Source organism: Streptococcus sp. GMD4S (assembly GCF_000296955.1).
This window is the reverse complement of the sequence record NZ_AJRE01000029.1, coordinates 57,672-114,572: the sequence shown is the minus strand read 5'-3', so window position 1 is coordinate 114,572 and position 56,901 is coordinate 57,672. Positions and strand designations below refer to the sequence as shown.

Below are 56,901 nucleotides of genomic sequence, written 5' to 3'. Positions count from 1 at the left end.
ACTTTACACATTTTTTGTGCATCGTCTTGTGAAGCTGATTTACCAGTACCGATAGCCCAGATTGGCTCATAAGCGATAACGGATGCAGCAACTTGTTCAGCTGTCAATCCAGCCAATGCAGCAGATACTTGAGCACCTACGAATTCAGCAGCTTTACCAGCTTCGTAAGTTTCAAGTGACTCACCACAACAGATGATTGGAAGCATACCGTTTGCAAAGATTGCTTTTGCTTTTTTGTTGATATCTTCGTCAGTTTCATGGAAGTAGTCACGACGTTCTGAGTGACCGATAACAACGTAGTCAGTACCGATTTCTTTCAAAACTTGTGGGCTAGTTTCACCAGTGAAAGCACCTGCATTTTCAAAGTAGCAGTTTTGAGCAGCAACTTTAAGGTTTGAACCTTTAGCAGCAGCAAGAACAGCTGTCAAATCAAGAGCTGGAGCTGCGATACCTGCTTCAACAAGGTCTGATGAAGGAAGTTTTGATGCAACGGCTTCAACGAATGCTTTTGCTTCTTCTGGATTTTTGTTCATTTTCCAGTTACCAGCGATAAATGGTTTACGTGACATTTCACATACCTCTTTTTTCATTTTATTCACTATTATTCTATCATATTTATAAGGAGCTTGCAAACCTTACTCTAATTTTCAAGATTTTTCAAGCGACTAATCTTGCCACAAATTCATGGCATCGAGGAAATCAGCCGAAGCCTGAACTTGTTTGGGATTGTTGACTTCTCGCTCTGCTCGTTTGGCCTCTACCTGAGTCACAGACTGAATACCTTCATGGCGCCAGTTTCGTAGGATTGCCTGAATATATTTCCAGTTTGGCTTGCCATTGAGAACGGCCTCTCGGAGAGCTTCCTTAATCAAATCCGCCTTAACTCCGTCTTCTTTGACAGTCTTGGAAAGATCTTCGATTTCAAATGGTGTTAATAAGCGTCCCAACTCCTGCTGAAAAGTTTCAACCAGATCCTTCAACTGATTCTGCGGGTTTGGGGCAGTTGTAGCTGGAGTTTGGCTGTCTAGTAAGCTATCCAAGCGTTCAAAAGCCAAACTAGCATCAAAAATCAGCTCAATTTCCCCATTTAGTTCAATGGTTCGATATTGTAGCAAACCATTTTCAGTCAAATTTGAAATAGATTGGTTGACATCTGCAACCTCTTTCCCAATGATTTCAGCAATCTGACTAGGTGAAACATCTCCTAGGGCTGTGGTATTTTGTAAATAGAAAAATTGCCAGACGAGAAAATCTTCGCTGGAAGGAAAGAGTTCCTTAAAATGCAAGAGCAGGGCACTTGGTAAAACCAAGTTCCCTGATTTAAAAGCGTCAAAATATGTCATAATTCCTCTTATAGATATCCAAATGCAGCCACATCATCCTCTACCTTTCTCCAGTCAAAAGGGGTTTCTTGATAAACTGCATAGTTTACCCAATTGCTGAAAAAGAGGGCAGCTGATGAAGACCAACAGAGACAAGGCGTCTCATTTACATCATCATTTTTAAAGTAGTTCTCTGGGATATGAGGGTTGAGTCCCGCCTCATAATCACGAAAATACTCTCTTGCCAAAGTGTCACGATCGTACTCCAAATGACCAAAACTATAAATTTCACGCAAATCTCGACTAGCTAGGATAGAAACCCCAACCTCAGGACCTTCTGACAGAATCTCCAGATTGGTCTTGTTTAAGATTTCTTCTTTTAAAATCTCAGTATGACGAGAATGAGGAGCTACATAGCGATCATCAAAACCTCTAAAAAGAAGGTGCCCTTCTTTTAAGGTATCCTGTGGATAAATGCCTGATAGTTTCCGATCCATCTGGTGCTTTTCAACGCCATAGCGAACATAAAGACCTGCTTGTGCTCCCCAACAGATATGGAGGGTTGAAAAAACATGCGTCTTAGACCATTTGATGACCTGCTTGAATTCCTCCCAGTAGTCCACCTCTTCAAAAGGCAAATGCTCCACTGGTGCTCCTGTGATAATCATTCCATCAAAAAAGTCATCCTTGACCTCTGGAAAGGTTTTATAGAAGGTTTCCATATGTTCGGCACGAGTTGTCTTGGAACGATGTGTTTCCATATATAAGAAATCAATATCTAATTGCAAGGGGGTATTGGCCAAATGCCGTAAGAGTTGCGTTTCTGTTACCATCTTTTGAGGCATGAGATTTAAAATCAAAATCTTCAAGGGGCGAATATCCTGATGAGCAGCCCGTTGGTCGTCCATAACAAAGATATTTTCTGTCCTTAAAATCTCCACAGCTGGCAATTTTTTATCAATTCTAATCGGCATAACCTTCTCCTAACTGTACTCTTTTAGAAATAATTGAATGTGTTTGAAGTCAAATCTCAAACACTTAGTCCTTTTATTATACTGCAAGAAGATATAGTTTTCAATTATAGTTTTTCTCTAACTAGCTATAGTTTGTTTATATAGCAGATGAAGAGAAAACAGCCCCAAGGACTGTTTTTCATTAATAATGCATAAGTACCTTGTAATCGTAATCTCCGATTTTTTCACGGCCTTTAAGCTCATCCAACTCAATCAAGAAGGCACAACCGGCTACAACTCCACCAAGTCTTTCAATCATCTCAATGGTTGCTTTGACAGTTCCACCTGTTGCCAAAAGATCATCTACGATGAGAACACGTTGACCTGGCTTAATCGCATCAGCATGCATGGTCAAGGTATCAATACCGTACTCTTTCTCATAGTCAGCAGAAATGACTTCACGTGGCAATTTCCCTGGTTTACGAACAGGTGCAAAGCCAATTCCCAACTCAAAAGCAACTGGGCAGCCCACGATAAAGCCGCGAGCCTCTGGGCCCACGATCATGTCGATCTTCTTATCGGTTGCATACTGAACAATTTCACGAACAGCGTAGCTATAAGCATTTCCATCTGCCATCAAAGGGCTGATATCACGGAAGGTAATACCTTCCTTAGGATAATTTTCAATCGTTGCGATATAATCTTTTAAATTCATCTTTTTCTTTCTTTCAAAGTTTTTTACTCTCTATTATACCACATTTTCTGTGAAAGAAGAAGAGGAAAAGCACTATTCTATTGCCCCATCAGGCTATTAATAGAGTTATTTCCCCTGGAATGAACTTATCATCAAAAAAACGAGCACATTCGTACTCGTTCTCTGATATAAACTACTGATTAAAGTGAGTTTACGTCAACCTTGATACCAACACCTTGAGTAGTTGTGATTGTCAAGTTTGTTACGTAAGTTCCTTTAGCTGTAGCTGGTTTTGCTTTTTGGATTGTTTCGTTGAAAGCTTTGAAGTTTTCAACCAATTTTTCAGCTTCAAATGATACTTTACCGATGATTGCTTGAACGTTACCTGCACGGTCAGCACGGTAAGTAATTTTACCACCTTTAGACTCTTCAACTGCTTTAGCAACATCCATTGTTACAGTACCAGTTTTAGGGTTTGGCATCAAGTTACGTGGTCCAAGGACACGTCCAAGACGTCCAACAAGAGCCATCATGTCAGGTGTAGCGATAACTACGTCGAAGTCCAACCAACCGTCGTTGATTTTCGCAACAAGGTCATCTTCACCAACAAAGTCTGCACCAGCAGCTTTTGCTTCTTCAGCTTTTGCACCACGTGCGAAAACAAGAACGCGTGAAGTTTTACCAGTACCGTTTGGCAATACCATTGCGCCACGGATTTGTTGGTCAGCTTTTTTAACGTCGATGTTCAAGTTGTAAGCAACTTCTACAGTTGCGTCAAATTTTGCAAAGTTAGTTTCTTTTGCAAGTGCTACAGCTTCTTCTACACTGTATGCTTTTGTGCTGTCGATTTTTTCAAGAGCAGCACGAAGTTGTTTGCTTTTTTTAGCCATTTTCTATTCTCCTTGTAAGTGGTTCAATCGATTTTCATCTCCCACGTCACTTCTCGAAATGATGAAGTCTTGCGGGTTATATTGGGGGTGTTATTGATTAGTCAACAACAGTGAATCCCATAGAACGAGCAGTACCTTCGATCATACGCATTGCAGACTCAATGTTTGCTGCGTTCAAATCTGGCATCTTAGTTTCTGCAATTTCTTGTACTTGTGCACGAGTAACTGTAGCAACTTTAGTTTTGTTAGGTGTACCTGATCCTTTTTCAACACCTGCAGCTTTTTTCAAAAGAACAGCAGCTGGTGGTGTTTTTGTAACGAAAGTAAATGATTTGTCTTCGTATACTGAGATAACAACTGGAATGATCATACCAGCTTGGTCAGCTGTACGAGCGTTGAACTCTTTTGTGAATCCCATGATGTTGATACCAGCTTGACCAAGAGCAGGTCCAACTGGTGGAGCTGGTGTAGCTTTACCAGCAGGGATTTGCAATTTTACAAGTTTTTCGACTTTTTTAGCCATTTTTAAATCCTCCTTTGTGGTTTTGGCGGTAATTAGAGATTTTTACCTCCCACAAGTATGCTTTACACATACTTTTCCATTATACACTATTTATCTAAAAATGCAAGAGAAAACTTTCGTTTTTAATCGACGTAATCGCCGCCTTCAAAGCCATAGTACTCTTCTAAACTGAGACCACTTGCAGCAATTTCTTTGGCCTCTTTTCCGACGTAGCGAAGATGCCATTCTTCCGCCATGTAGCCAGTCTCTTTTTCCTTGCCTTTGAGATAGCGAACAACAAAGCCAAAGTCAGCCGCATGATCCAAGAGCCACTGGGCTGCCTTTTCTTCAGTAACTAAATCACCATCTGTCCCAATAAGGTCAAAAGCAAGACCTGTTTGGTGTTCACTATAACCTGGGCGAGCTGAGTAGCGATCAGCAGCTTCCTTACCATCTTGATTCACATAGTCTTGATAAAGTTTGGTTTGAGTTTCATAACTTCTAAAACCACTGTAGTGATCGCTGATTGGGTAGCCCGCTGCTTGCATTGCTGCAATGAGTTTCAGCAACTCTGCTTTAGCTGTTGGATTTTCTCCTGGATTATAGTCTTTTGACAAAGGATAGTGCTTATTAGCTATGACGATTTCATCGTACTTCCCTTGAATACTATAGTAGTCTCCCTTATTGACAACTTCTGCCTTCTTCTGACTAGAGGCTTGGGATTTGCTCCCTACAGTTCCTTCAGGTTGACTAGTTTGTTCCGTTTTTTGAGTGTTTTCTTCATTTTTAGGTTTTTCTTGAGAACATGCTGCTAGGGTTACTGCTAGCAAACCTGATAAAACGATGTATCTTTTTTTCATTTTTTCTTCCTCTCTTAGGCCATGTGCTTCTCTAATTCATCGGATAAGGCTTTAATCATTTGTTCCAACTCATGGGATTTCACTTGGCAATCTTCTGACGCCATTTCTTCCCAGGGCACCCACCAGACTGGACCACGGCCATTAAGCCCATGCCCCTTCATATCACCTGACCGTCTTGGAAAGAGGTGCCAGTGAGCGTGGGCATCTCCATTTCCTAGAAGTTCGATGTTCATCTTTTCAGCTTTAAACGCTTTGGCGACTGCTTCTTGGACTAAACTCATTTCCTCTAGAAAACGCAGTTTTTCAGAAGTCTCCATATGGTGGAGTTCTGTTATATGTTCTTTTGCCAGAAATAAGGTATAGCCCTTAAAGTATTGGTGATCCCCAATAACAACATAGCCTGTTTCTAGTTCTTTTACAAAGTAGGGATTTTTCCCCGCTTTAATTAGGTCTATCCGCTCACAAATAAGACACATGAGTCTCTCCTTTCAACTCTAATAAGTTCAAAATATCTTGAGCCTGACAGCTCGGGATTAGCTATACTTGCATTCTCAAGCACATAGGGATTAAATCACTCACTGTCAATCCCTGCTTTATTTACCCCTCGGATATCCACTGCTTCAAAGTCGAGAAGGATGTGATTAAGGTCAAAAAGTCGGTGTTCATAGGTCATCATTCCCCTCCCTCTTATCTTTGTGAAATAATTTTTGAATCTTATTAAAAAATGGAATAACTGTAAAATTATCTATAAAGCGTCTCTTACTTAACTTAGGTCCCTGTAGTTTTCTATATTCTTCGATATAAATTGTAGATACCTTACCAATTTCACTTTCTCCGAAGATAATAGCTTTTAAAAATATTACACCAATACTTAAACAAAGTGAAACTATTCCAACAATAAGAACAATAGATAAATTTTTATACAAATAATACGATATTACAGTATCAACTGCGACAATATAGAAAAGGCACACTGTAATAAATATTCCAGATCTTCCATCATCACTTTCATCAACACTAAATTCTGGGAGTAAAAAAATTAAAATTACAACAAGCAGCAAATAAGCCAATAACAAAGAGGGTCCAGTAGGTTGTTCTATAAAACTCTGATACCCAAAGTAAATGAAAAATAGCTGAAGTAATAACATCGCATACTGAAATAAATAAAACCATATTTTAGCTGAACTTATAAGCGGAATATTTTTTTCTACTTTTATATCTAGTAATCGTTTAGCAATTTGTATCCGATGAGCTAGTTCTTTTAAATCCTCTATTTGAAGTATTTGAGAAGCAAGTTTTTTCTCTATAATTTCTATTTGATACCATATATATCCATCATCTTCTATCCACTGATATTTTCCAAAAGTTTTTATTTTTCGTCCATACGGATTAATGTTTTGAGAAATTTTAAAAAGTAGTTTTTCTAAATCTGGATTAGTAATTCCTTTATCTACCAGTTCATCGGCATAAACAACTAGTTCTTTAAAGTTTTCTTGTTTATTTTCATACACATACTTACGATATTCCTCTTTTTTCTTTTGGAAATAAGCATACAAACCCGAAACTAACCCCGTTATTATAGCAGGCGTTGCTAATTGTTTCAGCATTTCAAACATAATACTTTATCGCCCCTTTACTCCACCAAGGTGCTCTTGAGATAGGCGTCTACCATACGCTCAGTCGCCACGACCGAATCAATGTGTGTTCGTTCGTAAGAGTGACTGGATTCAATACCAGCTCCAAGGAGGGCGTGTTTGACCTCTGCTCCTGCTGACATAGCTGCTGAAGCGTCCGATCCATAAAATGGATAGATATCCAGCTTAAATGGAATATCTTGCTCTTTCGCCAAAGCTACTAAGTGTTGACGGAAGTCATAGTGATAAGGACCAGAAGCATCCTTGACACAGATAGATACTGTGTACTCATCCGTCTGTTGGTCATCGCCCATAGCTCCCATATCTACAGCTAGATATTCCACTACCTGAGCTGGAATATTGGAGTTGGCACCGTGACCCACCTCTTCGAAGACTGAAAAAGCAAAATGAGTTGTTACTGGCAATTCAATCCCCTCTTCCTTGTAAATACGAAGAAGATTGAGCAAAATTGCTGCGCTGACCTTGTCATCCAAGTGTCGAGACTTGATAAAACCAGTTTCTGTCACAACTGTTCGCGGATCGAAACTAATAAAGTCTCCAACCTCAATACCCAAGGCGCGGGTTTCTTTTTCATTGGTTACTTTTGCATCCAAACGCACTTCCATATTGTCCTGAGTACGTTCAGCAGTTCCTGCATCCTTGTAGACATGGCAAGATGTCTGGTGGATGAGGATAGTTCCAGATACCGTTTTACCTGTACTAGCCACATGAACCGTACAGTTCTCTCCCTCAATCATGTTCCAAGGGAAACCACCGATACGATCCAATTTGAGACGGCCATCCGGTTTGACAGCACGGACAATAGCACCCAGCGTATCCACATGGGCAGTCACATAGCGGTGTTGGTCATCATTTTGACCTTTAATAGTAACATTGACACCACCCTTAGCAGTTCGAATAGGCTGGTAACCAAGCTCTTCTAAAGTATGGACTAGGTAGTCTGAAATCTCACGAGTAAAGCCCGTTGGAGATGCAATAGCAGTTAATTCTTTGATATAGTTTACAGTTTGATTCATTTCTTCACCTCTTTCCTACCATTATAACATTTTTCTAGTCAGACTCCTTCTCAAAAGGAGAAAAACTGTGTTTAGTTGCTTTCACTATAGATCCATGTTATAATACAAATACTTTGATTATGAAAGGAAAGTAATAGATATGAAATCATACTTTAAAGTATCACTAGCCCTTGTGGCTTCACTTGTCCTCCTGCTCGGATGTTCCAAACAAGCATCAACTACTGCTAGCAGCAGTACCAAAGAAGACACAACAACTCAGTCAAACGAGACTAAACAAAGCAGTCAACAATCATCTGAAAAGAAAGAAACAACTAAAACACATACCTTTGTAAACAAAAGCAATTCTGGAATCACTTCTACCTTGATTTATACTGTAGAAGGGGACAATGTTATCAAGCAATCAGCTAATAACATTGCTGATCCTGAAATCCTTGGTGCAACTCCAGAAGATGTCAAGAGTTTTATCGAAGAAAAGTACAAAGGTTATAATGGACTCAAAGGTGTTAAACAAACGATTGAAATCAAAGATGGTAAAGTTGTTCAAGATCTAGAAGTTGATTTCTCAGTTGCAAGCATTAGCGAACTTAGAAAAGCACTTCCTGAAGAATATTCTGGTATCGGTAATCGTGTCAGTTTCTCAAATTCTAAAAAAGCACTGGAAAAAATGGGATTCACAGAAAAGACGAACTAATCTCCCAAAATTTCATATAGACTAGTGTAGGTCCACCCCAAAAGTTAGACACAACTCTGACTCTTGGGGTATTTTACTATATTCCTAACTGATGAGTCCGATAGATTCCTCCAAATCCCATAAAAAGTGCATTTAAAACTTCCCACTTTTCAATCCATACGATAAAAAATTTTTGAAACAGATAGAGACAAAACTTTAATCGTCAGACTAGTTTCTGTTCATTGTCATGTCAAATCAGATGAGAGGGGAGGTCTAGTTGATTTTGTAGTAGAATCATGTTATAATACAAAATACTTTGATTATGAAAGGAAATTTTATGAAAACTCTTGTTAAAACTTCACTAGCCCTAGTGGCTTCACTTGTCCTCCTGCTCGGATGCTCCAAACAAGCATCTACACCTGCTAGCAGCAGTACCAAAGAAGACACAACAACTCAGTCAAGCGAGACCAAACAAAGCAGCCAACAATCATCTGAAAAGAAAGATGAGACAGAAACCCACACATTTGTTCACAATAGCAATCCCGGAAGAACTTCTACCTTGACATACACTGTTAAGGGGGATGATGTTGTAAAACAAGAAGTCTATAATGTTTTTGACCCTGAAATACTGGACAAGTCAGCAGAAGAGATTAAAGAACTTATCGTGAAAACTTATAAAAAGGAGGAAGGACTTAAAGGCATTACACAAAATATCGAATTCAAAGATGGAAAAGTCATCCATAGCATGGAGGTTGACATGACTGTTGTGAATCTCGAAGAGATGAAAAAAGCAATGCCAAATGAAGTTTCTGGCTCTGGAAGCCGTGTAAGTTTCCTAAAAACTAGAAAAATGCTTAAAGAGGCTGGTTATACTGAACAAACCAACTAACGAGTCGTGCTTATACAAAAAATTCTTGGTCGTTGACCAAGAATTTTTTTATTCCATCTCAAAAACATCACTCTCTTGTTTGTTTGGTAGAACCAGCGAAAGCAAGATTCCGATAATAGCTGGCACTAGCCATGGAAGAGAGGCTGACGCAAACGGAAGGGCATTAATCAGATTTTCAAGAAACTCAATCTTAAAGGAACTTCCAAGAACGCTTGCAAGAGCAATAGCTGTAACAAGGCTAATGGTTAACTGCATGCCCGGTTTTGATAAGGGTACAAACTTATTCACAATCACGATCATCACAATGGAGATGGTGATTGGGTACAAGATTACAAGTACTGGCACTGAGTACTTAATGATTGCATCAAGGCCAAGATTAGCAATAGCAAACCCAATCAAGGTAAAGGCAGTTGCATAGACCTTGTAACTGATTTGTGGGAAACGTCCGTTAAAGAACTCTGCTGTCGACACAATCAAGCCAACTGTCGTTGTGAAACAGGTTACAGTTACCATAACAGCAAGAAAGAGCTGAGCTGTTGAACCAAAGATTTCCTGAGTTGCTTGTGACAAGATATAAACGCCTGGTGTTCCACCCTTCATCACTTCTGCTGGTACTGGGAAATGATTTCCAAGGAATCCTAAACCGATGTAGAGAGCGCTAAAGGCAAGAGCTACCACAATACCAACAACCCAAATAGTTGAGATGTATTCTTTCTTACTTGAAAATCCAAGTTGTTTCAAGGTTTGAACAGCAATCACACTAAAGGCCACTGAAGCAAGAGCATCCAAGGTATTATAACCTTCTAGGAAACCTGTACCAAAGGCAGAAGCTTGATAAGCAGCTGACGCAGTTTGAGGACTTGTTCCACCGTATTTGAAGGCACCTAGTACAACCAAGATAACGATCAACAAAGCAAAGACTGGTGTCAAGATTCGTCCGATACGGTCCAAAATCTTTGATGGATTGAGTGAAATCAGATAGGCTGCGGCAAAGTAAAGCACGGTAAAGATAATCAATCCTAGGCCTTTATTTGCTTCAGACAAGAGGGGACTAATCCCAACTTCGTAAGCTGTTGTTGCTGTACGTGGAATGGCAAAGAAGGGGCCAATCGATAGATAGAGGACTGCAAGATAAAGTGTCGCAAACCAAGGTGAGATTTTCTTAGAAATCTCGTGAATGTATCCTTTAGGATTGAGCGTTCCGATGATGAGCGTTAGGACAGCAATCCCAACACCCGAAAATACAAAACCTGCGATGGCAGGAAGAAACTGTTCTCCAGATAGGGCACCTAGAGAAGGCGGAAAAATCAAGTTCCCCGCACCAAAAAATATTCCAAACAGGAGCAAGCCTGTTAGGGCACCTTTTTTAGCCATAAAAATCTCCTTCATATTTCTAAAATACTGACCTAGTATACCATGATTAAGACTCTGAAAAAAGTATCCAAAATTAATCATTGAATGTTTTCAATATTTTTAAAAATAAGAATTATCTAAAAACAAAATCCCTCACTCAGTTGGAACCGAGCAAGGGAAGACTAGGATCTATCGCCATATAGGTTTAAAGATTTTCAAAGACCGTCATTCCGCCTTGGACATTGATAACGTCATAACCTTGTTCAGCTAGAAATTGACAAGCACGTGCTGACCTCATCCCAGATTTACAAATCACGTAGTAAAGCTGGTCTTTGTCTAGTTGTTCATAAGTATCAGCCAATTGACTGAGAGGTAAATTACGAGCACCTTCTAAATGAAGAGACTCAAACTCATCTACTTCTCTCACGTCCAGCACAGAAAGTGAACTATTCTGGTAAAGCTGGTAAAAATCGTTAAAAGTAATTTCTTTCATTTTGTTTCTCCAAGAATCTTTTGAATTCTTTTTTTCAAATCGGGCATCACTTCTGACTCAAACCAAGGATTCTTAGCCATCCAAATTTGATTACGAGGAGAAGGGTGAACTAGAGGAAAATAGGTTGGTAAGTAGTTCTGGTAATGTTTTACCCGTTCTGTCACCTTGCCACTAACTTTCTCATGTAAATAATAGGCTTGGGCATATTGCCCAATCAAGAGAGTTAATTGGATATTGGGCAATTCTTGCAAGAGTTGTGGGTGCCATTTTTCGGCAAAGCCTTTACGGGGGGGAAGGTCGCCCGATTTTCCATGTCCTGGGAAATAAAAGTCCATGGGAATAACTGCAAACAAGCCCGAATTGTAAAAGGTATCTTCATCTACACCTAGCCACTCACGCAAGCGATCGCCGCTCTTATCCTTCCAATAAATCCCAGCTTCTTGCGTTTTAAACCCCGGAGCTTGACCGACAATATTGATGCGGGCAGTTTTTGGCGCCGCAAAGAGAGGTTCGATTCCGCGTTCTGTATAGCTGATATTCTGTGGATCCGCCATAATGGCTTGCTTGATTCTTTCGATTTGAGACATCTGTTTTCCCTCCAAAAAGAAGTCCAAGCATAACATCTCAGACTTCTATCGTTTTATTTGATCAATTCATAGATAGCCTCAGCATAGATTGCTGCTGCTCGGAAGAGATCGTCCAAGGCGATAAATTCATTGGCTTGATGCATGGTATCGATTGAGTCTGGGAACATAGCACCGTAGGCAACCCCACGTTCCAGCAAGCGACCAAAGGTACCACCACCGATGACTTGCTCGTGACCTTGGAGACCAGTTTGTTTTTCATAGACATTCAACAAGGTTTGCACAAGCGGATCTTCCATTGGCACATAGTGAGGGGTATGGCCGTGTTCAGAAAGACTAACTGAAGCCACTTGCAAGTTTTCAAGGATTGACTTGATTTGCTCTGGACTTGTTCCTTTTGGATAACGGAAGTTGAGGGCAATCGTATTGTCAGCACTTGTTTCATCAAAGCGGAAGACACCGGCATTCATAGAAAGGGCACCCATCTTTTCATCTACATGAGCAACCTTGAGATTTGTACCCTCATGGTCGTTCAAAAGAATCTTACCAGCGATGTTAAGGTAGTCTTTTGCAGGTCCTGCAAAGTCAAACTGGCTGAGGAAAAGGGCAAGGTAGGTCGCACCATTGACACCTGATGCAGGCATAGCACCATGAGCTGATTTACCAATCACAGTCACCTTGTACTGGCCGTTTTCTTCTTGGAGTTCTCCTCTGAGTTTGTGTTCTGTAACAAAAGCATCTAGTTTAGCTTGCAAGTCAGCCAAGTCACCTGAAACAACTGCTGTTGCTGATTCAGGTACCATGTTTTCACGCAAACCACCTGTGAAGCTGTGAAGGCGAGCTGCACCAGTATTTTCACCTGCAAAATGGAGATATTCTGTGATATTCCCTTTTTCACCATTGATGATAGGGAATTCAGCATCTGGAGAGAAACCGAAGTCTGGTTTCGCAAGTCCTACATGTTCAAAGTAGTAGTCCATGTCTGCCCAGCCTGATTCTTCATCTGTTCCGACGATGAAACGAACTTTTTTAGAAGTTGGAAGCCCCAATTCTTTGATGATTTTCAAACCATAGTAACAAGCTGTTGTAGGCCCCTTGTCGTCTGAAGCTCCACGCGCATAAAGGCGACCGTCTTTGATAGTTGGTGTATAAGGGTCCGTGTCCCAACCGCTACCAGCTGGCACCACGTCCATGTGAGCAAAGATTCCGAGAACTTCTTCTCCTTCACCAAACTCAAAATGTCCTGCGTAGTTATCAACATTTTTAGTTGGATAGCCATCACGGTCTGCGATTTCAAGGAATTTTTCCAAGGCTTTTACTGGACCAGGTCCAAATGGATGCTCAGCATCGGCTTTGCTGTCATCACGTTCTGAGTTGATTTCCAAAAGGCTAAACAAGTCAGCCAAGAGGTCTTCTTTGCGTTTTTCTACTTCTGCTGTAAAATCAATAACTGTCATTTTTTCTTCCTATCTCTTCTCGATAATTTCATCTACTGGCAAGCGGTAGCTTGGTTCCAATTTCTCATCTGTGTATCCAACTGTGATCAAGAGTTCTGGACGGAATCGGTCTTCAATGTCCAAAACTTCGTTGGCTTTTGATTTGTCAAATCCAAGAATAATGTTAGAACCGATTCCTTGGTCTGTCAGAGCAAGAACCAAGTTCATGGCAACCAAACCTGCATTGAGGGCTAGGTAGTCGCTGACTTGTTGTTCACTGTAACGCGCAAATTCAGCTGGCAGATTCTTCATAAAATATTGAAGTTGCTCTTCAGAGAAGTTATTAGCGCCGCCAACTCGGGCAATCTTACGAGCACGTTTAGCCAAATCTGTGTCGGTAAACAAGGCAATGGTTACAGGTGCTGCTGATACCTGCTCAAAGTTCGAACCATAAGCCAATTTTGCCAATTCAGCATTTTTCTCACGAACAACCACAAACTTCCATGGCTGGCTGTTGTGGGCACTTGGGGCCAAGGTTGCGATTTCGATAGCCGTACGCACATCTTTGGGATCTACCGGTTTATCAGTAAAATGCTTAGTCGCATGACGTTTTTTATTTAATTCAAGAAATTTCATAATCGATTTCCTTTTCTAATTCTACTGCATCCATTCTACCATATTTTGAAAGAGCTTGCAGAGATTTTTCATAGAAAGAAATTGGAACACGGATGAAGTCCTGGATTTAAACTTATCATTAAAATCAGATTTTTCCTCATCCAGTTCCAACTAATTTTCAGGGGTTTTAAGAAACTAGTCTACCTTATATTCTGACTTTATAGCCTCCAAAAATTTCTTCACATCCTCAACATACCCATGCTTTTCAATTAAACTAGCTAAGAGTTCTAGATTGTGCCCCCGATAGTTGTCATCTCGGCGTAGTTCTTCATACATTTCGATAAAAGGAAGCCCCTTGGACTTGGCCAATTCTAACTCTGCTTCATAGTCATAAGCAACTTTTCGGAATAGAATGTTTACTAATTCCCCATATTCTACTTCTATCACAGCATACTGAGCACGGTGATTTTTTAACGCCTCCCAATTAAAATAGGGCATGCCAATCGACCCTGGATTGATGATTTGTTGCCCTTGACTGCCATAACGAAGCAACTGCTTGTGAACATGACCATAGACTGCCACATCAACTTCATCATCTAGGAGTTGGTCAAATTTCTCTGTATCATTCTCAACTAGCAAGTCACCACCATAGTTCTTATTTGGCAAATTATGAGAAAGAGAAAAACGCAGTCCGTCAACTTCTCTCTTTTCTAGCATAGGTAAGCTTCGTAGCCAGTCAATCGTTGCAGGATCCATTCGATCCATCAAATACTGCGTCATACGCAAGAGCTGGACTTCCTGTGGGTCTTCCAAGCCATATTGCCCATCTAAAGCCTCAAGGACACAATCATCCCAATTGCCTCGAACACTTGTAGTGATAGAAAGTTCCTTTAACAGAGCGACCAAGTCATTTGCACCTGGACCAGGGAGGAAAATGTCTCCCATGAGCCAGTATTCACTGACTCCTTGTGCTTTAGCATCTGCAATCACTGCTTCTAAGGCAGTCACATTTCCATGAATATCTGATAAAATTGCGATTTTATGGTTCATCATAATCTCCTTTTGTTTGGTAGTCCACTCTTTCTTCCGCCACTTGAGCCAATTCCACTTCTTCCTGAGGGTTCAACTTTCTTTTCACATCTTCTGCGACTGCTCTTGGCACACCCACTTCGACAATTTCATCCACACTAGCTTCCTTGATTTTAGTGAGAGATTTAAAATGCTTCATGAGATTCTGTTTGCGTTTAGGTCCCAGACCGTCAATCCCATCCAGTTGTGAAGAAAAGGAATTTTTTGAGCGCAGTTGGCGGTGGAAGGTGATAGCAAAGCGGTGCACCTCATCCTGGATGCGTTGGAGGAGAAAGAATTCTTGAGAATTGCGAGACAACTCCACCACTTCCAGTGGATCTCCAAAGAGCAGTTCATGGGTTTGGTGCTTGTCATTCTTTTGCAGACCTGCAATTGGGATATCCAAACCTAGCTCTTCTTGGATGACTTGCTTTGCGATATTGACTTGACCTTGTCCCCCATCAATCACAATCAAATCTGGCGGGGTTAAACCATCACGTTGAACTCGGCCATAACGTCTGCGAATAACCTCTCGCATACTAGCATAGTCATCTGGGCCAACAACCGTTTTTATCTTGTACTTTCGGTAGTCTTTTTTACTCGGTTTGCCATTGACAAAGACCACCATAGCTGAAACAGGACTGGTTCCCATGATATTAGAGTTATCAAAGGACTCGATACGGACTGGGGTCGGGATTTGGAGCAAGCGTCCCAGATTTTCAATAGCTCCTTGGGTCTTTTCGACTGATTTTTCTAGCAGATTGAACTTCTGCTCCAGACTAACACGGGCATTTTTGATGGCTAGATTGACCAGTTGTTTTTTTTCCCCACGTTGGGGTTTGAGAATCTTGGTATCCACCAAGGCCTTGACGGCTTCTTCGTCAATATCCTGCGGAATCAATACTTCATTGGGAACCAGGTGAGATTTTTCTTGATAGAATTGTCCCACGTAGGTCAAGAAGTCCTCATCTGGATCATTGTAGTAGGGGAAAAGATTGACATCCCGCTCGATGAGTTTTCCCTGACGGACAAAGAAAACCTGAACACACATCCAGCCCTTATCCACATAGTAGCCAAAGACGTCCCGATTTTGCAAATCTTTAGCCATGACCCTTTGCTTGGTCCGAAGTGTTCCAATCGCCTGAATCAGGTCACGGTATTCCGCCGCACGTTCAAACTCCATACTTTGAGCTGCGGATGCCATCTTCCCCTTGAGGTCATCGATGATTTTGTCATCCTGTCCTTTTAGGAAATCAGAAACCTCCTGAGCCATGGACTTGAAATAAGCCTCATCTTTCTGACAGATGGTGTGGGCCATACATTGGCCGATATGGTAGTAAAAACAAACCTTAGACGGCGGGTTGGTACATTTCCGAAAAGGAAAAATCCGATCCAGTAGTCGCTTGATTTCATTGGCCGCTCCCACATCAGGATAAGGTCCAAAATAAAGACCTCCGTCCTTTTTGACCTGACGGGTGATAATCAAGCGAGGATAACGCTCATTGGTGATTTTGATGAAGGGATAGGACTTATCATCCTTGAGCATAATATTGTACTTGGGCTTATTTTCCTTAATCAGGTTGATTTCTAGGAGAAGTGCCTCAATATTGGACTCAGTGACGATAAATTCAAAATCCACAATTTCAGACACCAGAGCCTCCGTCTTGGTATCATGACTTCCACGGAAATAAGACCGCACGCGGTTACGCAGATTTTTAGCCTTTCCTACATAGATAATGGTGCCATTTTTATCCTTGTGAATGTAACAACCAGGGCTGGTCGGCAAGAGCTCTAGTTTTGATTTGATCAAGTTATTCATAGTTCCATTATAACAAAAAGGCCGTAACAGGACGAACAAAAAGCCCCACCAATCACTTGATGGAGGAGCTTTGATTTCATTTCAGATTGCACCGACTTCATCTAGTCGCTTCTGGTATAGAGTTCTTGAACAGCCTTCACATCCTGAGGCTGAATTCCATAGTAAGAACCTGCTGGCTGCATGACAGAAGTTTCGTTGGTATGATCCAATCCGATGGCATGCCCCAGCTCGTGCTCCGCCGTGTGCACGATCCGTTCATAAGAATAACCATAGTTTGGATTGGATAGATAATAGTGATTCAGGCGAACCGTTACAGATATAAATTGTTTGGTTAACAAATTGGTTTGACTCTCGGCTTGACCTGCTACAGCAGTCGATCCATCATTCATTTCACTTGCCACAATATCTGCCTGACTAGGATCCGCAACCACCTCAAAGGTAAAGGCTCCCGTTTGATTCCAGTTTTTTATGGCTTCTGCATAGGCACCTTGAAAGGTCTCATCCATTTGAGGCTCAATATAGATGCGAGCTGAAGCTTGAGCCCACTTGCCTTCTGCATGTTGGTGACTGTCTGTCTGAGACAAGACTTCCAGCGTTCCCGTCTCCTTCCATTGATTCCAGCCACCTTGACCAATCTTGCTCATTTTTTCAACCTGATTGACCGCAGAATGAAAATCACCAGACAGATACCAAACCACTCCAAAGGCAATGAGCAGTAGAATGACCACAGTCCAAACCAGACGCCAGAAGAAACGCCAAATTCCCAAAAGAAATCGGAACAATAATCGAATAATCCAGAACATGACGCCCCACCTTTCATAAAAATAAGAACCTATCTTGAAATCACATTTTCCTTGATCAAGATAGATTCTCTATTTTACTGAAGAAAGCTGAAAGAAACCTAAAACTAAGATAAACGTTCTTCCAAGACAAAGTCAATTGGTAGAGTAGCCAAAAAACGTTCCAATTGTTTTTCCCAGTAGTACCACTCGTGCTTACCTAGACTATGACTATAGGTCACCTCAAAACCAAGTTTTTTGAGGTTTTTCACTGCGAGATTATTGGCAGAGTAGAGATAGTCTTGCTCTCCACACCAAGCCCATAGTTTAGTCTTTTTATCGGATTTTGCAGCCATGCTTTCAAGCGAATGAGGACTAGCTGTCCAGTCTTTAATCTCTCCAAAAACTCCTCGCCAGTATGCAAGTGACCCCAGATCCTGACTTTCAGGAGAAAATTCCTGAAAACTGAGTGCACCAGAAAAACTAGCCGCATGAGAAAAACGATTTGTCGATAGAGCGAGTTTGAAGGAACCGTATCCACCCATGGATAGGCCTGCTATGAAAGTTTTTTCTCGCTTGCTGGTCATATTGGGGAAGAAACGTTTCATTACCTGAGGTAACTCTTCTGCTAGAGCTGTATAGTAGTTATAGCCATACTGAGTATCTGTGTACCAGCCATTGCTAGTATTGGGCATGATAACAATGAGATTGGTCCCACGCAACAAGCGCTCGACATTGGTACGTTTGAGCCAGCTATTTTGGTTTCCTGACATTCCGTGCAAAAGATAAAGAACAGGAATATCCGTGCAATCTGGTTCAGTCACCCGACTAGCATCTGGATAGAGTACGGTAACGCCCCACTCCATATCCAAAACTTTTGAGTAATACTCAATATTCATAACTGCCATGGTTGTCTCCTTTTACTATTCTATAAGAAAAAGCCGAATTTCGACTTTTTCTGTAGGTATGCTGCTTATTATTTTGCTTCCATCACGACTGGCAAGATTGCCGGGCGACGCTTGGTTTGATCAAAGAGGTACTTGGTCAGATTGTCGCGAACCTTGCCTTTGAGATCTGCCCAATCAAAGTCATCACCTTGAAGATACTCTTCTACCGTTTGGTTAATCAATTCTGAACTTTCACGGAGAATGTCACGACTCTTCTTGAGATAAACGAATCCACGCGTGTGAACACGGGCCTTAGCCACAATTTTCTTCTCACGACGGTTGACAGTGATCGCCACGATAAAGATTCCATCCTCTGACAAGACCTTACGGTCACGAAGGACGACATTTCCAACATCCCCGATGGCATTTCCGTCAATCAAGACATCCCCAGCAGAAACAGCTCCAGCTGGAACAAAGTCTCCATGTTCATAAGACATGGTCGTTCCCTTTTTAGGGATGAAGATGCGTTCTGGCAACATTCCAACTGCCATGGCAGCCTTGGCATGCGCATCTAACTCACGGTACTCTCCTTGGATAGGGAAGAGGTAGTTTGGTTGCAAAAGATTGATCATTAACTGCAAATCACGCGCATTCCCATGTCCGGATACTCGCAAGCTTTGGGTAATGAGTTTCACCACACCACCAGCTTGGTAGATCATGTTTTCAACACGCGCCATGACAGCTTCTTTTGCGATAGATGGAGTGGTTACGATATAGACCAAGTCCCCATCTTTGATTTCCACATAACGGTGGCGTCCAATGGACATCTTGCGAAGTCCATTAATCGGCTCACCCATACGGCCCGTCTCAAGGATAATCAACTCATGGTCGTCAAAACGAGACATTTCTTTGGGTTTAATCAAGAGACTTTCATTGGCTAGAGACAATTTTTTGAGTCGAATCGCAGTGCGGACGATATTTTCAATATCAAATCCAGTCAAAACAACTCGGCGACCTGTATCTGCTGCAGCATCAAAAACCTGCTGGATACGAGAAAGGTTGCTGGCAACTGCGGCAACGATGATACGACCTTCCCAATCTGCAATGGTCTGGGTAATTTCGTCTCCAACTTCACTCTCACTCGCCACCTGGATATTGCTGTCTGCATTGGCTGAATCACTGAGGAGCGCCAAGACACCATCACGACCGATTTCTGCCAAACGAGCAAAATCCGTCGCATAGGATTCGCTAGCTGTCTGGTCAAACTTGAAGTCCCCTGTATAAACGATGCTACCTTCAGCTGTTTTCAGGACTATTCCCAAACTTTCTGGGATAGAGTGAGTTGTACGGAAGAAGGAAACCACAGTCCCTCCAAAATCAATCTCCGTATCTTCATCAATCACATGGAAGTCATTGAATTTCTTAACCGTATCATTTCCTTTGACAAAGAGTTTGGCCAACTCAATGGTCAACTCAGAACCAAATACAGGCACCTTAGCCTCTGCCAAAAGATAAGGCAGGGCACCAATGGCATCTGCATGTCCGTGGGTCAAAAAGACCCCTGCGATACGATCGCTATTTTCAAAAAGGTAGTCCATATTTGGAATGACGACATCAACACCTAGTTGTTCATTTTCAGGGTATTTAAGCCCCGCATCCAAAACAAAAATAGAACCATCGATTTCAGCGATGTACATATTTTTACCATTTTCTCGTACACCACCTAGTGTTGTTAAACTAATATTACTCATTTTCCCTCCGAAACTTCATTTATCTTGATTATAGGGCGAATTTACCCTCTTATTCTAAAAGTTCTAAAACTTCCAGCCGAATCTTTTCCTACCATTATACCATTTTTTTGATTATTTTCAAAACGAAGATCGGTTTTTAACTAGAGATTAGTCACTACTGTGAATCGAATTCTTTTACTTTGACTTCTCTTTTGGAGGCTTCATCTAAGATAATAGAACGATTGTACCATCAAAATTATGGACTTTCTGAATCAATTTGATTTCAGATACCTTTCTCGAACTCTAAATTTTTCTTTTAGTTCAAAAAACTTGCTTTTACCTCTCGACTTGAGAACTATTTCCTACAAAGACATGGTTTATCTACATCCAAAAGCGAAAATTTCCTGTTCGCTACAGAATCTAAAAAATTTTCAGCAATTAGCCACTAAGATAGAGGATAACGTTAGGAAATTTCTTCAAAAAGAAAAAAGACTTAGAAATTCTAAATCTTTTTATCATCTTTAGTTTGGATAGATATAAGTGACGTTACCTAAAAATTCATGAGGATTAAAGAAGCCACGGTAATTTGCAATCTGCTTTTGACGTCTGTAGTTTGCTTCCAATACCTGGATGGAGTTTTCACTTTGAACATCTGTTACATAAGCAACGTGTCCATATTCACCACCATCCCAAACGGCGATTGCTCCTACTACTGGAACACTTCCTGTCTTATAGCCTTGAGCACTCGCGTAGATTGCCCACGTGTTGGCATTTCCCCACCAGTTGCTAGCCCAAGGCGCCAATTCTTTCACACCCCATGTACACTGACCAACAGGGTATGAGTTTCCATAGTTTGTCGGAGTCTTTTCGACAACATCCTCTGTATCTGATACCACGTTCGCAGTGCTAGCTGGAGCACTGTAGGTTGAGCTAGCCTGAGCGGAACCACTCACTTCCAATACATCGCCTGGGTGGATAGTGTCAAAGATGGTTTTTCCATTCAAAGCTGCCAACTCATGCGGATCCATGCCGTTTGCAGTTGCGATGGCATAAAATGAATCACCGTCTTGGACAACGTAAGAGTTCGCGTGCACAGTTTGAGCACCAACTGTAGCTAAAATAGCCGTAGAAGTCAAACCAAGAGTCAGTTTCGTAACTGTTTTTTTCATAACTGGATTCCCCTTATATTTTCTTGATAAGAAAATCATACTTGATTTACATGTCAGTTCGTTTAGAGTTATATTTTAGTCATGTTACAAAAATTTATACTTTTACTACATAAGGTTTAAAAGCAGACATCGTATAAAGTGATAGAAGAGAATAAAAATGAATCATTCCCCCAATCTTTTCATCAGTAAATCACTCAAAAGACCGTCTTCTCAACCACTCCCACATCAAGCATTTATCCGTCAAAAAGAGACCGAGATAGGTCATCTCAGTCCCTTTCCATCTATAACTCCATCAAAAAATCATACATTTCTTGCACGGTACCCAGCGCCATCATTTCTTGGTATTTGACGGTTCTTTAGCTATCTTTTTCTACTATCTCTGGAAAATAACTTTCAAAATATGCCTTGGTAAGGCTAAATAAATGTAATTTTTTACCCTCAATATTCACAAAATTCATTTTATCATTGATTCCTTCTAATTTTAAATCATAGACATATTTATTTTCTAAAATATCAATAAAAAATATTTTAATCTTTTCAATATCTTCAATTCTTGAGTCAAACTTCAATAGTAGATTATTTGAGGTTTTCTTATCAATCATAAATCTTTCTTCAGCCTTTAATTTATGATTACCTCCCGATCCATTTTTTTCTATATATTCTATTTTATCAATTAAGGCATGACCTAACCCAATATTTCTAATTTTTATAAGAATAGCAATCGATTCTTCATCTTGAGCATCTTCTTTGTTAATCTTTATATAATTATACTGACAGATATAATTCTTGCCTTGTTTCTTGCCTTGTTTCTTGCCTTGTTTCTTGCCTTGTTTCTTGCCTTGTTTCTTGCCTTGTTTCTTGCCTTGTTCTGAATCTATTTTTAAACAATTAGAGGTATGTTTATGTTTATCTTTACTTCCCATTTGTTCATAATTTAATCCAACATTCAATATTGGTCTAACTGAGTCACGTTTTTCTTCCCTATATTTTGTATTTTCATTCTTTAGAGTATATACAATCAAATAACTCCCAATAATTGACCCATAATAAGCTAACCAATCAAAGTCTATTGTTTTTCTCAAATTAATACCAAAATCTTCAGTTCCAAAGTGCGTTTTTAAAACAATTTTTACAACAGCATACAATATAGGTAAAAAAGACACAAAAAAGAATATTACTATTACTTTATCTTTAACAATCCAGCTTGAAATTTTCTTTAAAGACTTCATGATTATCCTTTCAAAAAATCATACATTTCTTGCACTGTCCCCAGCGCCATCATTTCTTGATCTTTGACGGTTTGTTTAAGTTTTTGGTATATCTGACTTTCTCCAATCTCCCTCTTTGGCGCTTCTTTATTGACTGTCATGACACCATCTTTGATCGTCACAAAGCCCAGCTCTTCAAATACTTGAATCATCTTGACCAGCAAGATTTGTTGGATATTGAGATAAGCCGCCAGATCCTTCAGCTTGTAGCGAATATCAAACTCTGGAAACTGGTAAATAGTCTTGTACAATTTAGCAAACTGTTCTCTAGTCCCATAACCTGTTAAATAGTAGGCCTTGTCTATGTCGTTTTTGAAATAGACCGCAGAGAAATTTTGTTCCTGAAAAATGGTCTTCAGCAAGGTAATATCTTCTGGAATAGTTTTCACAACAATCGCGTCGCTGGTCGCTAGATCTGGCACCTCTCCAGAGAAATCCAAGACCGGAACCCCTTCTGGCAAGACTGCGTTCTTCCCACGAATGTTAAAGAGTTGAACACCTTCCACACGCGCATCTACCATCATCAACTGCAAAGCAGTTTGCCCATTCCATTGGTTGACAGACAAGGTGACTGCCAATTCTAGGTTTTTTGTTTGGGCAAACTCTGTTGCCCATCTACCTTGTCCAAAGGCCACCACTTCAAAACTCGCCTCACCCTTGGAAATTTTTAGTTTGAGGTGGGCATTGCCTGCTCCCATAGTACGGGCACTCTCGACATGAAAATCCTTGATATAAAAGACAGGTTTCTGATTGTCCATTCCAAAGGGTGCCAAGCGTTCAAAACTTTTAACCGTTTCCAAGCTAAGAGTCTCCAAGTCTAGCTCTTCATCTAGATTTAACTTGTTCTTACCACTAGCATCTGCGCCTTTTTCACGGATATAATCTTCCAAAACCTGAGATAAATCTGTGAGTTTCTCAACTTCCAGCGTCATTCCAGCTGCACCAGCATGGCCTCCAAAGGCTATGAAGAGATCTCGATGGGGATCCAGAGCTTCAAAAATATCGACCGCTTCCACACTACGAGCACTGCCCTTAGCACGACCGTCCTCTATGTTAAGAACGATGACTGTCTGCCCTAGTTCTTCCAGCAAACGACCAGCAACGATACCCAGAACGCCAGGATTCCAGCCTTCCTTAGCCAAAACCTGGACCTTCTTCTCAGGATCCACCATGGTCTTAGCTTCTTCATAGATAGATTGTACAATTTCCTTACGCTCTTCGTTTTTTTGGTGAATCATAAGGGCAATCTCGTGAGCTTCCTCATCATCAAATCCAGTCAACAAATCAATGGCAGGATTGGGATCATCCAATCGCCCCAGGGCATTTAAACGAGGGGCAATCTGAAATCCAACCGTTTCTTCTGTCACTTCATTCGCAACAATCCCAGCCATGTCCAGCATTTCTTGTAATCCAATACGCTGGGTATGTCCCAACATCTCCAGACCATATTGAACCAAAATACGGTTTTCATCCGTCAAACTTACCATATCCGCAATGGTACCGATAGCGACCAAATCAAGCAATTCCACTTGCACTTCTTCTAAAAGGGCGCAAGCCAACTTGAAAGCCACTCCGCATCCGGCCAACTGTTTGAAAGGATAGTCCGCATCCGGATGCTCAGGGTGAACAATCGCATGGGCATCAGGAAGGGTTTCCGGCATAGAATGGTGGTCAGTCACAATGACATCCACTCCCATAGCCTGAGCTAGTTCAATGGCTTCATGACCCGCAACTCCATTATCCACTGTCACAATCAAGGAAATTCCCTCTTGCTCGATAAAATATTTATAGACACTGGCATTGGGACCATAGCCATCGGTAAAACGATTTGGCAAATAAACACGACACTCGGCACCAAGCTGTTCCAAACTTTCCTTCACAATCGAAGCTGAAGTCATGCCATCCGCATCGTAGTCTCCATAGATGAGAATGTTTTCCCCTTCTTCAATGGCCTGACGAATCCGTTCCACTGCCCTGTCCATATCATGGAGCAGATAGGGATCATGTAAGTCCTCTAAAGAAGGTTCTAAAAACTTCTTTAGACTTTCTTCATCCTGAATCCCTCTTTCAAATAATAACCGAGCCACCTCAGGACCCAGTCCAGCCTTCTTGGCTATCTTTGTAAAATCCGCATCTTCAACCTGCGGGGCAAACTGCCATTCATAAGTAGGAGTTATCAAAAAAACATCCACTCTTTCTAAGAATTCTATCGTTTCATTATAACATGATTTAGGCATTTTCTCTATCCAGATTGCTTTTTTATAATATTTTAGTGAATTTTTTTCAGATATGATTTGACAAGAACATTCTTTTGTTGTAGAATCATGTTATAAAATCTAACACAAAGGAGATCTCTCATGGCTTTAGTAGAATTTAAAAACGTCGAAAAATATTACGGAGACTACCACGCACTCCGCGACATCAATCTCCGTTTTGAAAAAGGACAAGTTGTTGTCCTGCTTGGACCTTCCGGTTCTGGGAAGTCCACTCTTATCCGAACGATTAATGGTTTAGAGGCTGTTGACAAAGGAAGTCTCCTAGTCAATGGACATCAAGTAGCAGGTGCCAGTCAGAAAGATCTAGTTCCTCTCCGTAAGGAAGTGGGCATGGTTTTTCAACATTTTAACCTTTATCCACACAAAACAGTGTTAGAAAATGTAACACTTGCACCCATTAAAGTTCTAGGAATTGATAAAAAAGAAGCTGAAAAAACAGCCCAAAAATATCTGGAATTTGTAAATATGTGGGACAAGAAAGATTCCTATCCGGCCATGCTATCTGGTGGACAAAAACAACGGATTGCCATCGCACGCGGACTCGCTATGCATCCCGAACTCCTCCTCTTTGATGAGCCAACATCTGCTCTTGATCCTGAGACTATCGGAGATGTTCTAGCAGTTATGCAAAAACTGGCACATGACGGAATGAACATGATCATCGTTACCCACGAAATGGGCTTTGCCCGTGAAGTTGCTGACCGTATCATCTTTATGGCCGACGGAGAAGTTTTGGTGGATACGACAGATGTCGATGACTTTTTCGACAATCCAAGCGAACCTCGTGCCCAGCAATTCCTCAGCAAAATTATCAACCACGAAAGTGACAAAGTCAAATAAGGAGGCGCCTATGAAAAAGAAATTCTTTTTATCAGCATTATTGATTAGCCTTTTCGGTCTTGCTGCTGCAAAACCAGTCCAAGCCGATACTAGCGTCGCAGACATTCAAAAAAGAGGCGAACTGGTTGTCGGTGTCAAACAAGACGTTCCCAATTTTGGTTACAAAGATCCCAAGACAGGGACTTATTCTGGTATCGAAACCGACTTAGCCAAGATGATTGCAGATGAGCTCAAGGTCAAGATTCGCTACGTTCCTGTTACCGCTCAAACCCGTGGACCTCTTCTTGACAATGAACAGGTCGATTTGGATATCGCAACCTTCACCATCACAGACGAACGCAAAAAACTCTATAACTTTACAAGTCCCTACTACACGGACGCTTCTGGCTTTTTGGTCAATAAATCTGCCAACATCAAAAGCATTGAGGACCTAAACGGTAAAACGATTGGGGTTGCCCAAGGATCCATCACCCAACGCCTGATTACTGAACTGGGCAAAAAGAAAGGTCTAACCTTTAAATTCGTTGAACTTGGTTCCTACCCAGAATTGATTACTTCCCTTCACGCTCACCGTATTGATGCCTTTTCCGTGGATCGCTCTATCCTGTCTGGCTACATTAGTAAACGGACAGAACTACTAGATGATAGTTTCAAGCCATCTGACTACGGTATCGTCACCAAGAAATCAAATACCGAGCTAAACGACTATCTTGATACCTTGGTCACTAAATGGACCAAGGATGGTAGTTTGCAGAAACTCTATGACCGATACAAGCTCAAACCATCTAGCCATACCGCAGATTAAGGAGGACACCCCATGACAGATTTATCATCTTGGACAGCCTATTTTCAGGATTTTGGACAATTTTTTAATGGTTTCCTCTTCACCCTTGCCCTAGCGATTGGATCTTTTATCCTCGCCATGGTTTTGGGCATCTTCTTTGGGGCCATGTCAACCAGCAAACGCCCATTCTTGCGTGTTTTGGCTCGTATCTTTGTCGAATTTTACCAAAATACTCCCCTCTTGGTGCAGTTTGTCATCGTCTTTTATGGTTTGCCTCTTATCAGTGAACACACCATCATGATTCCGATTTATTGGACAGCTGTACTTTGTGTGGGACTCTATCACGGCGCCTATATCGCTGAGGTTATTCGTTCAGGGATTCAGTCTATTCCTAGCGGTCAGATGGAGGCCGCCTTGTCCCAAGGTTTTACCTATATCAGTGCCATGCGCTTGATTATCTTGCCTCAGGCCTTCCGTATCATTCTCCCTCCATTGACCAACCAAATCGTCAACCTCATCAAGAACACCTCTACAGTTGCCATCATCTCTGGAGTAGACTTGATGTTTGTGACCAAATCTTGGTCGGCCCTCAACGGAAACTATATCCCAGCCTTTTTAGGCGCTGCTCTTCTCTACTTTGCTCTATGCTTCCCTGTTGCCCAGTTTGGTCGCAAGATGGAGCAAGCCAACAAAAAAGCCTATTCACTTTAGGAGGTTACTATGGAATCTATTTTAGAAGTTTTGACCCCAGATAACCTAATCTTTATCTTTAAAGGATTTGGCTTGACCCTCTACATTTCTCTGATTGCTATCGTCCTCTCGACCCTTATCGGAACAGTACTAGCCGTCATGAGAAATGGGAAAAATCCTGTCTTACGGATCATCTCCAGCATTTATATCGAGTTTGTACGTAACGTTCCCAACCTCCTCTGGATTTTCACCATCTTTTTGGTGTTTAAGATGAAGTCCACACCAGCTGGTATTACCGCCTTTACCCTTTTTACCTCAGCAGCCTTAGCTGAGATTATCCGAGGCGGTCTCAATGCCGTGGACAAGGGCCAGTATGAAGCAGGAATGTCGCAAGGTTTTACCTCTGCGCAAATCCTCTACTACATCATTCTCCCACAAGCGATCCGCAAAATGCTGCCAGCCATCATTTCTCAGTTTGTAACTGTGATTAAGGATACCAGTCTTCTCTACTCTGTTATCGCTCTACAAGAACTCTTTGGCGCCAGCCAAATTCTCATGGGCCGTTATTTCGAACCAGAGCAGGTCTTCAGTCTTTATATCCTGATTGCCTTGATTTACTTTATCTTTAACTTTACTATTTCTAGCTTGTCTCATAAGCTAGCAAAACGTTGGCAACAAGCTGCGGAATAAAAACGAAATGTGAACTCAAAACAAGGGTTCACATTTTTTGCTATAAATGAAAAAGAGCAGCTCAATGCTATGCAAACGTTTTACTTTTTTGGTAAAATGACTTTAAAACCATAACGTAAGGAGAAAAAAATGATCCAAGAACTTTGCAAAGAATTCTCTCAACTTGAACAAGTAGAAGCTATTGCTCTTGGTGGTTCTCGTGCAGGACAAGTCTACGATCAAAATTCTGACTATGACGTTTATGTCTATCTAAACTCTTCTATTGATGAGGCGATTCGACGAGATATCTTGAGTAAGTATTGTTCTTATATGGAAATTGGAAACCAGTTTTGGGAGTTAGAGGATGACTGTGTACTAAACAACGGTATCCAAATCGAGTTGATTTATCGTTCGCTGGAGTCGTTTGAACAAGAATTGAACACAACTGTTTTTCAACACAAAGCTCAAAATGCTTATACAACTTGCATGTGGCACAATCTACTCCACAGCAAGATTCTATACGACCCGAATGGACACTATGCTTCTCTCCAAAAGACTTACCAGATTCCCTATCCACAGGAACTCAAAAAGCATATCATCGAAAGGCAACTCCTTTTGCTAGAACAAGCCATGCCTGCCTTCTCTCACCAAATAGAAAAAGCTATCAAACGCCAAGATTTTCTCAGTATGAATCATCGTACAAGTGAATTTTTTGCTTCCTACTTTGACTTGTTATTTGCGCTCAATGAGCAAACCCATCCTGGTGAAAAACGAATGTTGGAGTACGCAAAGACCAATTGTACTCTCCTCCGTAAGCAATTTGAAGAAACTATTCGCAAGTATTTCCAACTACTCTATCAACCACAACAAGGAGAACAAGCGATCGTAACCTTGCAAACTATCCTGAAGGAACTAAAAGCCATTTTGCCATAGACCAAAAAGAAAATGTGAACCTCTCTGTTGTTGTTCACATTTTTATTTGTCGTTGACTGTAAAATTCTAGTCTACTCATATTCAGTTGCCTATTTTTGACTCTCTCTGAAAATCTGTAACTAGGTTAGAAATTGTTCAATTGATTGACGAGCAATCATGAAACCGTTCCAAAAACCGCACTCACAATCACTTACCCTGCTCTTTCATTACTAGTGACAATTTTTCCCTTAGGGTTACTACAAGATTTTTTAGAGATTCTAACAAGAATTACAATATGAATTTTACATATTACCATAGAACACCTCTATAGGAGAAAATCAGAGCTAAAATTAATAAAATATAGAAGGCGAGAAAAAGCCATCTCATCTTCACACATAGAGCAATATATTCTCTAATAAAGGCCGATGGGATATAGTAGGCGGCTGTACGGCAACCAAGACCATCTCCCTTCATCCCAATACGGCGAGCATAGGTACTGGTACGAAAAACATGGTAATCATTGGTCACAAAGAGAAAACGTGGACTGGCCACCAGCTTCTCTCCCATTTCTTTTGAGAAGAGAAGATTCTCATAGGTCGTCGTTGAGTCTTCCTCTAGGAGAATCGCTTCTCTCGGAACATCCGTCTCTTCCAGCAAATAATTACAAATTGCCTGACCCTCGGAAATCTTCTCATCCCCACCTTGACCACCACTTGCGATGATTTTAACATTGGGATTGAGAGACTGGCGATAGGCTTCTACTGCCTTGTCAATGCGACTCTTCAGTAAGGGAGTGACTTTTTCTCCATTCAACAAGCCTGCTCCGTGAATGATAATAAAATCATAATGTTTTTTCTTAGGAATGAAAAGATACAGAATGGAATAAAGCAGAAATCCTGCAAAGGCAAAACCAAAAATCAAATACGAATAAATCAAAAAGAAAAAGATAATATTCACTAGATGATTGGTGTAAAACAAGCCCTTGGTATCGCTCACTCGAATCGCCATGATTACAAAAAAGAATAGAATCACACACCCTAGCCCCAGAGACAAATAATTTGCCTTGGATTTTCCTTCTTTTCTCAACAATACAAATCCGTTATAAATCAGAAAAAAGCCACTTAGAAAAACTAAAAAAGGCAGCAGGAGAAAAATCCCTGCAAAGAAAATCATGTGCACTTCTTCCTGCCCAGCTTCATAAAAAAGATTGGCAATAGACAGGTAAGAAAAGAGCAGAGATAAAAGCAAGAGAGCTGGATTCCAGAGACTGCGATTGTCCCTTAAAAACGAAACGAGAAAAAGTAGGACAAAAAATCCTGTGATAAAGTACATAGTCTCCTCCTTTGATGACTACATTGTACCATAATTATAGCAATAGAAAAAGAGAACCTTAGTCCTCTTACTTAGACAGTTTATTCTGAGCATCTGCTACAACCTGAGCCAGACTTGTCTGACGCAGTTGGTTCTCCATAGCTGCTTGAACATCGAACAGTTTTTGGTCCAAAACTGCATGGATATTCGCACCAATTGGGCAATTAGGATTTGGATTGTCATGGAAACTAAAGAGCTTACCGGATTTTCCTAAACACTCCACAGCTTGGTAGACATCCAACAAACTGATATCCTGAAGGTCTTTTATTATCTCAGTTCCTCCCGTACCACGAGCAACTGAAATCAATCCTGCTTTTTTGAGTTGCGATAAAGTCTTACGGATAATGACTGGATTAACTCCGACACTAGCCGCAAGAAAATCGCTGGTTACTTTACTTTCTGTATCCTGCATTGCAATAATAATCATCATATGAGTCGCAATTGTAAATCGGCTTGAAATTTGCATCTTCTTCTCCTTTCATTGATATTTTATTCATCTTTTCCCGTATAAACATTATACCGTTTTTGGTTTTCCTGTCAAATATTATCGACTGATTACCTTTTCCATGCAAAAAGTCCTGTATCCCTCTTGGCAACCAGAGCGGTAGAGGGCATACAAAGACTTATTTTTTATGCAATTTTACGGACAATCCCTTTTGTTTTATGACTTGACCAAACCGAGCTGATAGACGCCCCAGCACCAACTAAGGTAAACACAGCTAACATAGCTAGATTATAAAAATAGTTATCTGGGAAATCACCGCTAAAGATTAATTGATTCACCACTCGGAAAGCAAAGGCAAACTCAACCCCTAGTTTGGAAACGACTTCCATCGCCAAATCAATTTGATTCACTAGAAAGACAGTAATCACCATCCAAATAGAGGAAATTACAATCCCCTTTCGAGATATCTTTCTTCCAAGGATTTCATATCCTTTAATGGTACAAATCCCCAGAACAATCCCCGCTACCATAGCTACATAACCTAGACGAGCGATAAATAGAGCAACTGCTCCACCAATCAAGGCTCCAAGCAAGGCACCGACTGCTCCAAGAAGAACATTTTCCTTCTGGTTTTGATAAGAATCCACCTCAATCTGAAGATTGCTCTTCAGCAATTGATAGCTTTCCTCATTGATAAGGAAAATTGAATCACCTAATTGATAGAGACCAACAGGACCCTCCTGACCACTGTAGGCACAGACTTGGACGAAATGATGGGTTTCAAGGAAGGCAACGAGATCTGTTATGAGCGTCTGTAACTTCTCAATTGTTTTTGATTTGCGCATGGCACCTTTTACAACAAAAGAAACAAGGTACTGGTTGATAGACAAGGTCGACAAGTTTGGAAGAGATTCACTCTTAAACTCATCCCAAACCAATTCATTTTCTTCTGAATCCGCAGGATTGCCATTCAAACTCACACTGACACAAAGTCGAAACTGATTTTTCACGTCAGTTTCTTGCAGGAAAAGTAAATAGCCTGACTGCGTGCCATAAATACTACGCGAATCTTCGTCAAATTGCAAGCCTAACTTCGAGGCAATGGCGTGTAACTCTTCTGGTTTCATTATCTGTCTCCTCTTATTTTGAATATCAATTAGTATGAGATTCAAATTATTTACATTCCGTTATTTTAACATAAATTTGAGAAGCCGTCAATTCGTATCCAGTTCGACTTATCGCGAAACAGCAGTCACTGGACTATCTGATTTCTAGCTAGAAGTCCTCTTAAAACCAATCTTTCTTGTCTCTTTCCATCCAGAGTTCAACATCCTGATCATAACCTTCTTGTTCACTGATTTGACCTAACAGTTCGTGATTATGAGTATGGTGAATCCCATTTACCAAACTTTCATAGTAGACTTGAAAATAGGGGAGCTTCAAATCCTTAGCCAACTGTAATTCAGCTTCCACATCATAATCCACTCGACGAAAATCAACATCAGACAAACCTGCTTCATCAAACTCTAAGATCATATACTGGGCCCGCAGGTCCTTACGCAACTTCGCATCTAGAAAGAAAGGTTGTCCAATGGAACCTGGATTAAGAATCAACTGTCCATCACTTCCGTAACGAAGCAACTGTTGGTGGATATGGCCATATACTGCGATAGAGGCGTGTGGATTCGTCACCAATCTATCAAAATCTTCTTGCTTTCCCGTATGAATCAACTCTCTACCCCAGTTTTTATCAGGGAGATGGTGAGTGATTCCTACCATCAAATCACCAAACTGACGATGAACTTGCATGGGTTGATTATTGAGGTCTTCGATTTCTTCAGGGCTGACCTCCTCTAAGATGTACTGACTTTGACGCAGGAGATAACGATGACTCGCTATTGTAGGATCTAACTTGCGATGCAGGCCTCGCCAGAGACTATTCTCCCAATTTCCCAGCACTCTTACTGTAATAGGCAAGCTAGCTAATAGGTCCAAGATCCTTCTACGTCCTGTCCCTGGCATCAGAATATCCCCTAAAAGCCAGTATTGGTCTACCTCTGCCGCTTTAGCATCAGCCAATACAGCTTCCAAAGCTGTCATATTTCCATGTATGTCTGAAAGAACTGCTATTTTCGTCATTCTTTCTCCTCATTTCCTCTTACTTCTTTTGTTAGTATTATAGCAGAAAACACTCAAAAAGAGCACTATCACTACTCACTGGATTGACTTGTAAAGGCTTCCAAGATGTGCTATAATATAGGTAGAGAGTTCCCATTCATTTAGGATTATGTGGTATTCAACCTCTCTCAATTTTTCCAGATTGGAGGACTATTGCCATGCGGAATTATCTTAAGTATATTCCATACTACCTTGTCATTTTCTTCTTTTACTGGCCCCTCTATGAGCTCCTCTCTCTATTCATCTCTGACCCATATACACTGAAGGGACTATACATTTACAACATCGTCCTCTTTTCACCTCTGGTAACCTTTATCGTATCGCTACTTTATAGCTATCGATTTCATTTCTCACTTTGGTGGCTACTCGGTATTGGTTTGCTCTATTGCTTTACCATCATCACCTTTGGTGAGTTCATCCTGCTTTACTTCCTAGCCTATGAACTCTTTGCCCTACTTGGGTTGGTTTCTGGTGTGAGTATCAAGCATCTCTTCCAGAGAGCGAAAAACAAAAAAATTATACAAAAACCTTGAAAATTCTCGCAATCATGCTATAATAATGCATAGAGACAAGTCACTTAGTCCCTTTCTACTAGAGAGTGCGTGGTTGCTGGAAACGCATAGAAAGCCTAAACTGATACTACTCTACTGACTTTTATGCAAACATAAAACGGTGGCTACGTTAAAGCCAATCAGAGGTGTCCCTCTTTTTTGAGGAACATAAATGAAGGTGGAACCACGTTGCGACGTCCTTTTAGGATGTCGTTTTTTGTTTGGAGAGTATTAACGACAAAGTTAAGATGAAATTTAGCCAAGAGCTGAAATGAGGTGATAGATTTGAAGAAAATATTATCTTGGATGATCACTTGTACCTTCCTTTTACTCTATGTCTGGCTAATGAATACGCTCAGTCTATGGGGGACGGAAAATATTGTCGTCTTTTCATTTTTTCTACTCATTCCTCTCTTACCATTCCTTGCCCCCTTTCTTGGTATCTTAATGTTTTTCAACAACAAGAAACTCATTACAACAGGATATCTTTTCAGTTTGACAGCTGGTATCTATTTGGTCAATGCGATAAAAAGCTATCCGATAAGGATATACATGAGAGGCGAGATGACTCAGGAGGAATATCTGTCTCTCATCCTTTCCTTGGTATGCTATCTATGTATTTCTACGCTTTTCTTTATTTTCAGACTGAAAAAGTTAAAATGAAATTGATTTAGCAAATCAATTGTGATCATTCTTTATTGATATCTAGCTTCCCACTTCTTCAAACCTCAGTTATAAAAATACGATAAATATTTAAGGAGAAAACCATGATTAAGATTACTTTCCCAGATGGCGCTGTTCGTGAATTCGAATCTGGCGTTACTACTTTTGAAATTGCCCAATCTATCAGCAATTCCCTAGCTAAAAAAGCCTTGGCTGGTAAATTCAACGGCAAACTCATCGACACGACTCGTGCTATCACTGAAGATGGAAGCATCGAAATCGTGACACCTGATCACGAAGATGCCCTTCCGATCTTGCGTCACTCAGCTGCTCACTTGTTTGCCCAAGCAGCTCGTCGCCTTTTCCCAGACATTCACTTGGGAGTCGGTCCTGCTATCGAAGATGGCTTCTACTACGATACCGACAATACTGCTGGTCAAATCTCTAACGAAGACCTGCCTCGTATCGAAGAAGAAATGCAAAAAATCGTCAAAGAAAACTTCCCATCTATCCGTGAGGAAGTATCGAAAGACGAAGCACGTGAAATCTTCAAAAACGACCCTTACAAGTTGGAATTGATTGAAGAACACTCAGAAGACGAAGGCGGTTTGACTATCTACCGTCAGGGGGAATACGTGGACCTTTGCCGTGGACCTCACGTCCCATCAACAGGCCGTATCCAAATCTTCCACCTTCTCCATGTAGCAGGTGCTTACTGGCGTGGAAATAGCGACAACGCGATGATGCAACGTATCTACGGTACAGCTTGGTTTGACAAGAAAGACTTGAAGAACTACCTTCAAATGCGTGAAGAAGCCAAAGAACGTGACCACCGTAAACTTGGTAAAGAGCTTGACCTCTTCATGATTTCACAAGAAGTTGGTCAAGGTTTGCCATTCTGGTTGCCAAACGGTGCGACTATCCGTCGTGAATTGGAACGCTACATCGTCGACAAAGAGTTGGCTTCTGGCTACCAACACGTTTACACTCCACCACTTGCTTCTGTTGAGCTTTACAAGACTTCTGGTCACTGGGATCATTACCAAGAGGACATGTTCCCAACCATGGACATGGGTGACGGGGAAGAATTTGTCCTTCGTCCAATGAACTGCCCACACCACATCCAAGTCTTCAAACACCATGTTCACTCTTACCGTGAATTGCCAATCCGTATCGCTGAAATCGGTATGATGCACCGCTACGAGAAATCTGGTGCCCTCACAGGTCTTCAACGTGTGCGTGAGATGTCACTCAACGACGGTCACCTCTTTGTTACTCCAGAACAAATCCAAGAAGAATTCCAACGTGCCCTTCAGTTGATTATCGATGTTTATGAAGACTTCAACTTGACTGAATACCGCTTCCGTCTCTCTCTTCGTGACCCTCAAGATACTCACAAGTACTTTGACAACGATGAGATGTGGGAAAATGCCCAAACCATGCTTCGTGCAGCACTTGATGAAATGGGTGTTGACTACTTTGAAGCTGAAGGTGAAGCAGCCTTCTACGGACCAAAATTGGATATCCAAGTTAAGACAGCTCTCGGAAAAGAAGAAACCCTTTCGACTATCCAGCTTGACTTCTTGCTTCCAGAACGCTTCGACCTCAAATACATCGGGGCTGACGGTGAAGAACACCGTCCAGTTATGATTCACCGTGGGGTTATTTCAACCATGGAACGCTTCACAGCTATCTTGATTGAGAACTACAAAGGTGCCTTCCCAACATGGCTTGCACCACACCAAGTAACTCTCATCCCAGTTTCTAACGAAAAACACGTAGACTACGCATGGGAAGTGGCTAAGAAACTCCGTGACCGCGGTGTCCGTGCAGATGTAGATGAGCGCAACGAAAAAATGCAGTTCAAGATCCGTGCTTCTCAAACTAGCAAGATTCCTTACCAATTGATTGTTGGGGATAAGGAAATGGAAGACGGAACAGTCAATGTTCGTCGCTATGGACAAAAGGAAACACAAACTGTCTCAGTTGATGACTTTGTCCAAGCTATCCTTGCTGATATCGCCAACAAATCACGTGTGGAAAAATAAAACGATCACTGTCTGAGAAACATTTTTCAGTAAGAAAAAGCAACAACTGAAATAGTTATTGCTTTTTTATATTTTATTTAACCTGAGCTAGTCGTGATTGGTCAAACCACCACAAATGGTATCCTCATCAACAATCCTTTCTATCCACTAACTGTTGGATATAGGATATCCTCCCAAGATTTGCTTCCTCGAGTTAGAAAAGTTCAATATCCTCAATCCTTGTCTGCTTCATTTTCTTTTACGAGATCTTTTTGTGAATCTTTTTCAGAGAGTTTTTGATCGATATACTTGTTAATGTTTTCATAAAATTCCTTGGTCATCTCACTATCTAATTTTGTCGAATTATGGACTTGATTGACTTTTAATTGAACAGATTGAATACCGTAAGAGGCTTGTTTTTGATGGAGCGTTTCTAATTCTTCTTCTGAAATCGGATCTCCAACAACTGTCAAGACCAATTCATTGTCCCTAGACTTGTAGACTTGATTAATGACCGTATGATTAGAGAACTCTTTTCCTACAAACTGTTTGATCCCTTCTTTTCGCGCTTGATCTATCGTCAGAGTGACTGCTGAATAACTGGCTGGAAGAACCAATAATACAATCAAGGATGTCAAGCCAATTTTCATTTTAATGTTTAGCTCTTTAAATGAACTTAAGGGAGATTTCCTCATCAAAATTCTTGTTCCAACAATATTTGTTAACATGATGAAGACACAGTTGATCAAGAAAAGATAGAGAGCCCCGAATAAAAATCGTACATTTCCATTAGCTAAACCATAACCTGCAGTACAGATAGGTGGCATCAGAGCTGTTGCAATAGCTACTCCTGGCACGATATTGTTTGCTTCTTTTTTCCTTGAACCAATTACGCCTGCTATCCCACCAGCAATAGCAATGAGAACATCCCAAATGGTTGGAGAGGTTCGTGCAATCAATTCGCTACTTGCATAAGATAAGGGAGAAATCCAGAAATACAGAGTCGAAACAAGCAAGCTGACCAATACTTGAGTAAATAAAACCTCTAAAGATTGCTTGATTAAACGCGTATCAAAAATAGCTAAACCGAATCCTAGTCCAACAATCGATGTCATAAGAGGGGAAATCAACATGGCTCCAATAATGACAGCTGTTGAATTCATATTTAGACCTATAGAGGCAATAAAAATCGCACACATCAAAATCACTATATCTCTTAATCGAACATGAAGATCATCATATAATTTCTCACGGTATTCACGTGTTGAATAATTTCCGGTCATTGGTTACTCCTTTTATTTCATATAATCTTGTTTCTGCTTGGATGATGGCAGAGAGACTTCTTTTCAATCTTACATATTTTTAATTCTCACCTGTTATTTTTTTGAAAATTATCTTTTAAGCATCCGTCAGTCTATCCTTAACATTATATCAAAAATTTTACAGTCTTTCTCTGAAGAAATATATCAATTGAACAGATAGAGAAGGAAGAAACTTTTGTTTCCTTATACGAAAAAGAAAAAAAATGGTATCTCCTCTGAAAGAAGATGCCGTTTTAATCTTTAAACAAGATTGGTGTGTTCGACAATCCATTGCTTCATTTTTATTTTCAATCAGAAGCCATAGATCCCAAACGTGATGATGGTTAGAAGAAACCCCTTGATCCAGTTGCCGAACAGTTGTGCTCCAGTCCCGTCAAAGTATAGACGTTGCTCATCCACTACCGTGTGTTTGGTTTTCAATTTTGCATCATGCAAACCGCCCAAGATGTTGCGATCCCCAAGGTAAGCCTGAAAATTATGGCTACTAAGATAGAGTATCCAATATAATCTAGGATTCCTCCGTCAAAATAACTTTCTTTCATTTTTGCCTCTTTTATTTTTTGACTATATTCTAGTCGTTTCCTAGTGTAACATTTTTTACATCTGGACAATCTTACGGTAACTTCTAGACATTATCATGAAAATAGAGATATAGACTAGAACAAAAATTCCACAGATGGATAAGGTCATCATCAACTATGCTCACTCAATCATCAGATTCCTATTGGAAAACTTGATGCGTACTGTTGTTCCTTTTCCAACCTCAGACTCGATGCGAATCTGGTGGCCCAGTTCTTCAGAAATTTTCTTAGATAAGTAAAGACCAAGGCCAGATGACTGCTGAGTCAAACGACCATTGTAGCCTGAAAACCCACGTTCAAAGACTCGGAGAACATCACTGTTTTTAATCCCGATTCCCGTATCCTTGATACAGAGCTCCTGACCTTCCATATAGATCTCTAACCCACCTTCCTTGGTGTACTTGAGACTGTTTGAGAGGATTTGTTCAATGACGATCAACAGCCACTTCTTATCGGTCACGATGATTTTGTCAAGGTCATGGAGATTGAGCGTCAGTCCTTTTTGGATAAAGAAAAGGGCATACTTGCGAACCACTTCCTTCACCAAATCCTCCACTTGAACCTTTTCAAATACCAAGTCATCGTGGAAACTTTCCAAACGAAGGTACTGCAACACTAGATTGGTATAGGAGTCAATCTTAAAGATTTCCTGTTCCAGTTGCTGCTTGACCTCACGATCAGAGACTTCTGCTACTAAAAGTCGACTCGCTGCAATGGGTGTCTTGATCTGGTGAACCCATAAGGTGTAGTAATCAAGCAAATCCGTCAGCTTGCTCTGCGCTTCCGACTTCTTTTGATACAATTCAGACTCACGCTCTTCGAGTTTTTCTGCTAGCGCACATTCCAGAGGAGACTTTGGGTCTCTCTCAGCATAGAGTACTTCCTGTCTGTAAACCTGAGCCTCTGCAAACATATCCCAAGCCAAAAATAGGAAGGTCAAAAAACTACTGAGCAGAAAGAAATAAAGAAAATAAGTTCCTAGACTAGCAAACAGAAACTGAAAGAGTAGGACAAGAAAACCCAACGAAATAATATAGACAAAGATGCGACTACGTGAACGCAGATAGGCTAGAAAAAATGGTTTCCAATCAAGCATGTTTCAGTCCGTATCCTATCCCTTTCTTAGTTTCGATAAACCCTGCTAAACCTTGCTCCTCCAACTTTTTACGCAAGCGAGCAACGTTGACAGACAAGGTATTGTCATCGATGAAAAAGTCGCTATTCCAGAGTTCCCGCATCAGGTCATCACGCGCCACGATATTGCCAGCATGTTCAAACAAGACCCGCAAAATTTGAAATTCATTCTTGGTCAAACTCAATACTTCCCCCTGATAGTGCAGGTCCATAGACTTGGTATTGAGAATCACACCTGCATACTCTAGCAAACTTTCATCCCGCCCAAACTCATAGGAACGGCGCAACAAGCCCTGAACCTTGGCAAGGAGGACCTGCTGGTCAAAAGGCTTAGTTACAAAGTCATCCGCTCCCATATTAATCGCCATGACAATATCCATAGCCTGATCTCTCGAAGACAGAAACATGATGGGTACCTTAGAAATCTTGCGAATCTCCTGACACCAGTGGTAACCATTAAAAAGAGGCAGGCCAATATCCATGAGGACCAAATGAGGCTCCGACTGGACAAATAAACTCAGCACTTCCATAAAGTTTTCTACCAAAACGACCTCAAAGCCCCACTCAGAGAGCAGTTTTCCCACTTGTTGCCGAATGACTTGGTCATCTTCTACTAGTAAAATCTTGTGCATGCGCTCCTCCTTTACTCTTGTTCAAAATATCAAAAGCCTTAATAAAAAATCTATGAATTAGTAACTCAACTATTTGGCTATTTATCTTTCAAATCCAGATTCGGAAACAAAAGCTAAATAGAGAATCATCCCATTGATATCATACCTTATTTTTAACTATAGTTCCAGCCTTATCCTATATTTTCCTTTCTGTGCTCATTTAGTTAGCGTTTCTTTAACTTATTTAATAGATCTAGCCTTCTTATTGACAAGCTAGACATGATTTGTTAGAATATGAATGAACGAACAAATTTATTCATTCATAAAGCAAAGGAGGTTAAATCATATTGGACAAAAAACAAGCTCTAAAAACAGCAGCTTATGACGTTTTTTCGAAAAAAGGTTACAAGGCAACAGGAATTTCAGAAATTGCTAGGCAAGCTGGTGTTGCAGTTGGTTCTTTTTATAACTATTACGAGAGTAAAGAAGCCATTTTTCTAGACATCTATATAGATGAAAACAACCGTGTTCGTCAAGCTATGATCGAAGAATTGGATTGGGAAATTGATATGATTGACCTCATTGGTCAACTATTTGCTCAGTCCAGAACTCTCGTTTCTTCCAATAAAATCCTTTCAGAATGGTACAATCCTGCCATAGCCGATGAGTTGCATAGCTACTATTCCTCAGAAGAAGGCAAAGTCGCAAATCCTTTTCATCAGTTTCTAGTTAAAACTTTTACAAATCGTATGCAGGATGAAGGGTACTCGCCAGAAAAGATTCAAGAGATTTTACAGGTTTATAATCTGTTTTACTATATGGATATGCACATCACGGAAAAAGATTTTCCAGATATTGGCAAAACTGTTGAAATACTTGCAACCAACTTCATTAAAGGAGTTCTAAAATAAAGAATGGATTTCTTTATTTTTTGAAAAGATATGAATGAATTATTTTATAGTTCATTCATAAAATTAAGAACAGGAGTCATAAAAAATGAAAAGAGGTAAAAAAATGTTTATTATCATTCTATCAACACTTGGATTACTAGCCCTTATAACTTGGAGTGCCATCGCCTATCTTGGACGAAGCCAGCCATTATCGATAAAATCCATCGAAAACCCTAGCGGAGATCTATATTTAATTCATATTACAAAACCGAGTCATCAAATCTGGAAAGCTGGGGCTTATGCTAAGTTTACACTCCCTGATGCCTCGTCTACTGCTAAAAAATATGAAGCTAAGGGAGAGCAAACCAGTCGATGGCTAACCATTGCCTCCACACCTGATGAAGATGAAATTCTCATTTTGACTCATAATAGTGGTAGCAACTTTAAGAACACCTTGACACATTTACCATCTGGCAGTGAGATTGAGATGAGTTGGCTGGATTCCTCTTTGACTGTTAAAGATACGAATAAGCCACTAGTTTGCTTTGCATCTGATGTCGGCATTTCTTCTCTACGCCCCCTTATCAAAGAATGGGCTGGTAAATGTCCGATTATTCTCAACCATTTTGACAAAGGAGTTACTATTTTCGATAATGAGATGAAGGAACTGGCTCAAAAAACATCGAATTTTACTTATAAAACTAGCGATGAACTTTCTCAAAGTCAAGCATTTTTAAAACATGCTATTGATGAATACGGCAATCAAGCCAGCTATCTCATCACAGGTCAGCCTGATGATGTAAATGAGATGAAGAAGTTTTTAAAGGAAAATGGGATTGATAGCAAAAACATACAAGTAAGCTCGTTTAGAGGTTTGAAATAGGAGCAATCTATCTTCTATGTATTTCAATCAAACCCTACTAGGTCATTCGAACAAGCCTACTAGCTAATTCTATGTAAATGTGGTAGGATAAACATAGAGAAAGGAGCTTTTATGGCTAATATTTTTGACTACTTGAATGATGTAGCATACGATTCCTTTTATGACCTCCCCGTGAACGTGTTAGATGTTCTTGCCTTGACTGAATTAACCTATCTTCCTTTTGATGATGTAGTCGCCCAAGAACCAAAGCCTCTCATAGATCTAGCACCTCAAATCCCTAGAGAAACGACGATGCTGACCAATAAGAACCGCCTCCAGTTGTTGGATCAACTCTCTCAACACAAACGCTTTAAAAATTGCAAGCTATCAAATTTTATCAATGATATTGATCCTGAATTGCAAAAACAGTTTGCAGCCATGACCTATCGTATCAGTCTCGATACCTATTTGCTTGTTTTTCGTGGGACCGATGATAGTATCATCGGTTGGAAAGAAGATTTCCATATGACCTATATGAAAGAAATCCCAGCTCAAAAACACGCCCTCCAGTATTTAGAGAATTTTTTTGCTCAACACCCCAACCAAAAGGTTATTCTAGCAGGACACTCAAAAGGGGGCAATTTAGCTGTCTATGCTGCCAGTCAACTTGATCCAAACTTGCAGAAAAACATTGTCGCTGTCTATACTTTTGATGCCCCTGGGCTTCACAAGGAACTAACCGAAACACCTGGCTATCAAAACATGATGGAAAGAACGAAAGTATTTATCCCACAAGGTTCTATCATCGGGATGATGCTGGAAATTCCGGATAAAAAAATCGTCGTTCGAAGCACCGCCCTAGGTGGCCTTGCTCAGCACGACACCTTTAGTTGGCAGGTTGAAGACAAACACTTTGTCCAACTGGACGAGACCAATAGTGATAGCCAACAAGTCGACACTACTTTCAAGGAATGGGTTGAAACAGTTCCTGACGAAGAACTGCAGCTCTACTTTGACCTCTTTTTTGGAATTATTCTTGATGCAGGCATCTCTTCTATCAACGACCTTTCTTCCTTTAAGGTCATTGAACACATTCACCATCTCTTTGTACAAGCTCAATCCCTCACTCCCGAAGAAAGAGAAACCATGGGGCGCTTAACCCAACTCTTGATTGACACTCGTTACCAAGCTTGGAAAAATCGTTAAGATAAGAAAGTCAATGAACCACCCGATTCGTTGGCTTTTTTAGAAAAAAGGGTCAGAAAAGTTAGACTAAATCACAAACCTTGACTAGAGATTCTTTTTTTGTTAAAATGTAACAAATCTTATTACATCTAATATAAGATAAATCCATGAAAGGACTTCTACTATGAAATCATTAAAAGGTATTTTATTTATCGGACTTAGTATGCTTCTGACTATCCTAGCTTGGCTCAGTTCAGGTGCTAGTCAGTTTCTAATCCCTGGTTTAGCTCTCACTACCCTCTCACTTACTTTTATACTAGCTAGCCGTTTACCCTTGCTTGAGGCTTGGTTCAACGGACTTGAAAAGATGTATCTAGCTCATAAATTCACGGCTTTTCTATCCATTCTCCTACTAACCCTACACAACTTTAGCATGGGCGGTCTCTGGGGTTCGCATTTGGCCGCACAGTTTGGAAATATCGCTATCTATATCTTTATCAGTATCATTCTGGTTGCCTATCTGGGACAGTACATCCAGTATGAAGCTTGGAGATGGATTCATCGATTGGTTTATCTAGCCTATATCTTTGGCCTTTTTCATGTTTTGATGATCATGGGAAATCGCCTCCTCTCCTTTAGTTTCCTAGGTCTTATCTTTGGAATCTATGCTCTTTTAGGCTTGCTTGCAGGTTTTTATATTATTTTCCTTTATCAAAAGGTCGGTTTCACCTATCTTGGAAAAATCGTAGGAATCAAACGCCTCAACCACGATACGACTGAAATTGAAATAGAGCTCAGTCATCCTTTCACCTACGAATATGGACAATTTGCCTTTCTAAAAATTTTCCAAAAAGGTTTTGAGACTGCCCCACACCCTTTCTCCATCTCAGGAGGGCAAGGACGAACTCTTTATTTTACGATAAAAAACTCTGGTGACCACACCAAGAATATCTATGACAATCTTCAAGTTGGTAGCAAGGTTGCAGTTGATCGCGCCTATGGACATATGACTATGGAACATGGTCCAAAGCAGCAAATCTGGATCGCAGGTGGAATTGGAATGACACCTTTCATCTCTTATATCCGGGAGCATCCTATCCTAGACAGGAACGTTCGTTTCTACTATAGTTTCCGTGGAGAGGAAAATGCTGTCTACCTAGATCTACTTCGTGACTACGCCCGTCAAAATGCTAACTTTGACCTGCAGCTAGTCGATAGCAATGAAAAAGGATACCTGACTTTGGATCAAGAAGAAATCCCTGACCAGACTACAGTCTATATGTGTGGACCTCTTCCTATGATGAAGGCCCTTGCCAAGCAAATTAAGAAAAAGAATCCCAAAGCAAAACTCATTTACGAAGGCTTCAAGTTTAAATAAGATTATTGTCCCTCTAACACAAAAGAGGGACTTTCTTTTCACTTTATTTCCCTCTTCTATGCTATACTTAGTTTAGTACATTCTTTGAGATTGGAGCCGGTATGAAAATCCATAAAACTGTGAATCCCGTTGCCTATGAAAACACTTATTACCTGGAAGGGAATCAACACCTGATTGTGGTTGACCCAGGTAGCCATTGGGAAGCTATTCGCAAGACTATCGAAAAAATCAACAAACCAGTCTGTGCGATTCTCCTGACCCACACCCACTACGACCATATTATGAGTCTGGACTTGGTGCGTAAGACTTTTGGAAATCCTCCAGTTTATGTCGCAGAGAGTGAAGCATCTTGGCTTTATACTCCAGTCGATAATCTCTCTGGTCTCCCTCGTCATGATGATATGGCAGATGTCGTCTGTAAACCAGCAGAACACACCTTTGTCTTTCATGAGGAATACCAGCTTGAGGAATTTCATTTTACTGTTCTACCAACCCCAGGCCACTCTATTGGCGGTGTTTCCCTAGTCTTTCCTGACTCCCATCTAGTCTTGACCGGAGATGCCCTATTCCGTGAGACCATTGGACGGACAGACCTTCCTACAGGCAGCACGGAACAACTCCTCCATAGCATTCAGACGCAACTCTTCACTCTTCCTAACTACGATGTCTATCCTGGGCATGGTCCAGCTACGACCATCGCTCACGAAAAGACCTTTAATCCCTTTTTCTAGCAAGCAAAAAACCAAGGATAACATCCTTGGTTTTTGTCTTACCAAATAATCACACGGTCCTCTGGTGAACGCCACATGCCGTCGCCTTCTTTGACATCATAGGTTGTAAAGAAGTCATCGAAGTTAGGTACTTGCACATTGACACGGAGTTTAGCAGGCGCGTGCACATCGACACTGGCCATAAGTTTCATCAACTCAGGACGGCCTTTCATACGCCAGATACGAGCAAAGTTGTGGAAGAATTCTTCAGCAGAGAAGTCTGCTTCTCTCTTGGCAGCTTCAAGGGCTGCGGCGATTCCCCCTAGGTCCGCTACATTTTCTGATACAGTTAGTTTCCCGTTAATCGTTGCGCCGTAAGATTCTTGCCCATCAAACTGGTCGATAACTTTCTGCGTTTTTTCTTTAAAGGCAGCATAGTCACTCTCTGTCCACCAATCCTTGAGGCTACCATTTTCATCAAAGGACGCACCATTTGTGTCAAAGGCATGAGAGATTTCATGGGCAATAACAGCACCAATACCACCGTAGTTGGCAGAGGACGACTGATGCAAATCATAGAATGGAGCCTGTAAAATAGCAGCTGGGAAGACAATCAAGTTCTTCTGAGGATTGTAGTAGGCATTAACCATGTGAGCAGGCATGCCCCACTCCTTGTAGTCAACCGGTTGGTTCCACTTGCTCCAGCTGTGCTTGATTTCCACACGCGCAAAGGCTAGGGCATTCTCAAAGAGACTGGCAGTTTCGTCCACTACCTTGTCCTTGTAGCGTTCTGGCAATTCCTCTGGATAACCGATATAAGGCTTGATGACATTGAGTTTGACAATGGCCTTATCACGCGTTTCAGGTGTGAGCCAGTCGTTCTTAGCCAAGCGTTCCTTATAAACGTCAATCATAGTCGCCACTTTTTTCTCTACGTCTGCCTTAGCTTCTGGGGAGAATTTTTCATGCGCATACCAGAGACCAAGGGCTTGCTTAAAGGGACCTTGGGCCAAGTGATAGGCTGCCTTGACCTTGTCCTGAGCTTCTGGAACACCTGAAAGGGCACGTCCATAGGCACCTGATAGGACACGAATCTCGTCTGTGAGATAGCTGGTTGAAAGATTGACCACAGCCAAAATCAAGGTTGCCTTAAGCAAAGGCCACGCTTCTTCACTATAAAATTGGTCTGCTGCTTGCCAGAAACGTTCCTCATCTACGATAACCTTATCTGGAGTTTGTCCAAGAACTGCTTGGAAGAAATCATCCAAAGGTAGGGCAGGGGCAAATTTCTTGAAATCTTCATAAGCGTATGGATGGTAGAGTTTGGCATATTCTGAACTTTCTTCGTTTGAAAGAACCACTGCTGCGATACGACGGTCCAATTCCAATCTCTTCTCTAGTAAGTCTTCGATTTCCTCATCTGAAAAATCATAGGCTTTGAGAAGATTTGCGCTACTTTCCTTCCAAAGCGTCAAGAGCTCCTCACGTTGAGGATGGTCTTCAGCATAGTAGGTTGTATCTGGCAAGATAGTTCCTGGTGCACTTGCCCAGAGAACATTGGTTCTGGCATCCATAAAGTCTGGTGATACTCCAAATGGAAGGAAGTTTGGTTTACCTGCTAGTTCAAACTCTGCCAGTTTGCTGGTAAAATCTGCAAAGCTCTCCAAATCTTGGTATTCCTTGAGCAGAGGAAGGACAGGCTTGATTCCATCTGCATCCCTCTTATCAAAATCACGTACCATACGATGGTACTTAACAAAATTTGCGAGGATAGCGTCCTCTGGAACATCTTCGCCTTCCAACCACTTGTCCGTAGTTGCCAGCATTAACTCTTCAATTTCCTCATCAAGGTCAATAAAGCCACCTGTTCGAGATTTATCAGCTGGAATAACAGCTGTTTTTTCCCATTCTCCATTGATTGCATCATAAAAATCGTCTTGATAACGTGTCATCTTGTTCTCGCTTTCATTTTTTCACTTATTCTTAGCTTAGCAAAAAACACTTGGGAATGCAATTAAAAATGGTCTCTCTTTTTTCTTCATTTTTTAGTTATTATTTTAAATTTTTTAAAAATTAACTTGACTTAATTTTTTTTTTAATGTATATTAAAAGACAGGAGGAAAATAACTGTATGATACGTATCGAAAACCTCAGTGTCTCCTACAAAGAAACGTTGGCACTAAAGGATATTTCACTAGTGCTCCACGGACCAACTATTACCGGAATTATTGGTCCAAACGGTGCTGGAAAATCAACTTTATTAAAAAGTATGTTGGGAATTATCCCACACGAAGGTCAGGCCTTTCTCGATGACAAAGAAGTCAAGAAATCTTTACATCGAGTTGCCTATGTCGAGCAAAAAATCCATATCGACTACAATTTCCCTATCAAGGTCAAGGAATGTGTCTCACTGGGACTCTATCCATCTATCCCGCTCTTCCACACTTTAAAGGCCAGCCACTGGAAAAAAGTGGCGGATGCACTTGAAATCGTTGGACTCTCAGACTATGCTGATCGCCAAATCAGTCAGCTCTCTGGAGGACAATTCCAACGTGTTTTGATTGCCCGCTGCTTAGTGCAGGAAGCTGACTACATCTTTTTAGATGAGCCTTTTGTCGGGATTGACTCGATCAGTGAAGAGATTATCATGAATACACTGAGAGACCTTAAAAAAGCTGGTAAAACAGTTCTCATCGTCCATCATGACCTCAGCAAAGTCCCTCATTATTTCGACCAAGTTATGCTTCTCAATCGAGAATTGGTTGCTATTGGTTCAACTGAAGAAACCTTTACCGAAGTCAATCTTAAGAAGGCTTACGGTAGCAAACTCTTTTTCAATGGAGGTGACCTATGATAGTAGAATTTATCGATGGATTGCAACATTTCCATTTCCTACAAAATGCCCTGATAACAGCTATAGTCATCGGGGTGGTTGCTGGAGCCGTGGGATGTTTTATCATCTTACGTGGAATGTCTCTCATGGGGGATGCCATCTCTCACGCAGTTTTGCCCGGCGTAGCCCTTTCCTTTATCCTGGGAATTGATTTCTTTATTGGAGCAATCATCTTTGGCTTGATGGCTTCCATCATCATTACCTACATCAAGGGGAACTCTATCATCAAGAGTGACACTGCCATTGGTATTACCTTTTCATCTTTCTTAGCCTTAGGTGTCATCTTGATTAGTGTTGCCAAGAGTTCGACAGACCTCTTCCATATCCTTTTTGGGAATATCCTCGCTGTCCAAGATACGGACATGTGGATCACCATTGGTGTGGGGGCATTGATTCTCTTGATTATCGGGATTTTCTTTAAACAACTATTGATTACATCCTTTGACGAGCTTTTGGCTAAAGCCATGGGAATGCCTGTTAATTTCTATCACTATCTACTCATGGTGCTCTTGACCCTTGTGTCAGTCACTGCCATGCAAAGTGTTGGAACGATTCTTATCGTGGCCATGTTGATCACCCCAGCTGCGACGGCTTACCTTTATGCTAATAGCCTAAAGAGCATGATTTTTCTTTCATCAACCCTAGGGGCAACCGCTTCTGTTTTGGGACTCTTTATCGGCTATAGCTTCAACCTCGCAGCAGGATCCAGCATCGTGCTCACATCTGCCAGCTTCTTCTTAATCAGTTTCTTTATCTCTCCAAAGCAACGATACTTGAAACTAAAAAATAAAAAAATCAATAAATAAGGGGAAACCCTTCTGGAGGAATCTAATGAAAAAATTAGGTACATTGCTCGTTCTTTTTCTTTCTATCATTGGATTAGCTGCCTGTGCTAGTGGGAAAAAAGATACAGCATCTACAAACCAAAAACTAAAGGTTGTAGCGACTAACTCTATCATTGCTGATATTACTAAAAATATCGCTGGTGACAAGATTGATCTTCATAGTATCGTTCCTGTTGGTCAAGACCCACACGAGTACGAACCACTTCCTGAAGACGTAAAGAAAACTTCTGAGGCTGACCTCATTTTCTATAACGGTATCAACCTTGAAACAGGTGGCAATGCTTGGTTTACCAAATTGGTCGAAAATGCCAAGAAAACTGAAAACAAAGACTACTATGCAGTTAGTGACGGCGTAGATATCATCTACCTTGAAGGTCAAAACGAGAAAGGCAAAGAAGACCCACACGCTTGGCTCAACCTTGAAAATGGGATAATTTATGCTAAAAATATCGCTAAACAGTTGATTGCAAAAGACCCTAGCAACAAGGAATTCTACGAAAAAAATCTCAAAGACTATACTGAAAAGCTAGACAAACTGGACAAGGAAGCCAAAGAGAAATTTAACAATATCCCTGCTGAAAAGAAACTCATCGTAACCAGCGAAGGATGCTTCAAATACTTCTCTAAAGCCTACGGTGTCCCAAGCGCCTACATCTGGGAAATCAACACAGAAGAAGAAGGAACACCTGAACAAATCAAAACTTTGGTTGAAAAGCTTCGCCAAACAAAAGTTCCATCCCTCTTTGTTGAATCAAGTGTCGATGACCGTCCAATGAAGACTGTTTCACAAGACACAAATATTCCAATTTACGCACAAATCTTCACTGACTCAATCGCTGAAGAAGGTAAAGAAGGTGACAGCTACTACAGCATGATGAAATACAACCTTGACAAGATTGCTGAAGGTTTGTCTAAGTAATCCATTAAAAACGTCGTTCTCACATGAACAGGCGTTTTTTATCGCTTAATTTCCAGTCAAATCATTGGAAAAATCTGACAATTCTCGGTAAAATAAAAGAAAAAAGAATGGAGTAGTTTCATGACCACTTTTCTCGGAAATCCTGTAACCTTTACAGGTAAACAACTGCAAGTCGGAGACAAGGCACTTGACTTTTCTCTTACGACAACCGATCTCTCTAAAAAAACGCTAGCTGACTTTGATGGAAAGAAAAAAGTCTTGAGTGTTGTCCCTTCTATCGATACTGGTATCTGCTCAACGCAAACACGTCGATTCAACCAAGAACTAGCTAACCTTGACAACACTGTCGTTCTTACTGTTTCTATGGACCTACCATTTGCCCAAGGACGCTGGTGTGGGGCTGAAGGCCTTGACAATGCCATCATGCTTTCAGACTATTTTGACCATTCTTTCGGGCGCGATTATGCCCTCTTGATCAACGAATGGCATCTCCTTGCACGTGCTGTCTTTGTTCTCGATACTGACAATGTCATCCGTTATGTAGAATACGTTGACAATATCAACACGGAGCCAGACTTTGAAGCTGCTATTGCTGCAGTTAAAGAACTAGACTAAAATCACAAGCATTATGACAGAAAGCTAGAGAAATCTAGCTTTTTTTGGTATACTAGATGGAGAGAATGAACAAGAGGAAACGAATGACTCCAAATAAAGAAGATTATTTAAAATGTATTTATGAAATCGGTACGGACATGCAAAAAATCACCAACAAAGAGATTGCTGCCCGTATGCAGGTCTCTCCGCCTGCTGTAACAGAGATGATCAAACGCATGAAAAGTGAAAATCTCATCCTCAAGGATAAGGAGAACGGCTATCTATTGACAGATATTGGCCTCAAACTGGTCTCTGAGCTCTATCGTAAACACCGTTTGATTGAAGTCTTTCTAGTTCACCATCTAGACTATACTAGCGATCAGATCCATGAGGAAGCTGAGGTCCTAGAGCACACTGTATCTGACCTCTTCGTAGAGAGACTGGATAAACTACTGGGCTTCCCTAAAACCTGCCCCCACGGAGGAACCATCCCAGCTAAGGGAGAGCTCTTGGTCGAAATCAACAACCTGCCTTTAGTAGATACCAAAGAAGCCGGTACCTATCTCGTGACTCGGGTTCATGATAGCTTTGACCTGCTCAAATACTTAGATAAGCATGAGATTCATATCGGTGACCAAGTCAAAGTCAAACAGTTTGATAATTTTTCCAATACCTTTACACTGGTCAACAAAGGTGAAGACCTCCAAGTTAGCATCGATATCGCAAAACAACTCTATGTCGAAAAAATCAACTAAGCCCTTATTCCTGAAAGAAGTTCCTTTCAGGGATTTTTTATTATTTTAGTTGTAAGTTCCATTCGTTTGATGTAGAATGAAGCTAGATAAAAGAGGGAGGTCTTCCTATGAAAAAGCTCTTTAGAATCCATTTTGCAGCCATTGTAGTCAGCGATTTGCTACTGTTGGTAACTTTCAGACCCCGATACGAACTTTCTTTGGAGAGAGGCCTGATTTTTTGCTTCATTTTCATCCTTGCTCAAGGACTACTGCTATTTCGCTTGGTCAATCGACTCAAAAAACAGTTCTCTGAGATTTATCCTCAGATGAACAAAAAAATTCGCTTCTACTATTTAGGAGTGCTCATCAGCGATTTTCTATTATTTGTCTTTTTAGCCATCACTGACCCTCAATATTTCTACTCTCTTACTCCAGTCTTTACTTCCTGTCATTCTACTTTATATTATATGACGGCTAGCCACCTAAGAGAAAACTATCCCGACTTTTACAACAAACACATCGCCTTCTGGGAGTGTCTATAAACAAAAACCAAGCCAACTGGGCTTGGTTTTCTTATCTATTTTTAGTATCAAGAATGATGGTAACTGGCCCATCATTTACCAGCTCCACCTGCATATCCGCTCCAAAGATGCCTGTCTGAACAGGTACTTCCTGAGCTAGCTTTTGATTGAAAAACTCATAGAAGGCAGTTGCTATATCCGGCTTGGCTGCACCTGTAAAGGCGGGACGATTGCCTTTCTTGGTATCCGCAAAGAGGGTAAACTGGGAAATAGAAAGGATTTCCCCTTCAATATCCTTGACAGATAGGTTCATTTTCCCTTCCGCATCAGAAAAAATCCGCATGTTGACGAGCTTTCTCACAGCATAGTCCAAATCTTCCTCTTGGGCCTCTGGACCAACACCGACCAGCAATAAGAGTCCCTGATTGATCTTTCCATGAACCTGACCTTCGATACTGACTTGAGCTTTTTTAACCCGTTGGATAATGATTTTCATAATAGCCTTTCTAGTAAGAGCTAGGACAATTAGCCATTAGTCCGTTTGACGGAGTAAACCTCTGGCACACTCTTAATCTTATCCACGACTGTGGTCAGTGTAGAGAGGTTGGAAATACCAAAGGAGACATGGATATTAGCAAATTTCATATCCTTAGTTGGCTGAGCATTAACGGTTGAGATATTCTTGGTCGTGTTTGAGAGAACTTGTAAAACATCATTTAAGAGCCCTGTACGGTTGAGACCATAGATATCGATGTGGGCAGTGTATTCCTTGCTTGAGAATTGATCTTCCCACTCCACATCAAGGAGACGTTGCTCGTAGTTTTCTTGGGCACGGAGATTCATACAGTCCACACGGTGAATAGCTACACCGCGTCCCTTAGTAATGTAGCCGACAATGTCGTCACCCGGCACTGGATTGCAACACTTGGCAATCCGAACTAGGAGACCTGAAGCACCTTCAATGACCACGCCACCCTCATGCTTAACCTTGAGGGTTTCTTTGTTCTCAACCTTAACTTCGCCACCTTTGACAAGCTCTTCTGCTTCTGCCTTGGCCTTAGCGCGTTCTTCCTCACGACGTTCCTTTTCGGTCAATCGGTTAAAGACGGTAATAGCGCCAATTTCTCCAAAACCAATGGCTGCATAGAGAGCTTCCTCTGTCTTGTAGCTGGTCTTTTGAAGGACCTCGTCCATATGACGCTTGTCCATGAATTTATTGGCTACATAGCCGTTTTCTTGGAACTGGGCCATCAACATCTCACGGCCCTTGTTAACGGATAATTCCTTGTCTTGATTTTTAAAGAACTGACGAATCTTGTTGCGCGCCTTGCTGGTCTTGACCATGTTGAGCCAGTCACGACTTGGACCAAAGGAGTTGGGATTGGTGATAATTTCAACCTGATCCCCTGTCTTGAGCTTGGTTGTCAGTGGAACCATACGGCCATTGACCTTGGCACCAGTCGCTTTTTCACCGACTTTGGTATGGATTTCATAGGCAAAGTCAATCGGTCCTGAATCTTTTGGCAGGGAGCGAACCGCACCATCAGGAGTAAAGACGTAAATCTCCTCCGCCAGATAGTTTTCTTTAACAGAGTCCACAAATTCCTTGGCATCATCAGCCTGGTCTTGGAGCTCCATCATCTCCTTGATCCAGTTCATCCCAATAGCAGATTCCTTGCTGTTGACCTGCCCTTTAATGCCTTTCTTATAAGCCCAGTGAGCTGCTACCCCGTACTCAGCCACTTCGTGCATTTCCTTAGTCCGAATCTGGAATTCAATCGGCCCTTTTGGCCCATAAACAGTTGTATGGATAGACTGGTAACCATTGGCCTTACGATTGGCGATATAGTCTTTGAAGCGGCCTGGCATAGGTTTCCAAAGTTCATGCACATAACCCAGCATAGCATAGACATCACTCTGGGTATCTAAGATACAGCGAATGGCAATCAGGTCATAAATTTCCTCAAAGCGTTTCTTCTTATCCTGCATCTTGCGGTAGATCGAATAGATATGCTTAGGACGACCATAGATTTTCCCTTTGAGATTGCGTTCGGTAGCATAGTCCTCCAACTTGGTTACGACTTCGTCGACCAGAGCCTCACGTTCTCTGCGCTTTTCCTTCATCATGTGGGTGATCTTGTAAAACTCAGTTGGATTGAGATAACGGAAAGATAGGTCTTCCAACTCCCACTTGACACTGGAAATCCCTAGACGATGAGCAAGTGGTGCGTAAATTTCCATGGTTTCTCTGGAAATCCGTTCTTGCTTGTCCTTTCGCAGGTGTTTAAGAGTCCGCATATTGTGCAAACGGTCCGATAATTTAACCAAGATAACGCGGATATCCTCTGACATGGCCATAAGCATCTTGCGGTGATTTTCAGCCAATTGTTCCTCGAGTGATTTGTACTCAACCTTACCAAGCTTGGTCACCCCATCAACGATAATCCGAACATCATGACCGAACTCTCTCTCCAGATCATCCAGTGTCGCATCTGTGTCTTCAACCACGTCATGCAAAAAACCACAGGCAACGGTTACGGCATCCAGCTTGAGCTTAGCCAAAATGCCTGCTACCTGAATGGGATGGATAATATAGGGCTCTCCTGATTTCCGAAACTGCCCACTATGACAATCAACTGCGTAAATCAATGCTTTTTGTACAAAAGCAACGTCTTCCTTTGTTAAATATTCTCTCGTTAAAGCGACTACCTGATCGCCCGTCAAATTCACTTCTTTCGGCATCTATACTCTCCAATTCTTCCTACCATTTTATCACTTTTTTAAGGATATGAAAACTAGAAAAGCTCTGTTTTTATGCCAATACCAATCATTAAAAAAACACTGCCAGATTTCTCTAGTAGTGTTTTGACATTTCATTTGCTTAGTAGACTGTTTTTTCAGTTTCTACGTCGAAGAAGTGTGCTTTGTTCAAGTCAAATCCAAGTTCAACTGTTGCACCTGTTTGCAAGTAGTCACGAGCATCCACTTTGGCAACAAATTCGTCTTTACCAACTTGGCAGTAAAGGTGAGATTCTGAACCAAGCAATTCTGATACTGAGATAGTAGCTTTGACAACTGATTCTGGGAATGTTTCAAGGAAAGCAGGTTCTGCATTCACATCTTCTGGACGGATACCGAAAATCAATTCTTTTCCTTCGTAGCCTTTGTCACGAAGAACTTTCAAAGCACCTTCTGGCACTTTCAAACGGAAACCGTCAGAAACAATTTCGCTACCAACCAATTTCACATTGATGAAGTTCATAGCTGGGCTTCCGATAAATCCTGCTACAAATTTGTTAACTGGGTTTTTGTAAACTTCTTGAGGGGTACCGATTTGTTCAACACGTCCGATAGTACCTGTACCAGCAGGGTTCTTAGTTGCTGACATGATAACGATGCGATCTGCAAGAGTCATCGCTTCTGTTTGGTCGTGAGTTACGTAGATAGTTGTAGCTCCGATACGACGGTGAATCTTCGCAATTTCAGCACGCATAGATACACGAAGTTTGGCATCCAAGTTTGACAAAGGTTCGTCCATCAAGAACACTTTTGCATCACGGACGATAGCACGACCCATGGCAACACGTTGACGTTGACCACCTGAAAGGTCAGCTGGTTTACGATCCAAGAATTCTTTCAAACCAAGGATTGCTGCTGCTTCTTGCACACGTTTGTCGATGTCTTCTTTGCTGTACTTACGCAATTTCAAACCGAAAGCCATGTTGTCATATACAGTCATGTGTGGGTAAAGAGCGTAGTTTTGGAATACCATGGCGATGTCACGGTCTTTTGGAGCTACGTCGTTGACAACCACGCCATCGATAGATGCAGTACCTTCTGTGATGTCTTCAAGACCAGCAATCATACGAAGAGTTGTTGATTTACCACATCCTGAAGGACCTACGAAAACGATAAATTCTTTGTCTTTGATGTCCAAGTTGAAGTCTTCAACTGAATAGTGTTCGCTGTTTGGATATTTTTTGTAAATATTTTTAAGATTTAATTCTACCATCGAGGTGAACTCCTTTTGTCTTTTGATAGTTTTATTATAGATGAAAACGTTTTACATTTCTATGGCAAGGTGACCAAAAAAATAAAAAAGTTCTGTGCAACTTGCACAAAACTTTAAAGAATATCTGGTAAAATCAACTGATAACACAAGGTAAGATCCGTTAACTCCTTCAACTGAAGTCCTGTCAATTCTTCCCATTTGTCAATCTTGTATTGGAGAGAATTGCGATGTAGATAGAGTTGCTGGGCTGTTTTAGTTAGGACAGCACTATTTTCCCAGAGAGAAAGGATAATTTCCTGAATCTGATCCTGATCCAAAATCATCTGGTGCAGACATTCTTTAATGACTCTCAGGTCCACAATCCTTTCTCCCATACTCCAAAGATAGAGTTGTGAAAAGGTGTGTACACCTTGATGACCTTGACGCCACCATGTCTTAAACAAATCCCGCTCCGCTTTGATTAAGTCTGATAGGGCTTGATAGCCTATCTGAGACCACACCTGCCCCAACATGATAGACAGACGAAGGCCAAAGTCATACTCAACCGCTTCAATCGTATCAGATAAGATTGAGCGGACAGAGGTATACTTATCTTGTTGAAGAACAAATACATAATCCTGAGCCCCGACCTGCAATACTGTCTGGCAGTTGGGAAAGAGGGTCTGCATCATATCCAGCCAAGAGGCTAGATTTTCCTGTTGGTAATAAGACAGATGGCAATAAACCAGCTGAATTTTTTTAAATGCTTGCGGTGCCTGCCCCTTCCCCTCAATCAGATAGGGATACCAAGGATTGAGCGAACGAGCCTGCTCCTGCTGGGTCAAAAGGGCAATTAACTGCTTTTCACGTTCAGTGAGATTGGTCTCCTCCAGTAAAATCCACTGTTGAGAAGTCAGAGGAAGTGTAAGATATCCTAGTTTCTCTATTGGCTGATCTGAAATCTGAGCCTCAGGAAACCAGTCTAGTAATTCTTTTGCAAGCATTTCTACGCCTCCACTTTTTGGATACACCACGAAATCAAGGTCTCTAGACGCTCCATATCTTCAGTCAGATGAAGATAACCCATGACCGCTTCAAAGCCAGTCGACATCCGATAAGTTACGACATCCGCATTTTTAGCCTTTGTGTGGCTATTGGTATTGCGCCCACGTTTATAGATTTCTTCTTCTTTTTCCGTTAAAACTTGCTCCTCCAACATCAGGGAAATCAGGCGAGCCTGAGCCTTGGCCGATACATACTTGGTCGCCTCTTGGTGAAGTTTATTGGGCTTGGTCATGCCTTTTAGGATGAGGTGACGGCGAATATACATAGAATACACCGCATCCCCTTCAAAGGCTAGAGCAATTCCGTTAATGAGATTGACATCAATCACGTGTCCACCTCACTCCATCTTTGGTGTCAAGGAGCTTAATCCCTTGAGCAGCCAGTTGGTCACGGATTTGGTCTGCTGTCGCAAAGTCACGATTAGCACGCGATTCTTGGCGTTTTTGGATCAAGGCTTCAATTTCTGCATCCAAAACTTCCTCAACAAAGACAATTCCGAAGACTTCTAACATGGCCGCAAGAGCTTCCTTAACACTTGCATCATAGTTGCCTGAATTGATCCATTTGGCCATTTCAAAAATAACTGTGATACCATTGGCAGCGTTGAA

At 41.1% G+C, this 56,901-nt stretch carries 58 protein-coding genes and 2 pseudogenes (1 of these 60 cut by a window edge); 21 read left to right on the top strand and 39 right to left on the bottom strand.

Annotated elements, in window-relative coordinates; genetic code table 11:
• The 10 genes from tpiA to GMD4S_RS01525 form a co-directional block, all read right to left on the bottom strand.
• Positions 1-569: triose-phosphate isomerase (tpiA, locus tag GMD4S_RS01570; protein WP_000087890.1), on the bottom strand; the 569-nt coding region annotated here is incomplete at its 3' end.
• Positions 570-665: 96 nt separating this feature from the next.
• Positions 666-1,343 (bottom strand): DnaD domain-containing protein, encoded by a 678-nt coding sequence (locus tag GMD4S_RS01565; RefSeq protein ID WP_000220746.1) that lies wholly within the window; start codon positions 1,341-1,343, stop codon positions 666-668.
• Between the two features lie 8 nt (positions 1,344-1,351).
• A complete protein-coding gene (gene metA, locus GMD4S_RS01560) occupies positions 1,352-2,296 on the bottom strand; it encodes a homoserine O-acetyltransferase MetA (protein WP_001122733.1) in 945 nt (314 codons plus the stop codon).
• Positions 2,297-2,477: 181 nt separating this feature from the next.
• A complete protein-coding gene (locus tag GMD4S_RS01555) occupies positions 2,478-2,990 on the bottom strand; it encodes an adenine phosphoribosyltransferase (protein ID WP_001049316.1) in 513 nt (170 codons plus the stop codon).
• 179 nt (positions 2,991-3,169) lie between these two features.
• Positions 3,170-3,859, bottom strand: a complete 690-nt coding sequence (gene rplA, locus GMD4S_RS01550; RefSeq protein ID WP_001085675.1) for a 50S ribosomal protein L1 — start codon at positions 3,857-3,859, stop codon at positions 3,170-3,172.
• 97 nt (positions 3,860-3,956) lie between these two features.
• On the bottom strand, positions 3,957-4,382 hold the full coding sequence (gene rplK, locus GMD4S_RS01545; protein WP_001085808.1) for a 50S ribosomal protein L11: 426 nt from the start codon (positions 4,380-4,382) through the stop codon (positions 3,957-3,959).
• A gap of 122 nt (positions 4,383-4,504) precedes the next feature.
• Positions 4,505-5,221 (bottom strand): LD-carboxypeptidase LdcB/DacB, encoded by a 717-nt coding sequence (ldcB, locus tag GMD4S_RS01540; RefSeq protein WP_000747738.1) that lies wholly within the window; start codon positions 5,219-5,221, stop codon positions 4,505-4,507.
• A gap of 14 nt (positions 5,222-5,235) precedes the next feature.
• Positions 5,236-5,697 (bottom strand): HIT family protein, encoded by a 462-nt coding sequence (locus GMD4S_RS01535; protein ID WP_000335584.1) that lies wholly within the window; start codon positions 5,695-5,697, stop codon positions 5,236-5,238.
• A 186-nt stretch (positions 5,698-5,883) separates the two neighbouring features.
• Entirely contained in the window at positions 5,884-6,837 is a 954-nt protein-coding gene (locus tag GMD4S_RS01530) for a hypothetical protein (protein WP_000462603.1), read from the bottom strand.
• 17 nt (positions 6,838-6,854) lie between these two features.
• Entirely contained in the window at positions 6,855-7,892 is a 1,038-nt protein-coding gene (locus tag GMD4S_RS01525; RefSeq protein WP_001077273.1) for a M42 family metallopeptidase, read from the bottom strand.
• Positions 7,893-8,031: 139 nt separating this feature from the next.
• Between GMD4S_RS01525 and GMD4S_RS01520 the strand changes: the two genes are divergently transcribed.
• Positions 8,032-8,583: a DUF1307 domain-containing protein gene (locus tag GMD4S_RS01520; RefSeq protein WP_000844333.1), complete on the top strand. Its 552-nt coding sequence runs from the start codon at positions 8,032-8,034 to the stop codon at positions 8,581-8,583.
• Between the two features lie 316 nt (positions 8,584-8,899).
• Complete coding sequence (locus GMD4S_RS01515; protein WP_000855328.1) at positions 8,900-9,451, top strand: DUF1307 domain-containing protein; 552 nt, start codon at positions 8,900-8,902, stop codon at positions 9,449-9,451.
• Between the two features lie 48 nt (positions 9,452-9,499).
• Here GMD4S_RS01515 and brnQ read toward each other — a convergent pair whose 3' ends face one another.
• The 13 genes from brnQ to recJ form a co-directional block, all read right to left on the bottom strand.
• The gene (gene brnQ, locus GMD4S_RS01510; protein WP_001074590.1) at positions 9,500-10,825 is read right to left on the bottom strand and encodes a branched-chain amino acid transport system II carrier protein; all 1,326 of its coding nucleotides are present in this window, start codon (positions 10,823-10,825) and stop codon (positions 9,500-9,502) included.
• Between the two features lie 184 nt (positions 10,826-11,009).
• On the bottom strand, positions 11,010-11,297 hold the full coding sequence (locus tag GMD4S_RS01505) for a rhodanese-like domain-containing protein (RefSeq protein WP_000659169.1): 288 nt from the start codon (positions 11,295-11,297) through the stop codon (positions 11,010-11,012).
• The gene (locus tag GMD4S_RS01500) at positions 11,294-11,884 is read right to left on the bottom strand and encodes a uracil-DNA glycosylase family protein (protein WP_000078130.1); all 591 of its coding nucleotides are present in this window, start codon (positions 11,882-11,884) and stop codon (positions 11,294-11,296) included. Before GMD4S_RS01500 ends, GMD4S_RS01505 begins: the two co-directional genes overlap by 4 nt.
• 53 nt (positions 11,885-11,937) lie before the next feature.
• On the bottom strand, positions 11,938-13,338 hold the full coding sequence (gene pepV / locus GMD4S_RS01495; RefSeq protein WP_000215924.1) for a dipeptidase PepV: 1,401 nt from the start codon (positions 13,336-13,338) through the stop codon (positions 11,938-11,940).
• 9 nt (positions 13,339-13,347) lie between these two features.
• The gene (locus GMD4S_RS01490; RefSeq protein WP_000670151.1) at positions 13,348-13,953 is read right to left on the bottom strand and encodes a nitroreductase family protein; all 606 of its coding nucleotides are present in this window, start codon (positions 13,951-13,953) and stop codon (positions 13,348-13,350) included.
• A 174-nt stretch (positions 13,954-14,127) separates the two neighbouring features.
• On the bottom strand, positions 14,128-14,982 hold the full coding sequence (locus tag GMD4S_RS01485) for a metallophosphoesterase family protein (protein ID WP_001015770.1): 855 nt from the start codon (positions 14,980-14,982) through the stop codon (positions 14,128-14,130).
• Entirely contained in the window at positions 14,972-16,819 is a 1,848-nt protein-coding gene (gene uvrC / locus GMD4S_RS01480) for an excinuclease ABC subunit UvrC (RefSeq protein ID WP_001061160.1), read from the bottom strand. The genes GMD4S_RS01485 and uvrC overlap by 11 nt, the downstream gene beginning before the upstream one ends.
• 101 nt (positions 16,820-16,920) lie before the next feature.
• A complete protein-coding gene (locus tag GMD4S_RS01475) occupies positions 16,921-17,622 on the bottom strand; it encodes a M57 family metalloprotease (protein WP_000498563.1) in 702 nt (233 codons plus the stop codon).
• 104 nt (positions 17,623-17,726) lie between these two features.
• Positions 17,727-18,506, bottom strand: a complete 780-nt coding sequence (locus tag GMD4S_RS01470) for an alpha/beta hydrolase (RefSeq protein WP_000290059.1) — start codon at positions 18,504-18,506, stop codon at positions 17,727-17,729.
• 68 nt (positions 18,507-18,574) lie between these two features.
• Positions 18,575-20,236 (bottom strand): ribonuclease J, encoded by a 1,662-nt coding sequence (locus tag GMD4S_RS01465; RefSeq protein WP_000065608.1) that lies wholly within the window; start codon positions 20,234-20,236, stop codon positions 18,575-18,577.
• A 500-nt stretch (positions 20,237-20,736) separates the two neighbouring features.
• Entirely contained in the window at positions 20,737-21,384 is a 648-nt protein-coding gene (locus GMD4S_RS01460; protein WP_000754477.1) for a COG3942 and LysM peptidoglycan-binding domain-containing protein, read from the bottom strand.
• Positions 21,385-21,740: 356 nt separating this feature from the next.
• Positions 21,741-22,613: a hypothetical protein gene (locus GMD4S_RS01455; protein ID WP_000838566.1), complete on the bottom strand. Its 873-nt coding sequence runs from the start codon at positions 22,611-22,613 to the stop codon at positions 21,741-21,743.
• A 2-nt stretch (positions 22,614-22,615) separates the two neighbouring features.
• Positions 22,616-24,832: a single-stranded-DNA-specific exonuclease RecJ gene (gene recJ / locus GMD4S_RS01450; protein WP_008284525.1), complete on the bottom strand. Its 2,217-nt coding sequence runs from the start codon at positions 24,830-24,832 to the stop codon at positions 22,616-22,618.
• 177 nt (positions 24,833-25,009) lie between these two features.
• Here recJ and GMD4S_RS01445 point away from each other — a divergent pair, with 177 nt between their 5' ends.
• From GMD4S_RS01445 to GMD4S_RS01425, 5 genes are all read left to right on the top strand, one after another.
• Positions 25,010-25,768 carry an amino acid ABC transporter ATP-binding protein gene (locus tag GMD4S_RS01445; RefSeq protein ID WP_001229587.1) on the top strand — a complete coding sequence of 253 codons (759 nt, stop codon included), beginning with the start codon at positions 25,010-25,012 and terminating at the stop codon, positions 25,766-25,768.
• 10 nt (positions 25,769-25,778) lie between these two features.
• Positions 25,779-26,573: a transporter substrate-binding domain-containing protein gene (locus GMD4S_RS01440; protein WP_000726173.1), complete on the top strand. Its 795-nt coding sequence runs from the start codon at positions 25,779-25,781 to the stop codon at positions 26,571-26,573.
• Positions 26,574-26,585: 12 nt separating this feature from the next.
• The gene (locus tag GMD4S_RS01435; RefSeq protein ID WP_000131126.1) at positions 26,586-27,263 is read left to right on the top strand and encodes an amino acid ABC transporter permease; all 678 of its coding nucleotides are present in this window, start codon (positions 26,586-26,588) and stop codon (positions 27,261-27,263) included.
• 9 nt (positions 27,264-27,272) lie between these two features.
• Positions 27,273-27,932, top strand: coding sequence for an amino acid ABC transporter permease (locus GMD4S_RS01430; RefSeq protein WP_000443854.1), 660 nt, complete (start codon positions 27,273-27,275; stop codon positions 27,930-27,932).
• Between the two features lie 129 nt (positions 27,933-28,061).
• Complete coding sequence (locus tag GMD4S_RS01425) at positions 28,062-28,844, top strand: DUF4037 domain-containing protein (RefSeq protein WP_000613909.1); 783 nt, start codon at positions 28,062-28,064, stop codon at positions 28,842-28,844.
• A 288-nt stretch (positions 28,845-29,132) separates the two neighbouring features.
• On the opposite strand, the gene GMD4S_RS01420 is transcribed toward GMD4S_RS01425, so the two are convergent.
• The 4 genes from GMD4S_RS01420 to GMD4S_RS01405 all read right to left on the bottom strand — a co-directional run bounded on the left by GMD4S_RS01420 (position 29,133) and on the right by GMD4S_RS01405 (position 32,778).
• Positions 29,133-30,155 (bottom strand): YdcF family protein, encoded by a 1,023-nt coding sequence (locus tag GMD4S_RS01420; RefSeq protein WP_000273632.1) that lies wholly within the window; start codon positions 30,153-30,155, stop codon positions 29,133-29,135.
• A gap of 67 nt (positions 30,156-30,222) precedes the next feature.
• The gene (locus GMD4S_RS01415) at positions 30,223-30,660 is read right to left on the bottom strand and encodes an Rrf2 family transcriptional regulator (protein WP_001167392.1); all 438 of its coding nucleotides are present in this window, start codon (positions 30,658-30,660) and stop codon (positions 30,223-30,225) included.
• Between the two features lie 164 nt (positions 30,661-30,824).
• Entirely contained in the window at positions 30,825-31,766 is a 942-nt protein-coding gene (locus GMD4S_RS01410) for a hypothetical protein (protein WP_000801529.1), read from the bottom strand.
• A 160-nt stretch (positions 31,767-31,926) separates the two neighbouring features.
• Positions 31,927-32,778: a metallophosphoesterase family protein gene (locus GMD4S_RS01405; RefSeq protein WP_000161094.1), complete on the bottom strand. Its 852-nt coding sequence runs from the start codon at positions 32,776-32,778 to the stop codon at positions 31,927-31,929.
• A 197-nt stretch (positions 32,779-32,975) separates the two neighbouring features.
• Between GMD4S_RS01405 and GMD4S_RS01400 the strand changes: the two genes are divergently transcribed.
• From GMD4S_RS01400 to thrS, 3 genes are all read left to right on the top strand, one after another.
• A complete protein-coding gene (locus GMD4S_RS01400; protein WP_001246986.1) occupies positions 32,976-33,350 on the top strand; it encodes a hypothetical protein in 375 nt (124 codons plus the stop codon).
• A 324-nt stretch (positions 33,351-33,674) separates the two neighbouring features.
• Positions 33,675-34,031, top strand: coding sequence for a hypothetical protein (locus GMD4S_RS13710; RefSeq protein WP_000627037.1), 357 nt, complete (start codon positions 33,675-33,677; stop codon positions 34,029-34,031).
• Positions 34,032-34,135: 104 nt separating this feature from the next.
• On the top strand, positions 34,136-36,079 hold the full coding sequence (gene thrS, locus GMD4S_RS01390; protein WP_000591036.1) for a threonine--tRNA ligase: 1,944 nt from the start codon (positions 34,136-34,138) through the stop codon (positions 36,077-36,079).
• A gap of 212 nt (positions 36,080-36,291) precedes the next feature.
• Here the strand turns inward: thrS and GMD4S_RS01385 are convergent, their stop codons facing one another.
• From GMD4S_RS01385 to GMD4S_RS01375, 5 genes and pseudogenes are all read right to left on the bottom strand, one after another.
• Positions 36,292-37,341, bottom strand: coding sequence for a DUF389 domain-containing protein (locus GMD4S_RS01385; protein ID WP_000147501.1), 1,050 nt, complete (start codon positions 37,339-37,341; stop codon positions 36,292-36,294).
• 330 nt (positions 37,342-37,671) lie between these two features.
• A pseudogene (locus GMD4S_RS13275) lies at positions 37,672-37,922 on the bottom strand (hypothetical protein).
• Between the two features lie 55 nt (positions 37,923-37,977).
• Positions 37,978-38,076: pseudogene (locus GMD4S_RS13960) on the bottom strand (peptide ABC transporter); the annotation flags it as partial.
• A gap of 6 nt (positions 38,077-38,082) precedes the next feature.
• Entirely contained in the window at positions 38,083-39,057 is a 975-nt protein-coding gene (locus tag GMD4S_RS01380) for a sensor histidine kinase (protein ID WP_000887940.1), read from the bottom strand.
• Positions 39,050-39,727 (bottom strand): response regulator transcription factor, encoded by a 678-nt coding sequence (locus GMD4S_RS01375; protein ID WP_000548987.1) that lies wholly within the window; start codon positions 39,725-39,727, stop codon positions 39,050-39,052. Before GMD4S_RS01375 ends, GMD4S_RS01380 begins: the two co-directional genes overlap by 8 nt.
• Before the next feature lie 320 nt (positions 39,728-40,047).
• On the opposite strand from GMD4S_RS01375, the gene GMD4S_RS01370 reads away from it, so the two are divergent.
• The 5 genes from GMD4S_RS01370 (at position 40,048) to GMD4S_RS01350 (ending at position 44,752) form a co-directional block, all read left to right on the top strand.
• The gene (locus tag GMD4S_RS01370) at positions 40,048-40,617 is read left to right on the top strand and encodes a TetR/AcrR family transcriptional regulator (protein WP_033587322.1); all 570 of its coding nucleotides are present in this window, start codon (positions 40,048-40,050) and stop codon (positions 40,615-40,617) included.
• Between the two features lie 85 nt (positions 40,618-40,702).
• Complete coding sequence (locus tag GMD4S_RS01365; protein ID WP_000820264.1) at positions 40,703-41,479, top strand: hypothetical protein; 777 nt, start codon at positions 40,703-40,705, stop codon at positions 41,477-41,479.
• 111 nt (positions 41,480-41,590) lie between these two features.
• Complete coding sequence (locus GMD4S_RS01360; RefSeq protein WP_001273855.1) at positions 41,591-42,664, top strand: DUF2974 domain-containing protein; 1,074 nt, start codon at positions 41,591-41,593, stop codon at positions 42,662-42,664.
• A gap of 163 nt (positions 42,665-42,827) precedes the next feature.
• Entirely contained in the window at positions 42,828-44,021 is a 1,194-nt protein-coding gene (locus GMD4S_RS01355) for a ferredoxin reductase family protein (RefSeq protein WP_000838552.1), read from the top strand.
• Positions 44,022-44,122: 101 nt separating this feature from the next.
• A complete protein-coding gene (locus tag GMD4S_RS01350) occupies positions 44,123-44,752 on the top strand; it encodes an MBL fold metallo-hydrolase (protein ID WP_000690874.1) in 630 nt (209 codons plus the stop codon).
• 38 nt (positions 44,753-44,790) lie between these two features.
• Here GMD4S_RS01350 and GMD4S_RS01345 read toward each other — a convergent pair whose 3' ends face one another.
• Positions 44,791-46,683, bottom strand: a complete 1,893-nt coding sequence (locus GMD4S_RS01345; RefSeq protein WP_000199241.1) for a M13 family metallopeptidase — start codon at positions 46,681-46,683, stop codon at positions 44,791-44,793.
• 179 nt (positions 46,684-46,862) lie between these two features.
• Here GMD4S_RS01345 and GMD4S_RS01340 point away from each other — a divergent pair, with 179 nt between their 5' ends.
• The 6 genes from GMD4S_RS01340 (at position 46,863) to GMD4S_RS01315 (ending at position 51,258) form a co-directional block, all read left to right on the top strand.
• Positions 46,863-47,585 (top strand): metal ABC transporter ATP-binding protein, encoded by a 723-nt coding sequence (locus GMD4S_RS01340; RefSeq protein ID WP_000619158.1) that lies wholly within the window; start codon positions 46,863-46,865, stop codon positions 47,583-47,585.
• On the top strand, positions 47,582-48,430 hold the full coding sequence (locus tag GMD4S_RS01335) for a metal ABC transporter permease (protein ID WP_000634601.1): 849 nt from the start codon (positions 47,582-47,584) through the stop codon (positions 48,428-48,430). Before GMD4S_RS01340 ends, GMD4S_RS01335 begins: the two co-directional genes overlap by 4 nt.
• Positions 48,431-48,455: 25 nt before the next feature.
• Complete coding sequence (locus GMD4S_RS01330; RefSeq protein ID WP_000733065.1) at positions 48,456-49,388, top strand: metal ABC transporter substrate-binding protein; 933 nt, start codon at positions 48,456-48,458, stop codon at positions 49,386-49,388.
• Positions 49,389-49,508: 120 nt separating this feature from the next.
• The gene (gene tpx / locus GMD4S_RS01325) at positions 49,509-50,003 is read left to right on the top strand and encodes a thiol peroxidase (RefSeq protein WP_000206539.1); all 495 of its coding nucleotides are present in this window, start codon (positions 49,509-49,511) and stop codon (positions 50,001-50,003) included.
• 83 nt (positions 50,004-50,086) lie between these two features.
• Positions 50,087-50,737, top strand: a complete 651-nt coding sequence (locus GMD4S_RS01320; RefSeq protein ID WP_000188531.1) for a metal-dependent transcriptional regulator — start codon at positions 50,087-50,089, stop codon at positions 50,735-50,737.
• Positions 50,738-50,844: 107 nt separating this feature from the next.
• The gene (locus tag GMD4S_RS01315; RefSeq protein ID WP_000732787.1) at positions 50,845-51,258 is read left to right on the top strand and encodes a hypothetical protein; all 414 of its coding nucleotides are present in this window, start codon (positions 50,845-50,847) and stop codon (positions 51,256-51,258) included.
• A gap of 31 nt (positions 51,259-51,289) precedes the next feature.
• On the opposite strand, the gene dtd is transcribed toward GMD4S_RS01315, so the two are convergent.
• From dtd to cysS, 6 genes are all read right to left on the bottom strand, one after another.
• On the bottom strand, positions 51,290-51,733 hold the full coding sequence (dtd, locus tag GMD4S_RS01310) for a D-aminoacyl-tRNA deacylase (protein WP_000691410.1): 444 nt from the start codon (positions 51,731-51,733) through the stop codon (positions 51,290-51,292).
• Between the two features lie 29 nt (positions 51,734-51,762).
• On the bottom strand, positions 51,763-53,979 hold the full coding sequence (locus GMD4S_RS01305; protein ID WP_001123779.1) for a RelA/SpoT family protein: 2,217 nt from the start codon (positions 53,977-53,979) through the stop codon (positions 51,763-51,765).
• 139 nt (positions 53,980-54,118) lie between these two features.
• The gene (locus GMD4S_RS01300; RefSeq protein ID WP_000229944.1) at positions 54,119-55,249 is read right to left on the bottom strand and encodes an ABC transporter ATP-binding protein; all 1,131 of its coding nucleotides are present in this window, start codon (positions 55,247-55,249) and stop codon (positions 54,119-54,121) included.
• A 113-nt stretch (positions 55,250-55,362) separates the two neighbouring features.
• Positions 55,363-56,232: a helix-turn-helix domain-containing protein gene (locus GMD4S_RS01295; RefSeq protein ID WP_000879848.1), complete on the bottom strand. Its 870-nt coding sequence runs from the start codon at positions 56,230-56,232 to the stop codon at positions 55,363-55,365.
• Between the two features lie 2 nt (positions 56,233-56,234).
• Complete coding sequence (locus GMD4S_RS01290) at positions 56,235-56,621, bottom strand: Mini-ribonuclease 3 (protein ID WP_000567923.1); 387 nt, start codon at positions 56,619-56,621, stop codon at positions 56,235-56,237.
• Positions 56,614-56,901, bottom strand: the 3' end of a protein-coding gene (gene cysS, locus GMD4S_RS01285) for a cysteine--tRNA ligase (RefSeq protein ID WP_000591105.1). The gene runs 1,056 nt beyond the window's last position; only the last 288 of its 1,344 coding nucleotides appear in the window; the start codon falls outside the window, past its right edge — the gene reads right to left on this strand; it ends in the stop codon at positions 56,614-56,616. Before cysS ends, GMD4S_RS01290 begins: the two co-directional genes overlap by 8 nt.

What these genes read in the sequence shown, in the direction of transcription:
- GMD4S_RS01565 (WP_000220746.1), bottom strand. Translation starts at nt 1,343, where the DNA reads ATGACATATTTTGACGCTTTTAAATCAGGGAACTTGGTTTTACCAAGT.
- metA (WP_001122733.1), bottom strand. Translation starts at nt 2,296, where the DNA reads ATGCCGATTAGAATTGATAAAAAATTGCCAGCTGTGGAGATTTTAAGG.
- GMD4S_RS01555 (WP_001049316.1), bottom strand. Translation starts at nt 2,990, where the DNA reads ATGAATTTAAAAGATTATATCGCAACGATTGAAAATTATCCTAAGGAA.
- rplA (WP_001085675.1), bottom strand. Translation starts at nt 3,859, where the DNA reads ATGGCTAAAAAAAGCAAACAACTTCGTGCTGCTCTTGAAAAAATCGAC.
- rplK (WP_001085808.1), bottom strand. Translation starts at nt 4,382, where the DNA reads ATGGCTAAAAAAGTCGAAAAACTTGTAAAATTGCAAATCCCTGCTGGT.
- ldcB (WP_000747738.1), bottom strand. Translation starts at nt 5,221, where the DNA reads ATGAAAAAAAGATACATCGTTTTATCAGGTTTGCTAGCAGTAACCCTA.
- GMD4S_RS01535 (WP_000335584.1), bottom strand. Translation starts at nt 5,697, where the DNA reads ATGTGTCTTATTTGTGAGCGGATAGACCTAATTAAAGCGGGGAAAAAT.
- GMD4S_RS01530 (WP_000462603.1), bottom strand. Translation starts at nt 6,837, where the DNA reads ATGTTTGAAATGCTGAAACAATTAGCAACGCCTGCTATAATAACGGGG.
- GMD4S_RS01525 (WP_001077273.1), bottom strand. Translation starts at nt 7,892, where the DNA reads ATGAATCAAACTGTAAACTATATCAAAGAATTAACTGCTATTGCATCT.
- GMD4S_RS01520 (WP_000844333.1), top strand. Translation starts at nt 8,032, where the DNA reads ATGAAATCATACTTTAAAGTATCACTAGCCCTTGTGGCTTCACTTGTC.
- GMD4S_RS01515 (WP_000855328.1), top strand. Translation starts at nt 8,900, where the DNA reads ATGAAAACTCTTGTTAAAACTTCACTAGCCCTAGTGGCTTCACTTGTC.
- brnQ (WP_001074590.1), bottom strand. Translation starts at nt 10,825, where the DNA reads ATGGCTAAAAAAGGTGCCCTAACAGGCTTGCTCCTGTTTGGAATATTT.
- GMD4S_RS01505 (WP_000659169.1), bottom strand. Translation starts at nt 11,297, where the DNA reads ATGAAAGAAATTACTTTTAACGATTTTTACCAGCTTTACCAGAATAGT.
- GMD4S_RS01500 (WP_000078130.1), bottom strand. Translation starts at nt 11,884, where the DNA reads ATGTCTCAAATCGAAAGAATCAAGCAAGCCATTATGGCGGATCCACAG.
- pepV (WP_000215924.1), bottom strand. Translation starts at nt 13,338, where the DNA reads ATGACAGTTATTGATTTTACAGCAGAAGTAGAAAAACGCAAAGAAGAC.
- GMD4S_RS01490 (WP_000670151.1), bottom strand. Translation starts at nt 13,953, where the DNA reads ATGAAATTTCTTGAATTAAATAAAAAACGTCATGCGACTAAGCATTTT.
- GMD4S_RS01485 (WP_001015770.1), bottom strand. Translation starts at nt 14,982, where the DNA reads ATGAACCATAAAATCGCAATTTTATCAGATATTCATGGAAATGTGACT.
- uvrC (WP_001061160.1), bottom strand. Translation starts at nt 16,819, where the DNA reads ATGAATAACTTGATCAAATCAAAACTAGAGCTCTTGCCGACCAGCCCT.
- GMD4S_RS01475 (WP_000498563.1), bottom strand. Translation starts at nt 17,622, where the DNA reads ATGTTCTGGATTATTCGATTATTGTTCCGATTTCTTTTGGGAATTTGG.
- GMD4S_RS01470 (WP_000290059.1), bottom strand. Translation starts at nt 18,506, where the DNA reads ATGGCAGTTATGAATATTGAGTATTACTCAAAAGTTTTGGATATGGAG.
- GMD4S_RS01465 (WP_000065608.1), bottom strand. Translation starts at nt 20,236, where the DNA reads ATGAGTAATATTAGTTTAACAACACTAGGTGGTGTACGAGAAAATGGT.
- GMD4S_RS01460 (WP_000754477.1), bottom strand. Translation starts at nt 21,384, where the DNA reads ATGAAAAAAACAGTTACGAAACTGACTCTTGGTTTGACTTCTACGGCT.
- GMD4S_RS01455 (WP_000838566.1), bottom strand. Translation starts at nt 22,613, where the DNA reads ATGAAGTCTTTAAAGAAAATTTCAAGCTGGATTGTTAAAGATAAAGTA.
- GMD4S_RS01445 (WP_001229587.1), top strand. Translation starts at nt 25,010, where the DNA reads ATGGCTTTAGTAGAATTTAAAAACGTCGAAAAATATTACGGAGACTAC.
- GMD4S_RS01440 (WP_000726173.1), top strand. Translation starts at nt 25,779, where the DNA reads ATGAAAAAGAAATTCTTTTTATCAGCATTATTGATTAGCCTTTTCGGT.
- GMD4S_RS01435 (WP_000131126.1), top strand. Translation starts at nt 26,586, where the DNA reads ATGACAGATTTATCATCTTGGACAGCCTATTTTCAGGATTTTGGACAA.
- GMD4S_RS01430 (WP_000443854.1), top strand. Translation starts at nt 27,273, where the DNA reads ATGGAATCTATTTTAGAAGTTTTGACCCCAGATAACCTAATCTTTATC.
- GMD4S_RS01425 (WP_000613909.1), top strand. Translation starts at nt 28,062, where the DNA reads ATGATCCAAGAACTTTGCAAAGAATTCTCTCAACTTGAACAAGTAGAA.
- GMD4S_RS01420 (WP_000273632.1), bottom strand. Translation starts at nt 30,155, where the DNA reads ATGTACTTTATCACAGGATTTTTTGTCCTACTTTTTCTCGTTTCGTTT.
- GMD4S_RS01415 (WP_001167392.1), bottom strand. Translation starts at nt 30,660, where the DNA reads ATGCAAATTTCAAGCCGATTTACAATTGCGACTCATATGATGATTATT.
- GMD4S_RS01410 (WP_000801529.1), bottom strand. Translation starts at nt 31,766, where the DNA reads ATGAAACCAGAAGAGTTACACGCCATTGCCTCGAAGTTAGGCTTGCAA.
- GMD4S_RS01405 (WP_000161094.1), bottom strand. Translation starts at nt 32,778, where the DNA reads ATGACGAAAATAGCAGTTCTTTCAGACATACATGGAAATATGACAGCT.
- GMD4S_RS01400 (WP_001246986.1), top strand. Translation starts at nt 32,976, where the DNA reads ATGCGGAATTATCTTAAGTATATTCCATACTACCTTGTCATTTTCTTC.
- GMD4S_RS13710 (WP_000627037.1), top strand. Translation starts at nt 33,675, where the DNA reads ATGATCACTTGTACCTTCCTTTTACTCTATGTCTGGCTAATGAATACG.
- thrS (WP_000591036.1), top strand. Translation starts at nt 34,136, where the DNA reads ATGATTAAGATTACTTTCCCAGATGGCGCTGTTCGTGAATTCGAATCT.
- GMD4S_RS01385 (WP_000147501.1), bottom strand. Translation starts at nt 37,341, where the DNA reads ATGACCGGAAATTATTCAACACGTGAATACCGTGAGAAATTATATGAT.
- GMD4S_RS01380 (WP_000887940.1), bottom strand. Translation starts at nt 39,057, where the DNA reads ATGCTTGATTGGAAACCATTTTTTCTAGCCTATCTGCGTTCACGTAGT.
- GMD4S_RS01375 (WP_000548987.1), bottom strand. Translation starts at nt 39,727, where the DNA reads ATGCACAAGATTTTACTAGTAGAAGATGACCAAGTCATTCGGCAACAA.
- GMD4S_RS01365 (WP_000820264.1), top strand. Translation starts at nt 40,703, where the DNA reads ATGAAAAGAGGTAAAAAAATGTTTATTATCATTCTATCAACACTTGGA.
- GMD4S_RS01360 (WP_001273855.1), top strand. Translation starts at nt 41,591, where the DNA reads ATGGCTAATATTTTTGACTACTTGAATGATGTAGCATACGATTCCTTT.
- GMD4S_RS01355 (WP_000838552.1), top strand. Translation starts at nt 42,828, where the DNA reads ATGAAATCATTAAAAGGTATTTTATTTATCGGACTTAGTATGCTTCTG.
- GMD4S_RS01350 (WP_000690874.1), top strand. Translation starts at nt 44,123, where the DNA reads ATGAAAATCCATAAAACTGTGAATCCCGTTGCCTATGAAAACACTTAT.
- GMD4S_RS01345 (WP_000199241.1), bottom strand. Translation starts at nt 46,683, where the DNA reads ATGACACGTTATCAAGACGATTTTTATGATGCAATCAATGGAGAATGG.
- GMD4S_RS01340 (WP_000619158.1), top strand. Translation starts at nt 46,863, where the DNA reads ATGATACGTATCGAAAACCTCAGTGTCTCCTACAAAGAAACGTTGGCA.
- GMD4S_RS01335 (WP_000634601.1), top strand. Translation starts at nt 47,582, where the DNA reads ATGATAGTAGAATTTATCGATGGATTGCAACATTTCCATTTCCTACAA.
- GMD4S_RS01330 (WP_000733065.1), top strand. Translation starts at nt 48,456, where the DNA reads ATGAAAAAATTAGGTACATTGCTCGTTCTTTTTCTTTCTATCATTGGA.
- tpx (WP_000206539.1), top strand. Translation starts at nt 49,509, where the DNA reads ATGACCACTTTTCTCGGAAATCCTGTAACCTTTACAGGTAAACAACTG.
- GMD4S_RS01320 (WP_000188531.1), top strand. Translation starts at nt 50,087, where the DNA reads ATGACTCCAAATAAAGAAGATTATTTAAAATGTATTTATGAAATCGGT.
- GMD4S_RS01315 (WP_000732787.1), top strand. Translation starts at nt 50,845, where the DNA reads ATGAAAAAGCTCTTTAGAATCCATTTTGCAGCCATTGTAGTCAGCGAT.
- dtd (WP_000691410.1), bottom strand. Translation starts at nt 51,733, where the DNA reads ATGAAAATCATTATCCAACGGGTTAAAAAAGCTCAAGTCAGTATCGAA.
- GMD4S_RS01305 (WP_001123779.1), bottom strand. Translation starts at nt 53,979, where the DNA reads ATGCCGAAAGAAGTGAATTTGACGGGCGATCAGGTAGTCGCTTTAACG.
- GMD4S_RS01300 (WP_000229944.1), bottom strand. Translation starts at nt 55,249, where the DNA reads ATGGTAGAATTAAATCTTAAAAATATTTACAAAAAATATCCAAACAGC.
- GMD4S_RS01295 (WP_000879848.1), bottom strand. Translation starts at nt 56,232, where the DNA reads ATGCTTGCAAAAGAATTACTAGACTGGTTTCCTGAGGCTCAGATTTCA.